Below are 57,331 nucleotides of genomic sequence, written 5' to 3' on the forward strand. Positions count from 1 at the left end.
AATCCTATTTTTGAACACGATAGTGAAATGAAATGGAATTTTTAAGTGCTAATATTATGAATAATTATTGCAACACACAAAAAAATAGCCGGTTGTTGAATCATCTAACGCTCGGGGGAGGGGAGATTTAACACAGCAAAGTAGATACTGCGAATATTAAATCATCGTTTAGAGGGGGAAGAGGAATGAAAAGAAAGTCGTTGATCTGGAGTCTCGTTATTTTGTTCACGATCATATCAGGATGCTCAGGAGGGGGAACTCAAAAAACGGGTGGTGATACGGGTGAAAAGGCCGGGACATCGGGCAACGAATTTCCCAAGGAAGCAGTAGAGCTCAGCTTTTGGTACGGATGGACAGGGCCAGAAGCCGAGGCATTGGAAAAATTGATTGCCAAGTGGAATGCAGCCAATCCGGACATCAAGGTTAAAGGATTGTCCCAAAGTGATTATCAGAAACAGCTTACCGCGATCACTGGAGGAAACCCGCCGGATATCGCCTCTCAGTTTGGGCAAGATGTTGTTCCTTGGGGACTGCGCGGTGCGATGATGCCGCTGGATGATTTTATAGCAAAGGATGGCGTGGACCTTAAAGACTTTGTACCTGCGGCATTGAGTACTTCACAGCATGAAGGCAAGACATACGCTATTCCGACTGCGATGCACGTAACAATGTTGTTTTATAACAAAGATATTTTGAAAGAGGCAGGTTATGACGGTCCTCCGGAAACGATTAGCGAATTGAAAGAATACATCAAAAAATTGAGCATCGTCGAGGGTGAAGGGCGTCTTCAGAGATTGGGATTATGGCCGGGAATGGATACATACACCTTCTCTTACGCTTTTAATGGATCGTTCTATGATGAAGCGGCCAAGCAGGTGACACCTGACCACGAAGGCGTAAAGTCTGCCATTAAGCTCTCAAAGGAAATATGGGATCAATATGGTTCTGAGAACCTTGACCGGTTCTCATCCGGACTTGGACAATATATGTCTGCCCAGAATCCGTTCTTCTCAGGCAAGTATGCGATGACGATTGACGGAGAATGGCTGCCAACCTTCATTAAACAGTTTGCCCCTAATCTGAATTATGGCATTGCGCCAATTCCTTACGATGAAAATAATCCTGATCTTAAAAACTCGGGGAATGTGACAACAAGCGTATTTTATATTCCGAAAGGCGTTAAAAATCCGGATGCTTCTTGGAAGTTTCTAAAATGGATTACAGAGGCGGAACAAATGGCGGAATTCACAGCTGCGATCGGTAACCTTCCGACCCGGACATCCGCATTTTCCAATCCACTCTATGCTGATGTGCCTGGATTCAAGGAGTTCCTAGATTACTCTGAAAGCAAGAACCTGAAGTCCTTTCCGGCTACCTCCTTCTCGAACGAGTATATGACGGAATTCACCGCACAATATGACGCCATTTTAAGAGGGAAGGCTAGTATCGAGGAAGGGTTAAACAAAGTGAAGGAAAAGATTCAGCCGTTGGTAAAATGATGTTTGATAAAATCGGCTCTGTCCAATATTGGGCGGGGCCGAGACCACTACAATGAACGGAAGGAGAATCGCGAAGATGAGAGTCTCCACACCAGTTAATCAACAAAGAACGAAATCGGGTTGGTCGAGGAAGGAACGTCATTATTTTTTCCTCGGCCTGGCATTCGCTTCTCCCTGGATTATCGGCTTTCTGGCTTTTACCGTTTATCCTTTCTTCGGATCACTCTACTTGAGTATGACGGAATATGATTTATTCAGTTCCCCTAAGTGGGTAGGGTTTCAAAATTACGAGGGAATATTAGCGGATGACCGCTTCTACAAATCGCTTGGCAATACATTATTTATGGCGTTTATATCCGTGCCTATCACACTGTCGATTTCTCTTCTGATCGCTGTACTGCTTAACTTCAAAGTAAAAGGGATTAACTATTACCGGACCATTTTCTACCTTCCGTCGGTTATTCCGATTGTTGCAAGCGCTTTATTGTGGACATGGATGCTTAACCCGGACTTCGGCTTGATCAACATGGTATTGCGCACACTTGGTCTCCCTGATCCGGCGTGGTTGCTTGATCCGCGTTATACAAAACCTTCACTCATCTTAATGAGTTTATGGGGCTCTGGCGCAGGTGCTTTAATTTTTTTGGCTGCCTTACAGGGAGTTCCAAAGCAATATTATGAAGCGGCCCAAGTTGACGGAGCGAATTGGTGGTACAGGTTCTGGAAAATTACAATACCGGCATTGTCGCCGATCATCCTTTTTCAACTTATCATGGGGCTTATCGGAGCGTTTCAAATCTTTACGGAATCGTATATTTTGGCAGGCGGAAAGGTTGGCGGAGGTAATTCATTAGGCGGGCCGGAACAATCACTACTGTTCTATGCAGTCAATCTATATCAGGAGGCATTTGTCTTTCTGAAGATGGGCTACGCTTCAGCACTTGCCTGGATTCTGTTTATTATCGTATTGCTGATTACATTCATTTTATTAAAAACTTCAGGCCGCTGGGTCTACTACGGAGGTGAGTAACATGGCTGTCAGGTTGCGAGTTATTCTACCGCATTGTGTGCTTATTCTATTCTCCGTCATCTTCCTGTTTCCATTCATGTGGTTGGTTATGACCTCGCTTAAGACGCCGGAAGAGATACTTAAGTTTCCACCGAGTATTTTGCCGGAGACATTTCAGTGGTCCAACTATAAAGCAGCATTTGAGGCAATTCCTTTCACACGATATATGATGAACACGTTTCTGATCTGCATCATTAATATTATCGGTCAGCTGTTTGCAGCTCCACTAGTAGCCTATTCGATATCCAGAATACCATGGAAAGGTCGGAAAATTATATTTACGATCGTTGTAGCGACCATGATTTTGCCGGCCCAAGTGCAAATGATTCCGCAATACATTATCTTTACGAAACTGGGTTGGGTAAACACGATTATGCCGCTTACCATCGGAGCTTTTTTTGGAGCGCCGTTCTTCATCTTTCTGCTTCGCCAATTTTTGCTGGGGGTACCGATGGAATTGTCAGAGGCTGCAAAGATTGACGGGGCTTCTGAGATTCGGATTTATCTGAAAATAATTTTGCCGATTTTGAAACCGGCACTGGCAACCGTTGTACTGTTTTCTTTCGTATGGTCTTACGTGGATTTCATGGGACCGCTTATTTATTTGAACGATTCTGTGAAATGGACGATAACTGTCGGTCTGCAAAGTTTCCAGCAGGATCACGGGGCTCAGTGGGAGAAACTTATGGCTGCTTCTACAATCATGGCGATACCTATGATCCTAATCTATTTCTTCGGACAAAAATATTTCATGAAATCCGGATCAGCGTTAACCGGATTCAAATAATTGGAGGGACACATTGATGAGTAAAACAATAATAGCGATCATAGGATGCGGCACCATTGCTAACAATGCTCATATTCCAGCCTATCTTGCCAATCCAGATGCTGAGATTAAGTATTTTTGCGATATACGTAAGGATCGGGCAGAGAAGGCGGTAGATCAATATGGCTGTGGTGCGGCAATTGAGGATTACCGCTTGATTTTGGATGACCTTGATGTTGATGCAGTTTCCATATGTACCCCGAACAATTGCCATGCTTCGATCGCTATTGATTGTTTGCGGGCAGGGAAGCATGTGCTTTGTGAAAAGCCGGCTGCCAGAACGTATGAGGAAGCTCTTGAGATGCAGAAAGTCCAACACGCAACCGGGAAAATTTTGAATATCGGCGTCGTAAACCGTTTTAATACTGGCGTTAATATCATTAAAAAGATGATTGAAGATGGGGAACTGGGAGAGTTGTATCATGTATATGTAAGCTTTCGTGCCCATCGCTCTATTCCGGGGCTGGGTGGGGACTTCACTACGAAAGCAGTCGCGGGAGGAGGAGCACTCATTGACTGGGGGGTTCACTTCCTTGATCTCGTGATGTATTGCGCAGGTGATCCGGATCCCACAACAGTTTCAGGACAGACCTACTCCAAATTGGGTAAGGATATAGAAAATTACACATATCTCAACATGTGGGCGGGACCACCGGATAGTACCGGTACTTATGATGTTGATGATTACGTAACCGCATTGATTCGAACCGCTGGGCCTTCTATAACGGTAAACGGGGCTTGGGCACAAAATATTGGAGTTGAAGAAATGTACATCGACTTCCTGGGTGATAAAGCGGGAATCCGGCTACAATATGGGGCTGAATTTACCATTTATAGCGCAAAACATGGCGCTTTGCTGGATAGTACGCCTAAATTTACACAGACTAATCACTTTCAGAACGAGATTGACGGATTCCTCGCCTGTATTAAGTCGGGGGAGAAGTTACCGTCGCATATCGATACCGTTATTTTAACATCGAAGATTATCCAGGCAATCTATCGCTCCTCCGAGCAAGGTGAAGAAGTCTCGTTCATAAAGCAAGGAGTGATGTAATGAAAAAAATTGGATTTATCGATTATTATTTGGACGAATGGCATGCAAATAAGTATCCGGAATGGATCCAGAGCGAATCTGGCGGGGAAATGCAGGTCGCATACGCTTACGGCGTGAAGGATGCAGAGAATGGGTTAAGTAATGCAGAGTGGTGCAGAAGGAATAACGTCAAGTTGATGAATACCATTGAAGAAGTTGTGAACGAGAGTGATTATTTGATCGTACTGTCTCCTGATCACCCGGAACAGCATGAAGCACTCGCTCAGCTGCCGCTGCAATCGGGAAAACCGACTTACATGGATAAGACTTTTGCCCCCGATCGGAAGGCGGCGATCCGCTTGTTTGAGCTTGCAGCACAGCACGGTACACCGCTGTATTCATCATCAGCCTTACGGTTCGCAGCGGAGTATGTCAATGTTGAGCGCAGCGGTATGAAAGTCATTTCCAGTTGGGGACCTGGAGCCTTTGAGAACTACTCCATACATCAAATTGAACCCATCGTTTCTATGCTGGGGCCAGATGCGAAACGAGTCATGTATATCGGAACAGACACGACTCCGGCATTGCTCATCGAATTCACCGATGGCAGACAGGCGATCATTCATCATCTTGGTGAAGATTGTCCTTTCACCATGGCGGTAAATTATCAATCTGGCAGCTGTAAAATATTGAAACCAGAATCGGATTTTTTCAAATTGTTTATTCAAGATCTGGTAGCCTTTTTTAGTACCGGGCACATCAATGTGCCTAGTACCCAAACGATATCCATTATTACGATTATAGAGTACGGCTTGAAAGCGGCTGCCTGTCCTTATCAATGGATAGAACTACCCGAGAGACTTGTGAAGGTTTTCAATTAAACCATGCTTATATGAAAAGGGGGATTACTAGTGTACAACTCTCGTAAGTTCCGCTTCACTCGCGAGTTAGGAATATGCTTGCTAGTCATTTGCTTCCTTTTTACGTTGCTTCCTATAACCGATGCACACGCCGATAATTCAATTCAAGGCAAACATAAGGAAGCAGAGCTGTATGGTCCTACGATTCAGTTCGATCCCAGTTTCTCATATTATCAAAATCGCTCAGCAGAAAGCATCGCCGATGAGTTTTTACAAAATGGGTACACTACCGTGCGGTATTTTGTCGTGAATGAGAACAACGTTAACCGTGAACTTGTAGAGACGCTTAAAAGTCGGGGATTATCCGTCTGGGCACTTGTCTTAGGTAACGGCTCATACTCCGTTGAGGGCTTCCCTTCGGATTGGCCGACCTGGCAGATGGAGTTGTTGACTCCCGTCAATGACGGTTACTACCGCTTCTCACCTCACAGTGCGAGCTATGTGGAATGGAAGAAAAATAAGCTTGCTGATCTCGTAAGAAATATTCCTTTTGATGGTATTGAAGTTGCGGAGCCTTATTTCCCGGAATGGGAAGGTATCAATCGAGGGGTTTATGGTGACGTCGGACCGCTAGCTAGAGCGGCATTTCAACAGCAGTATGGTCTTTCCTCCATTCCGAATTTTACAGATCCAAGTCATCCTGATTATTATTTGACGAACAGAGAGCTTTATGGGAAATGGATAGAGTTTAGAGTAGATACGGTGAATGGTTTTCTTAATGAACTGATTAACGGCAAGGGTGGTGTCCGGGACACCAGGAAGGATATACGCGTTGCCACTTGGTCGCTTGCTATAGATGCAGGAGACGACTCCGTTGATAAGTTGCGGGAAATTCAAGGTCTCGATGCAGCAGAAATGATCTCAACTGTCCGTCCTGATGTTCACTTCTTGCAGACCCATTGGCCTGACTGGATGAAATCACAAGAAGCGTTGCCGCCGACGTATATTAACCAGTATCAAAATTTTGTCGATCAAATTCGTGCCGTTCATCCGGATATCCCGCTCGGTGTGCAAGCCGATATTGGCTCAGGACTATGGATGGTTAAAGATCGTAATTGGTACAACTCGTTAGGCCAAGTGGCGCTGGATATGGGTTTTAAAACTTGGACTGCTTACGAATATCATCTTGGAAAATATATGTATGAAGAAGCACCTAAGCCGGTCGCGATCGCTCGTCCGCATCACGATCAAGTGATCATTTCCTTTCAAAAACGGATTGACGAGTCTTCCGCTAAGCTTCCCGGCAGTTTAATCATCATGACGGAGGCAGGCGAGATTCCAATCGCACCCGAACACATAACTGTTGACGGTAATATGCTAATTATCCAATCCAATCAGCTGCCGAAAAAGGAGTTTCGCTTACGAATTCAACATGTAACCGATACACCATCCTATTGGCTGTATAACAAAGAACAGACTGCTAATGTGATTATAGAGGGCACTGTTATTCAGGTGAATAAGAAGAAAAAATAAAGATGACGAGTCCCACATGAAACGATAAAACCCAGGATACAACTGGTTCCTGTACTGTGCAGGAATCAGAATTGTATTCTGGGTTTTTAGCAGTTAGGGATCACCTGAAATGGGGTGCCGGCTTGTTAGCGTACAGCTTCAGTCTGACCCAGATCATATTAATGATGAGCAGACTTCCTGATATGAGGAACAGTCCTTCAATACCGATAAACCCGGATAAAAACCCACCGATGATGGCTCCGAGCATGTTGCCGAGGGCGAGTGCACTGGTGTTGAAGCCAAATGCCCGGCTCTCCATGCCGTCCGGAGTGTACGATCGGATGAGCGCATTTACGCTCGGAAGCAGACCACCCATAAACACACCCATCATAAAACGGACGATAATCAGTTGCCATACTGATTGTACGAACGCTTGCGGTATCAGTGTAAGCCCGGTTCCGATCAAAGCGTAGGTCAAGATGCGGTTAGCTCCGACCTTGTCACTTAATCTGCCGAGTATCGGGGAGGCGATCATATTGGATAATCCGGTCACCGCAATGACGAAACCGGCCCACAGTGCAATGTCTACGGATGAGCCATGCAGCTTCTGCACGTATAGCGGCAGCAAGGACATCGGGCTAATCATCGCGAACTGTAGCAGAAATGTAACGGCAAACAGTGCAGGCAGTTGGGGTGTATGGCTGAGCTCCTTCAAGCCGGCAATAACCGAAACCTGTGGAACCGCCAGCGCCTCTTCGCGGTTAAAATTCTCCTTAACGAGAAACAATGCAAGCAGGGAAGCTGCAAAAATGAGAACGCCTGTAATGTAAAATATCGGACGGAATCCAATCCAATTCGCCATTAATCCACCGATTAACGGGCCGAGAATTGTACCAGCCACCTGACCGGATTGCATGATACCCATCGCAAAGCCCATTCGGTTCTTCGGTGTGGTTCCAGATACGAGTGAAATCGCTGCCGGGTTGAAACCGGAAATGGTACCGTTTAGCAGACGAAGCACAAGAAGATGCCATGGATGTGTGGCGAACCCCATACACGCAATGACGAGTGCCATACCAAAGCCAGAACGGAGCAGCATCAGTTTACGGCCATATTTATCCGCAACTTTTCCCCAGATAGGCTGGAATATAAATGAGGTTAAGAAGTTGGCAGCGAATATTAGACCAGCCCATACTCCAATTTCATGCTCCCCAACGACATTCAAATCTTGTGCTAGATATAAAGTCAGGAATGGAGTGATCATAGTCATTCCCGCATTGACGAGAAATTGTCCGAACCAAAGCACAATGAGGTTCACTTTCCATGTTTTCAATGTGCTCTTCACTTCCTTTCTAAGCTGTCCAATCCGGAATAACCAGGATCATTTGACTCTCGAAAAAATGCCGTTCTTTCAGTATAACATATTTTGTATTTTCCTGATGGCTACTATGTCATAGTATTGTCATCTGATGTTCATATGAAGATTCGGAGAGACGGTTGTTACTTACTTTTAAAAAGGGCATAATGTAATTTAGGAAACTTTTTATTACATTAATGGGGGCCTAATCATGACTTACAATGATCAGTTTATTCGAGCCTGCCGGAAGCAGGAAGTAGATCATATTCCCGTATGGTATATGCGGCAGGCAGGCCGCTACGATCCGGAATATCGCAAGATCAAGGAAAAGTATTCACTCCTCGAAATTTGCAAACAACCTGAGCTGGCCGCAGAGGTGACGCTAATGCCGGTTCGTAAGCTCGGTGTGGATGCTGCTATTCTTTATTCGGATATTATGAACCCAGTGGCATCGATCGGTGTGGACTTTGATATAGTGAAAGATATCGGGCCCGTTATCGATAATCCGATTCGGAGTGCCGCCGATGTGGAAAAGCTTAAGCCAATTGATGTAGAGGGTGATCTCGGCCATGTGCTGGAAACGATTCGCATCCTTGATAAAGAGCTGAAAGTTCCGCTGATTACATTCGCCGGTGCCCCATTTACCATTGCCAGCTATCTGATTGAAGGTCGTCCATCCAAAAATTACATACGCACCAAAGAGATGATGTATAGTGAGCCGAAGGTATGGTTTTCTCTGATGGACAAGCTAGGTGATATGGTTATTGCTTACTTGCGGGCTCATGTTGCTAACGGAGGCAAGGCGTTTCAGCTGTTCGACAGCTGGGTAGGCGCTCTATCTCCACGTGACTTCCAGACGTACGTGCTTCCAACCGTTACCCGTATTTTTGCCGAACTTGAGGATTTGAATGTACCTAAAATATATTTCCCTGGTGTCAGCTCAGGAGAACTGCTACCAACCTTATCCGGACTAAAAGCAGAAGTCATTGGTCTGGATTGGAGAGTATCGATTACTGAAGGGCGGAAGCGCTTAAATGGACAATTTGCGGTGCAGGGAAATTTGGATCCAACCGTATTGACCGCTCCTATGGAAGTCATCAAACAGTATGCTAAGGATATTGTTGATCAGGGCATCCTTGAACCGGGATATATCTTCAATCTGGGTCACGGGCTGTTCCCTGAGGCATCTCTGGAAAAGCTTCGCGAATTGACAGCATATATCCACGAATATTCTGCAGAAGCAATTGAAGCAGGCGCCCGTCAATAGTCCATAATACGGGTAAATGAATAGATAGAATACTCTAAATAGCCCAGAGGTGAATTGGATGAGTAACAAAATTGGCGTATTGGTTATGTCCTATGGAACACCGGAAAGTATGGAAGGAATAGAGGCTTATTACACGCATATCCGCCGTGGCAACAAACCTTCCGATGAGCAGTTGAAAGAACTAACAGACCGGTATGAGGCTATCGTGGGCGGCGTATTTCCGCTGCGTGAAAATACCGACCGGCAGGTTCGGACGCTTCAGGATACACTTAACCGAGATGAACGCGCACAGAATGTAGAGTTTGTATGCTATCAAGGGTTGAAGCATGCGGCTCCGTTTATTGAAGACGGAGTGGAGCAAATGGTGAAAGACGGCATTAAGCAGGCAATCGGTATCGTTCTTGCTCCTCACTATTCTGTGATGAGTGTCGGTACTTATGTGAAGCGTGCACAGGCTAAAGCAGAGGAAGCGGGGCTTCAGATTTCCTTTGTTGAAAGCTATCATATGCATCCTCTACTGATTGAGGCCCTTGCAAAGCGGGTAAGCGCCAAACTCGATCTGTTCGAGGAAGCCGGCGCTTTTCGTGAAAGTGTGCGTGTATTGTTCAGTGCGCACAGCTTGCCGGAACGGATCTTGTCTATGGGTGACCCATATCAGGATCAACTGTTAGAAACGTCAAAGGCCGTGGCCGAACAAGCTAAGGTTGGACAGTGGCAGTTCACTTGGCAGAGTGCTGGCCGTACACATGAACCGTGGCTCGGTCCAGATATTTTGGAGACGCTGCAGGATCTTAAACGAGAGCAGGTGGAGGATGTGCTTGTCGCTCCTATCGGCTTTGTGTCCGACCATCTGGAGGTACTTTACGATCTGGACATCGAAGCAAAGGCTATTGCGAAAGAAATGGATATGCGTCTTGAACGTATCGATTCCTTAAACAGCGACCCTCTTTATATGGAAACATTAAGCGACTGTGTCATTACAAGCTGGAAACAGGGAATCGGCCAATAAATCCGCATACACCCCAAGATAACTGGAGCCAAGCTCTAATCTGGTCATTAACATAAAGTTAACCTACCCTCCGGCAAGCCGGGGGGTTCTATTTTTTCTACAGATCTTGGTATAATGAAGGGAGTTCATGGAAAGCCGCATAGAGAGAAAAAGGGGTGAATTATGTACCCATCACGTACAGAGATACAAAAAGCCAAGCAGCAGGCCCGTAAGAACCACCAGCTGCGGGTTTGGACTGTTATTAATTTAGTCCTTATGATTGTGATCGCTACTGTGCTTACTTATTATTTTGTATTCAAGGAGGAGGAGCAGACCGGAACAGAACTCTCATTCTATTATCCGGCCATGCCAGACTCTCCAGAAGTGCAGCAAGCATTCGCCCCAGGGCCTTTGCTTATGCCGATAAACAATATTCGTTTATAAAAGGCTTAGGATCTGAAATTCTTTTTTGCCGGGGATACATCATTTTCCAGACAAGATTGATGAGTTTTTGAAGCCAATGGCAAATATTATCCGTATAAATATTTGGGCAAAACAGTTAATGAGGACGAATTCCTTCTGAACATCTTCGTAATTAAATGTAGAATCGCTTAAGCGGCGGTGTCCGGGTGCTGGAAAGCAGCAAGGTACGTTGCAGACTCGACACGCACCATAAAGAGACACATAGGAGGTCTTGCCATGAACAATTTATGCGTGGCTCACCGTGGATTTTCAGCCAAAGCGCCTGAAAATACGCATGCAGCCATTAAAATGGCGATGAATGAGCCTTTTGTAAACTGGATGGAAATTGATGTGCAGCTGACGCGTGACGGCGTTCCTATTGTTATTCATGATTACAGCGTTGACCGGACGACAAGCGGCAAGGGTAAGGTAAAGGATCTTACTTGGCAGGAAATACGCCGGATGGATGCTGGTGTCTGGAAAGGACGGGAGTTTCAAGGTGAACAAGTCCCTTCACTGGACGAAGTGTTACAGCTTGTCAAAGGCCGATTAAAGCTGAATATTGAGCTGAAGACCAGCGGGGATATGTATCCCGGGTTGGAAGAAGCTGTACTGGATCGGATTCATGCCCATGGAATGATATCGGAAATCGTTCTGACATCCTTTGAACCGAAGTCGCTTCTTCGAGCTAAGAAAATAGACCCTGAAGTACAGGTTGGTCTCATCATTGATGCACACCCACGTGATCTGTTGTCTCGACTAAAAAAAATAGGCTGTTCTTTTCTGTCCATAGGTTACTCTCATCTGGACGCGGCTTTTGCTGATGAATTGATCAGAAACGGAATTACGCCGATGGCTTGGACTGTGGACGATAAACGTAGCATGGCCTCCTTGGCCAAGATGAGCCCTGAAATTATGATATGTACCAATCGGCCTGATACGTGGGGTCAACTTTTTTTGAATAAGATTGCACCGCGGATTCCGTTTTGGCGCAGAAAATGGAGAGGGTGGTTTTAGAATGTGTGCTTTAGTAAACAACGTCTATTGCGTCGGCCGTAATTACCGGCTTCACGCTGCAGAATTAGGTAATGCGGTACCGGATGAGCCTATGATATTTCTAAAGCCATCTCATGCGGTTGTTCTGCTAGACGGTAGCCGCCTGGCGATGCCGCAAGGACGCGGGATTGTCCATTTTGAAGGAGAGCTTGTTATTCAGGCAGCTAAGGATTATACCCCTGGCATGAAGGTGGACGAGTTGGTTGAGGTAATGGCACTTGGTATCGATTTTACGCTGAGAGACGTGCAGTCCGTCATTAAAGAAAAGGGACAACCTTGGACAGCGGCTAAAGGATTTAAGAATTCGGCACCTCTGACCCCGTATATTACTTTCCCGGGAAATGATCAATTACTACAAACAGAATTTACGGTCTTGAAGAACGGAGAAGAGGTACAGCGTGGAAATGCAGGAGATATGATCTTCTCTCTTCAGAACATTATTGATTACATTGGGCATCATTACGGACTTGGTAAAGGAGATTTGATCTTTACAGGGACACCTGCCGGAGTGGGACCTGCGGAAAGCGGAGATGTGTTTGAGCTGATCTGGGGCGATGTGCGTCTTGGACGCTGCGAGATTGAATAGAGATTTCGCAAAAATGTAAGGGGGTTAAGCATTGAACTGGCTGATTGGTGCCATGGGTGCACTGATAGTAGCAGGTGCAGCATACTTGAAAAAATCGTTGTCATTATCAGGAGCGGCAGCAGCCGTTATGATGGGCACGGTTTATTATGGAGCAGGGAACCTGTTTTGGTTCGGAACCCTGCTTCTTTTTTTCATGACGTCTACACTGCTATCGAAATATCATCAAGGAAGCAAGCAAGATTTAGAGAAGTCTTATGCCAAGACCGGCAAGCGTGATGCTGGACAGGTATTTGCCAACGGAGGCATTGGCATGGTTCTGTGTCTCCTTCACTTTATGTATCCTCATGAAGCGTGGAAGTTTTTGTTTATAGGGGTAATGGCTGCGGTGACAGCTGATACATGGGCTACAGAAATCGGGAGTTTGAGCCGCAGACCGCCGAGATCGATCCTGAACGGCAAATCTCTGCCGCCTGGAACGTCCGGTGGTGTCTCATGGCTAGGTTCAACAGCCGCAGCCCTTGGGGGAGCCGTAATAGGAGCAGGAGCATGGCTGTTTGGTATATGGTCTGGTTTAGAGCCAGATCTGCTTACATATGCAACAGCTGGTCTTATTGGCGGATTAGTGGGAGCTTTTACCGATTCATGGATGGGGGCAACCGTACAGAAAATGTATCGCTGTACCATTTGCGGCAAGGATGTGGAGGTTCATCAGCATTGCGGTCAGCCTACGGAGCGTTCCGGCGGATGGGACTGGATGACAAACGACGCAGTGAACCTGATCAGCTCGCTTATTGGGGGATTTGCCGCTTGGGTGGCAGCAGCATTCTTGTAAGAGCAGCGTGTTTCGACAGCAGACCTCTGCCATGATATGATGAGGTAAATTCATAAATAAGTAGGGAATAAATCGATGAATATCATGACTGTTGAACAACTGACCAAAAGCTATGGTGATAAAATATTGTTTCAGAATGCGTCCTTCGGAATGGAGGATCAAGATAAAATCGGTGTTATTGGAGTGAACGGAACAGGGAAATCTACGTTCCTGCGGATTATAGCTGGCCTAGAGCCGGCTGATTCCGGCAAAATTGCTGTAGGCAACCGGATCAAGATTCAGTATATGGCCCAAAATCCGGATTTTGATCCGGATAATACCGTGCTGCAGCAGGTGTTCGCAGGTGATCTTCCAGAGATGAAGCTCGTTCGTGATTACACGGAAACGATGGAGCTACTGGAGATCAATCCCGATCACACCGAGCTGCAGGAGAAACTGCTGAAGCTGAACCAGAGTATGGACGCCTTGCAAGCATGGCAGCTGGAGAGTGACGCCAAGACGATTCTTTCCAAGCTGGGCGTTCGCCATTACGATGCCAAGATGGGTACGCTATCCGGTGGGCAGCGGAAACGGGTGGCGCTTGCAGCCGCTTTGATCCAACCATCCGATTTGCTTATTCTGGACGAGCCGACTAACCATATTGATAATGAATCGGTGGCTTGGCTGGAGCAGTATTTACAAAAACGGCGCGGCGCGCTGCTCATGATTACCCATGATCGTTATTTTCTTGACCGCGTAGCCAACGTTATGCTGGAATTGGATCATGGGCGTCTGTTCCGTTATGAAGCGAACTACAGCAAATTTCTGGAGTTAAAGGCCGATCGAGAGGAGCGGGAAGCTGCTGCAGAACAGAAACGGCAAAACCTGTTCCGAAATGAACTTGCCTGGATGCGGAGAGGGGCCAAAGCCCGGACGACCAAGCAGAAGGCAAGAATTGATCGTTTTGAAAGCTTGAAGGAGCAGGAACTTATTCATTCGACCGGAGAAATTGATGTTTCTGTGGCTTCCACGCGGCTTGGGCGTAAAATTTTAGAGATTGAGCATCTCACTAAGCGTGTAGGTGACAAAGTTCTTATTGAGAACCTTTCCTATATTGCAGTTCCTGAAGATCGGATTGGCATTGTGGGGCCGAACGGGAGCGGGAAGTCTACGTTGCTGAACCTCATTTCGGGCAGTCTGCAGGCTGATGGCGGGGAGGTTATTACGGGCCCGACTGTTAAACTTGGTTATTTCACACAGGAACATCAAGAGATGGATGGTAGCCTGCGTGTTATTGAATATATTAAGGAAGAAGCGGAAGTGGTGCGGACGGCCGAAGGTGCTTCCATCACAGCAGCGCAGATGCTGGAACGGTTTTTGTTTCTGCCGGCAATGCAGTGGACGCCTATCGCTAAGCTGTCCGGTGGGGAGAAGCGGAGGCTGTATTTGCTGCGGGTGCTGATGAGCGCACCGAATGTGCTGCTACTGGATGAACCGACTAATGATCTGGATATCCAAACCCTGTCCGTGTTGGAACAGTATCTCGATGATTTTCCAGGAGTAGTTATCGTTGTATCCCATGACAGATTCTTTCTTGACCGGACCGTAGACAAGATTATGGCATTTGAAGGAGAGGGGCAGGTTCGCGTTCATGTGGGCTCTTACAGCGAGTATGCCGAGTGGATGTCCCGTAACGCCAGTGGATCGTCGTCATCCTCCCGAAAGAGTGATCCTTCGTCCGGAGCAGGAAGCAAGGGTCAGACGAATCCAGCCTCTGCAATAACAGCCAAAGAAACGCCGCGGGAGAAGCTCAAGTTCAGTTACAACGAGCAGCGGGAGTTTGAACAGATTGATGAGTTGATTGAGGCTGCTGAGGCTAAGATGGTACAAATTCAATCCGATATGGAGACCGCTGCAAGTGATGCGTCACGTCTACAGGAATTGATGAACGCTTTGCAAGCCAGTGAAGCGGAGTTGGAACGTTTAATGGACCGCTGGACTTATCTTAATGAGTTGGCTGAAAAAATTGAACAGAGCAAAGGCTAGATGGGTTGTGCTGGTTAGATAGCCTTTATATCATGGAATATACAGCAGGGGCTGTCCGAATTAAAGGTCATAGACCTATTTCGGACAGCCCCTCTTTGTGCTGCTTGGTTCAGTATAAGAGGTTGTTCAAAAAGTCCGCTTTTGATCACGAAGTGGATCAGGAAGTGGGTTCGGCATCGAATCTTGAATTCAGCCGGTCCTTCCGGTGCTCACGTACCCAAAACGTACGCTCCGCTCCTCAGTCCCTAGCTTCATCCAACCTTCTCGGTGCTGAAAACCGACCTTTTTGAACACGTACTATAAGATATTATTTCACATAAGCTGCAAGCAATTTAGTCGTATTCAAAACGGCCTGTTTATGTGTTCTTTCCATTGCATGGGAGGCATGAACACCGGGACCAATAAGTGCAGCCCGGATGTTGCTTCCTGCAGACAGAGCTGCAGAAGCGTCAGATCCATAATGTGGATAAATATCGACCGCATACGGAATTCCCTCGGCCTCTGCAAGCTGAATGAGACGGCCTGTCATATCATAATCATATGGACCTGAAGAATCCTTGGCACAGATCGATACGTCGGTTTCTTTACAACTCAGGTCGTCACCGATGCAGCCCATATCAACAGCGATGAATTCTTTAATATCAGAAGGGATGTATGCCGTTCCATGTCCGACTTCCTCATAGTTGGAGATGAGTACTTTTACATTACAGCGTGGTTTCCAGTCTTCACGTTTCATGGACTCAAGCAGTCCGAACAGAGCAGCTACACTGGCTTTATCATCAAGATGGCGTGACTTGATATACCCACTCGGTGTAATGACAGCTCGGGAATCAAAGGATACAAAATCACCGACAGAAATGCCAAGTTTTTTGACATCTTCCGCATTTTCAACAACCTCATCAATGCGGACTTCCATATGACTTTCTTGACGCTCAAAAGTCCGGGCATCGTCATATACGTGAACGGATGGCTGGGTGGACAGAATTGTACCGGTGTAAGTTTTTCCGCTGCGTGTATGGATAACACAGTATTCATTTTCAATGCTGTTCATCATGAAGCCGCCGACTTTTGTCAGCCGCAATGTTCCTTCGGATTTAATCGCACGGACCATGGCGCCGAGCGTATCCACATGACCGCTAAGACCAATGGTATGGGTTTCGTCCTGCCCCGGAACGGAGAGGATGGCTCCGCCTTTTTCATTACGGGTCAAAGATACTCCCAAATTTGTAGCTTCTTGTTCAATTCGTTTCATGATATGTCCGGTAAAGCCTGTAGGGCTTGGCGTTTCCAGTAAATCTTTGAGCAGAGATAGAATATAGCTTTCATTAGGTTGTATAGACACGATAAAGCGCTCCTAACTTGATTGAATTAATATGACTCGGCTGAACAGGATGGATGATTCATCGCCGTACTATTGGGGGATGTTTTCCTGGTCCTGAGATGCTGTTTCAGCCTCTTCCGTGAGATCCGGCGTGTAGCCTGTTACTTCTTGAATATGTATAAGCTGTCCTGCAAGGGATTTAATCTCCTTTTGCATCTGGTACTGACGGTATATTCCGTATGAGCCGACAATTATGCCACCAATCAGCGTACAGCCGATAATCAGCAGGATAAGAGGGACGTGAACCATTCCGAATAATAGGTTTACATCCACGGGGTCGACGTTGATGACGGCGAACACCGCAGTAAGCAGTGCGAACAGGAGTCCTGCAATAAGTGACCATTGCATTTTCATCTGGACACCTCCTTTCATCACAGTATAAAATCCCTTGCCGCAGGGGGCAAGGGATTTTATTACGGATTTCTACAGGTCCGGGTTTTATTTTGTCAGTTCTTCCATCTGGGAGATCACATTTTCGAATACGCTCATCGCTTCGCGGATCGGCTCTGGGGAAGACATATCGACTCCGGCTTTTTTCAAAATATTGATGGAGAAATCACTTCCGCCGCTTTTCAGGAAACCGAGGTAGCGGTCAACGGCTGGTTGGCCTTCTTCAAGAATTTGCTTCGAGAAGCTGGTTGCCGCCGAGAAGCCTGTTGCGTATTTGTAAACATAGAAGCTGTTATAGAAATGCGGTATGCGTGCCCATTCCATGCCAATTTCTTTATCTACAGTCATGTTCTTGCCGTGATACTTCACATTCAGGTCATAATAGATATCCGAGAGGTCCTGAGGAGTGAGCGATTCGCCGCTTTCAGCACGTTCGTGTACGATCTTCTCGAACTCTGCGAACATGGTCTGACGGAACACAGTAGTGCGGAACTGATCTGCATAGTAGGTAAGCAGGTACATTTTTTCCTTTGGATCCGTAGATTTCTTCAGCAGATAATCCATCAGCAGCGCTTCATTGGTTGTAGAAGCGACTTCAGCGAGGAAGATCGTATACTGGGCATCACGGTACTTCAGGTTGGTGTCCGAGTAGAACGAATGCAGCGCGTGACCCATTTCATGAGCAAGTGTGAACATACTGTTCAGATTGTCCTTATGGTTCAGCAGCACGTAAGGATGTGTGCCGTAAGCTCCCCAGCTGTATGCGCCGGTACGTTTGTTTTCATTCTCATAGACATCGATCCAGCCATTGTCATAACCGTCTTGAAGGTTTTTCAGATAATCCTCTCCAAGTGGGTGAAGTCCATCCTTGATCGTCTGCTTCGCTTGATCGTAAGTGATGTCCATCTTGTATTCTTCCACGAGCGGAGCGAACAGGTCGTACATATGAAGCTCATCCACGCCCAGCAGCTTTTTTCGGAGATTCATGTAACGATGCAGCAGAGGCAAGCTTTCATGAATCGTATCGATCAGGTTCGTATACACTTCCTTCGGAATGTTATCGCCATATAGGGACATTTCCAGTACGGAAGGGTACTTGCGCACACGAGAATAAAATATGTTCTTGTTCACGTTGGCACTTAGTGTGGCGGAGATGGTGTTCTTTTGCTTACCGTAGGTTTCATAAACCGCTTTGAAGGCCGCTTCGCGCACTTCACGGTTCGGATTCTCAAGGAACTGGATGTAGCTGCCGTGCGTTAATTCTACTTCTTTGCCGTTTTCGTCTTTGATTTTCGGGAATTTCATATCTGCATTGTTCAGCATGCCAAAAATCGTCTGCGGTGCAGAGGACATGTTGCCGACCTGAGCAAGAAGAGCTTCCTCGGCCTTGGACAGAATATGGGCTTTCTCACGTTTCATTTCTGTCAAGGTGAACCGGTAGTCTGCAAGTGTTGGGTCAGCGATCAGCTTATCAAGCTCACCTTCCGACAAAGCAAGAATTTCCGGTGTAGTGAAAGAAAGAGCTTCACCGACTTCGACGCTAAGCTTTTTTGCCTTTTGGGTAAGAGCTTGGTATGTAGGATTGGCCGTATCTTCGTCATGATGCATATGTGCGTAAACGAATAGTCTCTCGGTATGAAGCCCCACTTCATCTTCAAGATCGAAGCACTGTTTGATCGATTCCGCATTGGTTAACTTGCCTTGGAAATCGGCGGCAGTCTTAATCAGACGTTGAACTTCATTGTAAGCATTGTCCCAAGCTTTCTGATCTGTGAACAGATCTTGTAGCTTCCACTGGTGTTCGGTAGGGACTTCCGAACGTTTCATTACTTTTTCCATGGGAATCCTCCTTGATTGATGAGAATATGATATAGATCGGGCTCCTTCAGCTAAAACGTCTGAGTGAAGAGCGGGAAGTGGCAGGAGACTTAGCGCTAAAGTCAGGCAGAGTGCTCTCGCACGCTTCATTGGGCATTACCTCCTCGAAAAATAGCTTCGAGCGATAGTATGCCGCGTCCCTGTCTCTTTCATCCTTTACTTTAGGAGGAACCCATGGTGTATAAACTGTAAACAATAATGTAGAAGGCAAACAAGATCAAGGCGACAGCGGTCAAAGCCATTCCTTTTCGGATCTTCTGAGGGATACTGTCCTTATTCATGATCATGATGAGCCCAAGGCTGAAAGCAAGAATAATGAAGATAACAGCGTTGGTATAGTTCATCTGTTTATACCTGCTTGAAGGCGTCCATTATGCGCCGCCATTCATCTTCCTGTCCTTCATACTCTTGTTTCGAAAAACGGTTTTGTGCCCAGTGCATCAAAGCTGGACGGCTCATGAAGGTATGTGTCTCTTCACCCCATTGGTCGGAAATTTCACGAAGAACGATGTAGCGACCCTGCACCTCAACTGTCATCATGTTCCATTTGTCTTTTTTGTATATTTCATGTTTTTTTATCATATGCATTCTCCGTTACTATTGGGCTTTTTGTGTAAATGATAACGCACTCGTGGTCTGAAAAGCAAATAAGAAAAACGCTTTAAAAAAAGCTGAGACAGCAAAATGATGGATTGCATTGTCAGAAAACATGGGATATAATATGGATATTCGCCATAGATGGCGGTATTTTTAGGAGGTTGTTCATTTGAAAGGTACAGTTAAATGGTTTAATGCAGAAAAAGGTTACGGCTTTATTTCGGTTGAAGGTGGCGAAGACGTATTCGTACACTTCTCCGCAATCCAAGGAGACGGCTTCAAAACTTTGGAAGAAGGCCAAGCGGTTGAGTTCGAAATCACTGAAGGTAACCGTGGTGCTCAAGCAGCCAACGTAACAAAACTGTAAGTTAACTCCTATAACGGAGATCTTATAGATTAAGAGTGATCTTAATCAGGATATTTGTTTACTAAGGCATCAGGCACAGTTCTCATTGAGAGCTGTGCCTTTTTGTCTTATTCCACAAAAGTATCCATCGGCTTGGCAAACAGATGTCTTCCCAGAAATCCTAGTGCAGCCACGAAAGCAAGGACAGTGGCTAGATAGTAGAAGTAAGTCCTGCCGGCTGTTTCAAACATCATCCCGCCAAAGGTACCGCTGATCAGCCCGGATGCACTGGACCAGAACACCGTAAACAGTGCTATCCCGGTCGCCCGGTAACGGCCTGGTACAAGTCGGGTGATATAACGGACCGCAGTAACATAAAACACGCCGAAGGTAACGCTGTGCAAGGTCTGAATTGCCAGTACACTTATGGGATCGTTCGCGAGCCCCATGAGTAGGAAGCGAAGGGCGTACATCAAGCTTGCGAAGCCAAGCAGTGGGAGCTCTTTGATCTTGTCGCCGTACTTACTAAGGAGATAGAAGATCGGGATTTCGCTAATGGCAGAAATCATGAGCGACCAACCGATCAAGCCTTCGCCAGCCCCTAGCTGTGACAGCGTCAACGTCAGGAAAGCCTCGTTCATCCGGTGTGCCAAGGCAAGACAGAAGACACAGGCGAAAAACCACAAGATTTCCTTGGAGCGAAGCACTTTCAGTAGATCTGACATCCCCATACTTTCTGATCTTTTCATAACACCGTCCCGCAGTAGCAGAGAGGAGAGTAGGGCGGCTATACCGATTCCGATACCGATCCCGAGTGTCCAAGATGCGCCCGCAACGCTGATAACATATCCAATCCCCAATGCAAAAAAGGCATATCCTAAAGAGCCGAACACCCGAATGACCGTAAAGCTTCGGCCATAACGCTGAGCAGTTTGAATAGCCATTGTATCGGCTAGAGGATAGACAGGGTAATAGAAGAAGTAGAAAATCGTGATAATCAAAAAGACAGGAGTAAACCCGGATGCGCCGGTCATCGCAAGCAGCATGAACAGCTGTCCGGAAATGAGGATAATCATAATTTTTTTGAGTGTTTGATATTTATCGCTTGCCAAGCTCCAGATCATGTTGGAAAACATCGAGATCAGCGGTCCAACAGCATATAGGTAACCGATTTGGCTGCTTGTGAATCCGAGTTCTTTATAGTAAAGGGGGAAGTAGGAAATGACGAGCGCTGTCGTTCCAAAGATGGTAAACATGAAAGCGCGAAGCCAGTTCTGATCCGGCCTGGAAAAGGCGGTTAATTTCATGATTGCAAGACTCCATTTCATTTCTGTACTTCAACATGAAGAAACTCAGTTTAGAGCATGGGTTGTATGACAACGCTAAGTATAGCATAGTGCTGAAATTACCCGAAATATTTCTTCAATGATGTGTGTTATTTGTACAAAAGAGTCGATCATATTATAATAGGTTTGATTTGGGTAGGTATAAAAATGACAACCATGTGGAGGCAGAGTTCATTGAATGATCAAGAGCTAAGCCGTAAAGTTCCGCGTAGTCCGGTCGGCCTCATGACCCGGGTGTATAAGTTCATTCTCCCGGAAGTGGCTGCCGAGCTGGACCAATGGCGACGGGACGCCGAACAAATTCCCGATGAGGAGCTCCGAAAGCAGGCACTTGCCAGCATTGAGACGAAGCAATTTCATTGCCAGGGCGGGGCAGTTTATGCCGCGGCAAGCCTACCGGATAAGCATATTTTGATTCCGTTAATAGTGGCTTATCAGACCATTAGCGACTATCTCGATAATTTATGCGACCGCAGTACTTCCTTGGATCCTGTCGACTTCAGGCAGCTTCACCAGTCGATGCTGGATGCGGTGACTCCGGGTACGAAGCCGGCGGATTACTATGCATATCGTTCGGAAAAAGAAGATGGCGGTTACCTAGGGCGTCTTGTACAGACCTGCCGGGACTGCATAAGTCAGCTTTCGGGATACGAAGCTGCCAAGCCGTATATTCGGGATTTGGCCGAGCTTTATATTGACTTACAGGTGTACAAGCATATTCATCCGGAAAAAAGGGAAGCTGCGCTCCTGGAATGGTGGTCACAGCAAGCCCATCGGACGCCTCATCTAAGGTGGAATGAGTTTGCTGCCGCAACAGGATCTACCCTTGGGGTATTCATGTTGTTTTTGGCTGCAACGGATCCATTTCTGGATGAACAGGATGCATCTTCCATTCATGCGTCTTACTTTCCCAATGTATGCAGTCTCCACATTATGCTGGATTATCTGATCGATCAAGACGAAGACAGGTTGGGCGGCGATCTTAACTTCTGCAATTATTATGAAGACGCCGATACGATGCTGAACCGTATCGCTTCCATCGTTGAATGGGCCCGGAAGGATGTTACAGCAATTCCCTCAACTCCTTTTCATCGTATGATCATTGAGGGATTACTGGCTTTATATTTATCCGATCCCAAAGTCAGCGAACAGCAATTGGTTCGCTCCGTATCCAAACGGTTGATGAAGAGAAGTCCGATGACGCGTCTTTTCTTTTTTGTCAATAGTCGATGGATCCGCAAGCATAAGAATGAGTGACAATAAGGAGGAAGAAGAACATGGCAGAAGTTAAAAAAATTGCAGTTCTAACAAGCGGGGGAGATTCCCAGGGGATGAACGCGGCACTGCGTTCCGTTGTTCGAAGCGGATTGTATCACGGGCTAGAAGTATATGGTATCCAACGCGGTTATCAAGGTTTGATTAATAATGAAATTTATAAAATGGATCTTCGCAGCGTGGGCGATATCATCCAGCGCGGAGGTACGATTCTGCAATCCGCTCGCTGTCCGGAGTTCAAGACACTAGAAGGCCAGCAGAAGGGTGCTGACGTATTGAATCAGCACGGTATCGACGGTCTTGTTGTGATTGGCGGAGACGGCTCTTATCAGGGTGCTAACAAGCTGAGCAAGCTGGGTATTAAAACGATGGGGCTTCCAGGTACAATTGACAACGATATTTCATTTACCGATTATACGATTGGCTTTGACACGGCTGTGAGCGTTGTTGTGGACGCGGTTAACAAGCTGCGTGACACGATGTCCTCTCATGCTCGTTCGTCCGTTGTAGAGGTTATGGGACGGCACTGTGGGGATATTGCCCTGCATGCGGGTCTTGCCTCCGGAGCGGAAACGATCCTGGTGCCTGAAGTACCGTATAACATGGATGAAATTGCTGACCGGATGAAGGACAACTTCTGCAACGGTAAACGTCATAGTATTGTGATTGTGGCTGAAGGAGTCGGCAAAGGCGAAGATGTGGCGAACGCTCTGAAGGAGCGTCATGCCTCTATCGATGCGCGTGTAACCGTACTGGGTCACATTCAGCGCGGTGGAGCACCAACTCCGTTTGACCGTAACCTCGCAAGCCGCCTTGGCGACTTCGCGGTTCGAAGTCTGATTCAAGGTGAGTCGGATAAAGGCTGCGGTATTATTAAAGGCGAGTTAGTTCTTACGGATATTGACAAAGTCGTCAACACGAAAAAAGAATTCGACATGGATATGTACGAGCTGGCACTACGCCTGTCTCAATAATCGACTATTCCAGAACCGGCCCTACAGGAAATCCTGTGGGGTTTTTTCCAAATATATTCTTGACCAGAAAGGGGAGAGTGTGATGTATTTATACCGATTGGAAGTGGAATGTGACAAAGGCAAGCTGGTAGTGATAACGGCTGCAGAGGATGAGGAAAAAGCGTTTTCTGCGGTGGATGAGCATGTTGAGCGGCATTTTCTAACGATGCCGGATATCCGGGAAGTGACCTTGCTTGAAAAGAAGCGGATTTCTCCCGGCACAGCATATGTTATAGAAACGTAAAAAAGGGACTGCCTGATGGCGGTCCCTTTACTGTTGGTGAATTTATTGTGCATCAGCAAGCTTGCCGCGGGCAAATTTGCGCTGAACTTTAACCAGACGGATGAGCAGAAGGGTGGCCCCCACAGCAAGGCCTGTAATTAATCCGATCCAATATCCGAAGGCGGCCAAAGAGGTGAAGTTAGCCAGCACATAACCTACAGGCAGGCCGATGACCCAGTAAGAGAGAAACGCGAGCATAAATGCCACGTTAACGTCTTTATATCCGCGTAATGCCCCTTGGGTCGGTGTGGCGATGGCATCGGATATTTGAAAAAAGATGGCGTATAGCAGAAATTGTTGTATCAGTTCTACAACGCCCGGCTCATTAGAATAGAGGCCTGCTACCTGACGGCCGAACAGCATCAGAATAACCGCAGTAAGCAAAGATAGGATAACGGCTAGTCCGATTCCAAGCTTGGCATACTGCCTAGCATCTTTCATGCGACCGGACCCGGCTTCAAATCCAACCAAGATCGTCAGGCTCATGCAGATGCTGAGGGGAAGCATGTATAAGGTCGTTGCAAAGTTCATGGCTGCCTGATGAGCTGCAATGGTAACAGTATCAAAATTGCTCATCATCAGGGTGACCGCCGCAAATACCGCTGTTTCAAAAAAAATCGAGAAACCGATGGGCACACCGATCTTCAAGTGACCCTTCCAGGCGGCAATCGAAATCTTCGGAATGCTTCGAAATATGCGGAAGCTGGAAAATGGATGCATGTTATGAACAACCACAATTGCAACGAGAAAGACAACCCAGTATGTGATGGCTGAGGCAATACCTGCACCAACACCGCCAAGTCTCGGGAAGCCCCAGTTACCAAATATGAATAGGGCGTTCAGCGTTACGTTGATTGGCAACGAAATAAGCGTAATGACCATGGATACCCGGGTTTGTCCGAGACCGTCAATGAAGCAGCGGAGCACGGTATAAGCGAACAATGGAACAATACCGGCTGAGATAGCCATCAGGAACTGGGAAGCGATGTTTCTGACAGCAGGCTCCAGCGTCATGGCGTTCAGTATATTGGGTACGGCGAGATATCCAATACCGAGTACAACCAGAGCTAGGATAACGGCCAGCCACAGGGCCTGTATAACCTGATAAGCTACTTTATCCTCCCTACGGGCGCCCATAAATTGAGACACAATCGGAGTGATACCCATTAGAATACCGCTGAGTCCAGTCTGAACAGGTATCCAAATACTTGTTGCAATAGCTACCCCGGCAAGATCTGCCGAGCTAAATTTACCGGACATATTCGTATCGAAAAAAGTGATGGCAGACAGAGCAAGCTGTGTGATGAGAATAGGAAGCAGGATAACAGCAAATTGCTTCAGCTTCTGCCGGGTTGTAAATGTCTTATTCATAGAATGAGAGCCTTCTTTGCTGGTATTATATTTTTAAGCACAACTTTCTATTGTAATCAATCTGCTCCGATATAACAATCAGTAAGGAAATAAAAAGGTCCGGCACGTGTGGCCGGACCTTTCGAGTATGGATCATAATGGCGGTTTACTTGTAAGTTACACCTGGAGTGTAGCGATTAGCCGCATTCCAGAGCAGGTATTCATCTACATTCATATCCTGAAGCGCACGGATTTGTTCTTCAATTTCTTTTTTGCCGTATTTGGCATAATTACCGCTACCGAGCCAGCTGGCGGTAAAGTCCTGAATCCAAGGACGGATAATTGGCTTGTAGGAGCCGAGCGGATCGAGTTTTGTATGTGTGTCTTTCATAGAACCCTTGATTGTCTGATAAGGCGCTTTGTCAGGCACCTTGGAGCCGAACCAGCCTGTCGTGTAATGACTCGGATATACCATGGGGCTGATGACGTCCACATGCTTGGAAATCTTAACAAAATCCTGACCGATACCCTCTGCTGCCGGTACAGAAGCTGCATATCCAAAAATATCAACCGATACCCGAATGCCGAGCGGTGCGAGTTCTTTACGGGCATATTTAACAAACTCAGATATGACATCAACACGGGATTGATTACTCTTCGTATATTTCAAGGAATCGGCTCGTTTTTCGAACCCTTCTGGGAAACGAACGTAATCGAACTGGATTTCTTTAAACCCGAGTTTAGCCGCTTCCTTGGCAATTTCAATGTTATAGTCCCACACTTCTTTGTTATACGGGCTAACAAAGCTTTCGCCTCTGCCATTTTGCCATACACTGCCGTCGCCTTTACGGAAGGAAAGCTCAGGATTTTTTTTTGCGAGGATCGTGTCTTTGAATACAACCACTCTGGCGATCGGATAAATGTCATGCTTATTCAGCCGCTGCATCAATTTATCGATGTCTTTAATAAAAGGCTGCGGCTTTCCAAGTTCTTTAAGCTTAGGATTATCCGTCTTATACGTTATGTAACCCTCATCATCTTTAATATCAATAACCATGGCATTCAGTTCGGTCTTGTCTAACAGATTCACGAGTTGATCCATGCGTGAACCGCCTGCACTGTAAGCTGTCACATAGATTCCTTTCACTTTGGGTGCTTCTTCCTGTGGATCGCTTTTCACAGTTGTTTGCTTGGAACCGGTATTTCCGGTGTTTTGCTGCTGGGTTATGGCGGAATTAACCGTAGTGTGGAGCAAGTTGGTCACCTGACCGTCTGGATGGCTAGCTACTCCCATTCCTCCTGCAGTCCAAATTAGTAAAGCTAAGATGATGTTCATAAATGATTCTCTCCCTTGTGTACATTCACTACATGATTATAAAGGAAACGCTGCCAATAAAAAGAACAGGTTTGTTACAATAAGAATACTGATATGTAACAGAGGTTTTTTATTTTACCGGATACTTAGTGTTTTTAAACGAATTGGGTGTAATTTAAACGGAAATGTCTGAAGTGCGGAAGATAACCACTTTTATCGAGGATAAAAAATGCCGTTTCTCCACGAAACATTCCGGGAAAAACGGCATTGTTGCAAAATCTTGTGACTTTTGATCACGATTTAATGAAGGTAAGCTTGATTCTGATGCTCGCAAATGCTGTATTGAATAATCTCCAAGGCGTCGTCCTCTTCCAGAATATTCAGCCCATCCCTTAGAACGATCATGGAATTCAGCTCGTTCTGTCTAAAGAAAGGCATCATGTCCGGAAACCATTTCAAGACGATTTCTGACAGTTTTACAGTTTCCATCTCCACAAAAATCACCCTTTCCTTCCTTGACGTTAGGTTAGGCAGGACGTCTGCAGTAAAACGGAAAAGCTAATAAAAATTGCCTGGGAAGCTGGGTTAAGAATACCTCATGAATATTGTAGGAACCGCGCATTAATATTATACCATAATTATTAATCTTTATCTCTTGAAATGGGGAAAACTAACTCCTGCGGAACTGTCCCATGACCGTTACAGTCTCCACAACGTTAACAAAAGCCTCAGGATCCGTCTCGGTAATGATTGTTTTTAACTCGGCAAGCTCATAGCGGGTTGTTACGGTCATCAGCATATCTTTTTCCTTGTGGCTAAAGGCTCCCTCGGTTTTAATCTTTGTGACACCGCGTGGACGCTTCAGCAATTTTTCAAGTAGCGCTTCCGTCTGGTCGGTCACAATAAATAACGTAACTTTAATGTGGCTAATGTGGACAAGATCAATGATCTTTCCGGTAACGTAAATGGAAAGCATGGAAGCTAAGGCTAGATTCCAATCCTCTTCCATATAAGCTACTGCCAAAATAACCAAAGTATTCATTCCGACAAGCACATTCCCGACCGGGAAATCACGATAACGCGTCACAAGGGAACCGATGATATCAAAGCCGCCTGTGGAGCCGCCGACCCGAAAAGATAATCCGCCGCCAAGACCGACCAAAACTCCGCCAAATACAGCAGAGAGCAGCATATCGGAAGCGACAGCTTTAACAGGAATAAATTCCAGCAATAAAGTGACAACGATAACGGACAATATACTAAACCAGATAAACCGTTTGCCAAGCTTAATCCACCCGGCAATCAGAATCGGGATATTAAGTACAAAGTACATGACACTAATATTAAAAGGGGAAAAATAACCAATCAGCATGGCTAGTCCAGAAACACCGCCGCTGAGTAGATGATGGGGGATGAGAAATAGGTTAAAGCCGCATGCAATAACGATCCCGCCGAACAAAATGGCGAGATAGCTCCATATCTGTTTTATCAAATGCTTCACCTCTTCAAGTAGTATTAGTTATAGGAGCTTGCTGGTATTCCAGAATTGTTTTGTGATATAATGTGTTGGATATTCTTGAGTAGTTCGTTACAATGAAAACTTTGCATGCTTAACAGGATGATTATACATTAGCCGACCTATGGACTGGCGGCAATAAAAAAACGGTCCACCTCATGCAGAAAATCCTGCGGGCCGGGAAAGCCTATAAACGTTACCGCTACTTAAGAATACAGAGAAGAAAGTGGGATGTCCACTAGATAGAAGGAGCATGAACCTATTGAAAACATTTGCAGAATTTGGTCTGGAGCCTCAGGTACTCCAGGCAATAACAGAGCTAGGCTTTGAAGAAGCCACTCCGATCCAATCCCAATCCATTCCGATTGCGATCTCCGGAAAAGATATGATTGGACAAGCACAGACCGGTACAGGTAAAACTGCAGCATTCGGTCTTCCCCTGATCAACAAGATCTCCAAAGATGAGGATCGCATTGTCGCTCTCGTTATGGCACCGACCCGGGAACTGGCTATTCAGGTAGCTGAGGAAATCGGTAAATTATCCCGTTTTAAAGGAATCCGTTCCCTCCCAATTTACGGCGGACAAGACATCGGACGCCAAATTCGGGCTTTAAAAAAGAAGCCTCAAATTATTATCGGTACACCAGGACGTTTACTTGACCACATTAACAGAAAAACGATCCGTTTGGATGATGTTCAGACCGTTGTTCTGGATGAAGCGGATGAAATGCTGGATATGGGCTTCATGGATGACATTCAGTCCATTCTTAAGCTCGTTCCAGACGAACGCCAAACAATGCTCTTCTCGGCAACAATGCCCCCTAACATTCAGAAGCTTGCCCAGCAATTCTTGAAAAACCCTGAGCATGTATCTGTTATTCCTAAGCACGTAAGTGCGCCATTGATCGACCAAGCTTACATTGAAGTGCCTGAGCGTCAGAAATTTGAAGCTCTGAGCCGTTTGATCGACATGGAATCTCCTGAACTTGCCATCGTCTTTGGACGTACCAAGCGCCGGGTAGATGAACTGGCAGAAGCATTGCAGAAACGCGGTTACTCTGCAGACGGACTGCATGGTGACCTGTCCCAGCATCAGCGTGATACAGTTATGCGTAAATTCCGTGACGGTAGCATTGACGTCCTGGTAGCAACCGACGTAGCTGCCCGCGGTCTCGACGTATCGGGCGTATCACATGTTGTGAACTTTGACCTTCCGCAGGATCCTGAAAGTTATGTACACCGTATCGGCCGTACAGGCCGTGCTGGTAAAGAAGGTACGGCATGGTCTTTCGTAACTCCACGGGAAATGGATCACCTTCATTTCATCGAACGGGTAACCCGTCACCGTATTCCGCGTAAGCCGCTTCCAACGATGGCAGAAGCTATCGAGGGCAAACAGCGCGTAACTGCGGAACGTGTACTTGATGTCGTTGAGAAAGCTGAGCTTAACGAATACAAAGGTTTGGCTATTCAGCTTCTGGAGCAGTATGATTCCGTACAATTACTCGCAGCAGCGATGAAACTGTTGACTGGCGACACCAAAAAAGAAGCGGATGTACAGCTTACACCGGAAGATCCGATTCGCGCGAAGCGTCGGAAACCGGATATCCGTAGTGGACGCAAGCCTAGCGGTAGTTATGGTCGCAGCAACAACTCCGGTGGTTACAACCGTGATCGCAATAGCAGCGGAAACGGTGGACGCGGAGGGTACTCCAAAGGCGGCTACGGACGTGATGGCGGCAGTGGCGGCTACAACCGTGACCGTAGCAGTAGCAACAGCGGAGACCGCAAGCCTCGGAGTAACAGCGGAGACCGTCGCCCTAACCGCAGCGGTGACGATTCTTACAGAGGTTAATCGGCTTTGATTGATGCGTAAGCAATAAAGGAAGACGGAGCACCCGCTATACAGCGGCGGCTCCGTCTTTTTTTGATTTAGAGATAAGAAAGTATAAACTTCGGAGTAACAGCACCCTTATTAGACGCACTTAGATCATTATTAGATAAAGAAAGAACGCAGGATGATAACCAGCAAGATAAAGAGGACCAGAACGATCCCTACAGTAGAACCGAAGCCATAACCGCCGCCAGCACAACAGGACATGAATATTCAACTCCTTTACCGTAAGGTTGTGGTTGTTAATGGTTGTTTATGATTACGTCCATATATTATGGGGAGATGGCATGGATGGATTGGACGTCAACCCAAATCCTCTGTAAATTAGGCTCTGGTCATGGGTATGCAAAATAAGGTATATTATTAGATACATGCATGTGATTGAGTGAGGAGGAAACGTTTTGGAAATGAAAGGAGCCATGGGTGGCTTATATAAAGTTACCGAATGGATAACCCGCATCGCTTTTACCAATATTTTGTGGGCTTTATGTTCTTCGCCATTTTTATTTATGCTTCTGACAAAGTTCTTGATGGCGATGCAGACGCCGAATGCACACAATGAGCAGATTCTAGCGAATTGGATCATGGGGATATTGGCCCCGTTCTTGCTATTCCCCGCAACAGCAGCAATGTTTACGGTTGTGAGAAAATGGGTTATGGGTGATCCGGATATTCCGATTTTTAAGACATTTTTCAAGGGGTATAAGGAAAACTACAAACAAGCGATGATCGGCGGTTTTGTATATACTTTGCTGTTTGTCATTATGTATATTGACTACACCGTGTATATGACACAGCTTAAAGACTTCCAGCTTGTTGGAATTGTCATGCTGGTGCTGCTTCTTGTATTGTTCGTTTCCATGTTCAATTTCTTCTCGATGACCGTTCATTATGAAATGAAGACCCGCCAACTGCTAAAAAATGCGATCTTGCTTACACTGATCCGTCCGTTTCGTGTTTTTTCGACGCTGGCTGGATGCGCTGTCTTGGTATTTATCGGCACGAAAATGCCGGTGCTGTTCGTTTTTTTCCTGTTCTCTCTGATGGCTTTGCTTGCTTTCTTTAATTTCTATGCGACATACCTGAAAATGCAGGAGCAGGCAGAACGCCTGAAGCAGATTGAAGAGGAAGAATCGGCGGAACAAGTTTTGCTGGAAAGCATGGATAATGTTAAATCCGACGAAAAAGAGTCGAAATCACGAAAATCATAGGGTTTACTTTTTCGAATAAAGCCCCTATAATAAGACTACATCCTGCGATGTGCGTTTCGGTATTCCGTTGTTTTGAACCAATGACGATGTCTCGGGAGATCAACATCGTTTCGTGGCTGAAAAGCCCTGTCTATACGACAAGGGGAATTCATATACGAATCTGAGGTCACCCACCTGTTTACGCAGGTTCGAAGACAATGTTACCGGACGGCATAGGCGGGTTTTTATTTAGCTTATGAATGAGCGCCTCTTCCTTCGATTTCGTCGAAGGTAAGGGGCGCTTTTTTGAAATTATAAGATCCTGTATATAAATACAATAAAGGTTTGCTGAAAGCATAAACAATTGATACACTAGAGAGTGAAAAGGGAACGGTCATTTATAAAGGAGGAACGGTCTTTGTCATTAAAACGAGTTCTAACGGGTATCGTGCGCAGCTATGACGGCACAAGCGACCGTGCTAAAGACCCCAAGCTGAAAACGCGTTATTACAATCTCTCTAAAGAGAAATGTTTTGAAGAAGTATCCTCAACGCTCAAAAAAATTCCGGGTTACAAAGTGCTTCATGAGGTGCCTTCAGTCGGAGAAATTACATTGGAGAAAAAAACCTCATTCGGACGTACATTGGATATTACGGTATCGGTGCTTGGAACCAATCCAGTAAGGTCCGCTGTCGATATGTATTCGGCTTCCCGCGGCTCTCTGGGTGACCTGGGAGCTAACTATCGCGTTATTTTAAATTTATTTTCAGTTTTGGACAAAAAGCTCAACAAGTATAAAATCGATAGTTAAACACGAAAAAGCGGGAGAGCTGCTCTCCCGCTTTAAAAGTGTGGCTAATATGTAAGCAGAATATAATTATCGCAGAGACTTAACGGCCTCAACGGCTGCTTCATAGTTAGGGTGCTCGGTCATTTCGCCGAGATACTCCACATAAGTAACTTTATCGTTCTGATCTACAACGAAGATGGAGCGCATGTCGAGCTGGAATTCCTTAATGAGCACGCCGTAGGCTTGCCCGAAGGAACGTGATTTGTAGTCAGACAATGTAATGACACGGTCTACACCAGCTGCTCCGCACCAGCGTGCTTGAGCGAATGGAAGGTCCGCGCTAACAGTTAGGATGATTACGTCATCACCCAGTCCGGCTGCTTCCTCATTAAAGCGGCGGGTCTGAGCATCGCATACGCCGGTGTCGAGGGAAGGAACGACGCTGATCAGCTTGATTTTGCCTGCAAAATCCTTAAGAGATACGTCTTCCAGCAGATTTTTGCTGACCGTGAAATCAGGAGCTGTGTCGCCTACCTGAAGTTCGGGTCCGATGAGAGTAAGAGGGTTGCCTTTAAATGTAGTGACGCCTGTACGTTCTTGAGCCATGAAAAATCTCCTCCTTGAATATCTAAGTTTGGTGATCAGGTTCATGGTACATTATAATCTTTTTAAAAAGGGAATGTCCACCTAAGGATATCCTGTGCCCGATAACGGGATAGGAGGATGCCATGATATTTATTCGGTATGAAAATTGGAAAAGCTACCTACGTTATTATCCGTTCACCTCACTGTTGTTAATTGCGAACCTCGTTATGTTCTTTATTCTGACGTTTAACGGCGGATCGACAAACAATGGGACACTGCTGGAATATGGAGCTGTTACGAATGGAGAACCGTTCCGTGGTGAATGGTGGCGGTATATCGCAGCTGTTTTCTTGCATAATGGATTCGATCACTTGTTCTTTAACAGCTTTGGTCTGTTGGTGATCGCGCCGCCGCTGGAGCGGATATTGGGTACGTTCAAATATGCGCTGCTCTACCTGTTAAGCGGTATTTTGGGGAACATAGTCAGTGTTTCCTATTATGACAAGATAGGTGAATTGACTTTGCTTGTAGGAGCCTCAGGCGCGATCTACGGGGTGTATGGAGCGTTTCTGTATATTGCCTTATTCCAGCGCAACATGATGGATGAAGCTTCTAGAAAGATGCTCTATACTCTGCTTATAATGGGGATTCTTTTTTCGTTTGCCCCTGGAATCGGCATGGTGGCTCATTTAAGTGGAATGGTTTGCGGTTTCTTTATTTATGGCCTGCTGATTCGTCTCGGAAAACAACGCCAGATGTGACCCGGTAAGGGCGCGGTCAAATTGTATTTGATAATAAGTAAAAGTAGCAAGGGAATTAAGAATGGAGCGATTATCGCGTGGAATTAAGACAGTTACAATACTTCGTAAAGGTTGCGCAGAAGGAACACGTTACCCAAGCGGCAGAAGAGCTTCACGTGGCCCAGTCTGCGGTTAGCCGGCAGATTCATCAGTTGGAGGAAGAGCTCGGTGTTAATCTGTTTATGCAGAAGGGGCGTAACCTGCAGCTGACACCTGTCGGCCAGTTGTTCTGTAAACGGGTAGAAGGTATTATGAAAGATCTGGACCGTGCGGTAATAGAAATTCATGAATTTCTGGATCCGGAGCAGGGGGAGATCCGGATCGGATTTCCCCACAGCCTCGGTATTCATCTGATACCGTCTGTCGTGGCGGAATTTCGGAAGAATTATCCGAATGTGAAGTTCCGCTTCAAACAGGGCATGTTCCCAACGCTGATCCGGGATGTCATCTCTGCGGAAGTTGATCTGGCTTTTGTATCTCCATTCCCTGAGCGTCATGATCAGGTGGGGGGAGATGTGGTACTGACTGAGGAGTTGTTCGCGATCCTGCCTCCTAATCACCCGCTTGCGGGTGAGAAGAGCATCAAGCTGGAACAGCTTAAAGATGAGCGCTTTGTACTCTTCAGCAAAGGCTATTCTCTTCGCCCGATTGTGTGGCATGCCTGCCTGGAGGCTGGCTTTACTCCGAAAATCGCTTTTGAGGGAGAGGAAACGGATACCATCCGAGGTCTGGTCGCTGCGGGCATGGGAGTAAGTCTGCTGCCGGAAATGGCACTGTTCCAGACAAATCCGCTACAGCCGGCGAGAGTAAGCATCACAGAACCGAAAGTAACCCGCTCAATCGGGCTTATTCATCGGGCTGATGAGAAGCTACCGCCAGTCGCTCAGGCATTTCGGACGTTTCTATTGCAATATTTCGGTCTTGGTCCGGCTGCACAGCCAACCAAAGACAGCACCCCGTCCCGCTCTTAGTACTAGATTAATTATCTTATACACAAAAAGGTTACCGTTCATGATGAACGGTAACCTTTTTTATTATTGTAAAGCTGAGAGATTAATCGCGGTTGTTTAAAAAGATCATAATATAACGAAGCAACTCAAGCAGGGACAGAAGGGCAGCAGCTACATAGGTTAAGGCTGCGGCGTTCAGTACCTTGGCTACACCGCGTTCTTCCTCGTTTGAAATATAGCCTTCGGATACCATGATTTCACGAGCACGGTTGCTGGCATTGAATTCGACTGGCAGAGTAACCAACTGAAAAGCAACGGCAGCCGAGAAGAAAATGATGCCGAGGCCGATCAGGTTGAAGGCTTGGAACAAGAATCCAGCGATGAACAAGAAAGGCGCGATACCGGATGCAAAGTTAACGATTGGAAACATCTTGTGACGGGCAACCAGCATCGGATAGCTTACTTTATGCTGGATTGCGTGACCAACTTCGTGGCAGGCAACAGAGACAGCAGAAATTGAACGCTCATAGTAGACGGGTTCGGACAATCTCACAACACGATGTATTGGGTCGTAGTGGTCAGACAAAGCGCCAGGTACCGGCTCAATCGGCACATCGTGGAGACCGTTGCTGTCGAGCATATGACGAGCTGCATCGTAGCCTGTCATTCCACTCGAATTTTCTACTTTAGCCCATTTGGTAAACGTTCCTTTCACTCGGAACTGTGCGACTAGTGTGAAAATAAATGCGATTATAATAAGAATAAACATTGGGTCAAAAGACATTGATCATACCTCCATAGTTAGTATAGGTATTACATGGGAGTAAATTGATTGAGTAATATTTGCAGCGACTCGATACAAGCCGCTCCCTTCGGAAGGATATTGGTTAACACTGCGCGTGCCTGATTCGGCTTTAAGTCTTTCAGCAGAGGGTTAAGTTCCTTGACATCCCGTTCAAGCTGCTGGATTTGAATTTCCAGTTTGGTCAATTTATCCGTGACTTCAGCATCCTCAGCAACCGATTTCCAACGCTCCAGCGTATCTTTAATCTCTTCGAGGGTATATTTCTCTTGTTTTAGTTGATTAATACGTTGTAACGTGTTTAAGGTTTCATGACTGTACAGACGGTAATTTTTTAAAGTCCGCTTCTCGGGGTGGATAAGACCAAGCTTCGTATAATAATCGATGGTTCTTTCACTGATTCCGGCAGCCTTTGCCAACTCACCAATGCGATACAGATTCATGCGTGCACTCAAACTTCTCACGTTTTATCACCTCGCAGGCCTGTATGATTATGATATTAAATCCTAATAGAAATATGATACATGATCGTGAACCATACAGTCAAACGTCATGCTTTTTAAACGCTTTCTTTATTCCGAATAATTTTAATGTTATATTATCTTACATATATGATGGATTATTACGACAGTTTTGTTAAAATCCATTGCCAACTTGATTTCCCACTGATTATAATGACATTAATAATTTTATGATGTTAGATTATATGACAAAAGGGAGTGGGAGCATGAAAAAAAGATGGCTAGGTTCTTTAATTGCGATGGGTACATTGATCGCTTTTCCAGTGAGCGCTTTTGCTGATGAGGGAGCGACAAACGTTGAACTGCAAGCAGGTTTAAACTCGGTATTTGTTTTTCTGGCTGCGTTGCTCGTATTCTTTATGCAGGCCGGATTCGCACTGCTTGAGGCAGGTTCGGTAAGAATGAAGAACGCTGGTCACGTTGCGGGTAAAACGGTGCTGACTTTCGGTATTAGTGTCGTCGCTTTCTGGGCTTTGGGATTCGGGCTGGCTTTCGGAAACGGCAATAGTTTTTTCGGATTAGAAGGTTTCTTTCTAAGCGGAGACAACATGGCGGCATCCTTCAGCTCATTATCCGCCTATGATGTGCCGACAACGATTATGTTTCTGTTCCATCTTTCATTCGCTGCCGTATCGCTTGCGATTGCATGTGGAGGTATGGCGGAACGGGCAAAGTTAAGCGTGTATATCATATTCGGTATTTTATTTACGATTGTCATTTATCCGGTTGTTGCTCACTGGGTTTGGGGCGGCGGATGGCTTGGAAGCCTCGGTATGCAGGACTTTGCCGGTTCAACGGTAGTTCATTTGACGGGTGCTACGGCAGCTTTGGTTGCTACGGTTCTGCTTAAGCCTCGTCTTGGCAAATACAATAAGGATGGTAAACCAAATAGCATTCCTGGTCACAACCAAGTCTTGTCTGTTCTGGGTGTACTGATTATTTGGATCGGATGGTTCGGATTCAACCCAGGCAGCACGATCTCGGCATTGATGGACGGCTTTTTCGGATTTGTAGCTTTGAATACAAATATCGCTGCGGCTGCGGGTGCACTGGCTGCTCTGCTCATATCTTGGGCGGTTCTTGGAAAAGCCGACATTCCGAGCATGCTGAACGGCGTATTGGCCGCTTTTGTCGCAATTACAGGAGCTTGCGCATTTGTTGAACCTTGGGCAGCTGTTGTAATCGGGGCGGTTGCCGGTAGTATCACGTTTTTCTCTGCACAGTGGTTTGAGCGCAAAGGAGTAGATGATCCTGTATATGCTTTCTCTGTACACGGTATCGCAGGTATGTGGGGAGCGGTGTCTACCGGTCTATTCGCCGCACCTAGACTTGTTGAAATAACAGGCGTCGGTAATGCAGGGCTGTTCTATGGCGGAGGTTTTAGACAGCTCGGCGTGCAGCTTCTCGGTTTAATCGGAACTTTTGCTTTCGTGCTGGTCATCTCCTTCCTGATTCTTGGGCTGATCAAAATGACGATAGGACTTCGGGTTACTGAGGAAGAGGAGCTTATGGGGTTGGATATTAGTGAGCATGGAACGTATGGCTATCCTGAACAAATGAAGCTGTTTGCAGAATCGGAGTCTAAACCTGCTGAATTGCGGAATTTACCCAAAACAGCATCTGGAAGCGAATCGGCAATGTAGCAGAACGGAGAAATTCGTTGTAGGGTGGGGCGCAATATGAAACCTCTGGAATCGAAAGATCTATTCCCGGAATTTCCGGAAATACTGGAGGCAAGAACGGAGCGAGAATTGAGAAATGCTCGGATAGCCGGACAAAACAAACTTTTAGAAATGAAAAGTGATACGAATCTGGATACTTGGATCTCCTGGGTCAACCGGATGCATGATGAAATCGGGCAGCACGCAGCTGTGTTATGTGAACAGATGATGGTAGAGGCTGGCTTCGGCCGGCCCCCAGTCCGTTATGCTTTTGTTGCATTCGGAAGTGCTGGCAGACAAGAGGCCACATTGTGGAGTGACCAGGATAACGGTTTGATTGTCGGTGATGAATTGGAGGAAGGGGCAGAAATCTACTTCGAGAAGTTCGGAAGCTGCTTGTCTGACATTCTTGAGGTTGCGGGATATCCGAAATGTACAGGAAAGGTTATGTGCTCCGAGCCGATCTGGAGATTGTCACTTACAGCCTGGAAACAGCAGCTTTCGGAGTGGAGTTCTGATCACGCATGGGAACCGACCCGACTTTTTATCATCGCTTCCGACATGAGACATATTGCCGGCAGTAGGGAACTGTCAGAGTCTTGGAAGGCATATTATCGAAGTTGTGTTTTGCAGCAGCCAGACATCATTCCAGCACTCCTTCGCAACACCGTCCGCAAATACGGCCTGTATATTCCCTTGGTGAACAGTATCCGTACATTGGCCTTGCAGCGGGGAATAACGGAATCTTCATCGATAAAACGGATGGAGCAGATTATATTCCTCGAAGGGGGCGGACTGCTGCTGGAAAATGTACAGCATGCCTTAAAAGTAGCTCTCAGGATGAGGATGGAGACCTCATTGCACATGAAAGACGGGCTCATAGGCAGCAGCGGTTATATGCTTAAAGAACAGCTTAAGAACAAAAAGGTTCAATATGAGCTGAGAGATACCTTAGGTGTGGTTCGCCGAGTACACCGTTCACTTCAAAGAGAACTGCGTTTTGCGGAGAGGAAAGGACTGTGAAGGATCCGAGAGAGTCCGGAGCCGGATTTTGGCGGTCTTTGCGTATGGGTGATATTAATTCGGCGATTGCATCCATGAAAGGGACCCCCTCGGCTCAGCAGATCGCCTATATACGCTCTCAGATGAGGGAACAAAGACGGCCTGAGATGCTGGGCATACCGCTGAATCAATTGGAAACTGTAGTGTTCGATTTGGAAACGACCGGATTCTCACATCAGCATGGTGATGAAATTTTGTCCATTGGAGCTGTGCGAACAAATGGGACGAAAATTACCGAGGATAAGTGCTTTTATATGATTGTTAACAGCGGTGTGTCTGTACCGGAGCATATTACGGGCTTGACCGGAATATCGCAACCGATGGTCGATGCTGCCGCTTCCTTGATGGACGGATTGCATGATTTTATGGCATTTGTCGAAGGAAGGGTACTTGTGGCTCATGCCGCCGGCCATGATCGAGCGTTCTTGAACGCAGCCCTTTGGAAAACATCAAAGGTACGTTTAACTCACCGCTTGTTGGATACGATGATGTTGGCTCAGCATTTATTTCCCAGCTATCCAGATTATAGTCTCAACGAATTGCTTCGACATAGGAACATCCCGGTACAAGGCCGTCATCATGCGTTATGTGATGCGGTTATGACCGCGAAGCTCTGGGCCACCTATCTGGAAGAAGTTCAGCGACGAGGACATGCAGAGACCTTGGGTGATTTGTATGTATACTTAAGTGGAGCGCAATAAGGTGTAGTCTTCCTGTCTTAATGACCACATCCAGCGGTTACTTTCTTGAGATGACGGAGATGTGGCTTGCGGTGATGAACAATCTTTGACAATCAGGTAAGCTTGCAGGAGAAGATTTCCGGGCTGTGAATTCTGAGGCGATCCTATGAAATACACATGGAACAGACCGCCAAATGATTGCAGCTGGTGTAAATCATCCTGAGAGGGAACCGGGAGGCTGCTTGGATGGCTGTGGAACAAGCCAAATATACGGTGCTTCTTAAGCAGGAGAGACGTCCATTGGACAGGATCTAGTGAGAATTGATGCCGTGGGTCAGCAGCAGTGTTACGTATAGGGATATAGTCATCCATGAGCAGATGTCTTTCTGAAAGGTTACCTAAGAGTACGCCACATGCCTCTTCGGGTAAACAGGTAAAGGTTTGTTTACTTATCTTATGAAAAACCTCGGCAGTAAGCTGTATTGAAAAATCTTCGTGAGTATAAACTTCCATGGTTTATTCTCCTTTTATATTCTATGTTGATATTCATTTTAATCTTGGTTTGAAAGTTATGCTATTCAGGGTACAATAGTGACTATAAAAAGTCTATCAGCAAAGGAAACTACCCATGAAGCGTAATTTGACCATATTGGCAATACTTTTACTGGCAGGGGTCTTGGTGATCTATAACCAGGCCGGGGACAAGATTGAATCCGTGTTTATGGCTGAGAAACCTCTGCCTACCGAAACCGGCGCAAAGGCAGGTTTGCTTGCACCCGCATTCTCACTGGAAGGTTTGGACGGCAAAACATACACCGGCGACGGAGTAAGAGACAAAGCGCTCATTATTAACTTCTGGGCTTCCTGGTGCGATCCGTGTAAGCAAGAGGCGCCGGAGCTGTCGAAGTTTGCTTCTGCATACGCAGAGGACCTGGATGTTTACGGGATTAACGTCACGAAATATGATAATGAGAAAAAAGCACGGCAGTTTGTTCAGGATTTTGCCCTGACTTATCCGATTATGTTCGATCAGGAGGGCAAGGTGTTTGAGGATGTTTATAAGGGCAAAGTGTTTCCGACCAACGTTCTGATTGACCGTAGAGGTGTCATTACGGAAATCATTCTGGGAGCGCCTGACCCGGAAGATCTTGAGAAGAAGATTAAAAAGCTCATTAAATCTTGAGCAATCATAAAAGAGCACGCTCCCGAAAATGAGAAGGGAACGTGCTCTTTGCATACTGAGGCGTTTGGTTTAATGGTTGACGATTCCCTGCCGCGGTAAGGATTCGCCTTCGGTCTCTGAGGGTGAAATCTGTCCCAGTAGCGCATACCGCATACTATCGACAAGCGCTTCCCAGCTGGCTTCAATGACATTGCCTGACACACCGACCGTATTCCAGGAATTTTCAATATTTTTAGATTCGATCAGCACCCGTACTCTGGCCGCTGTAGCGTCTTTATCGTCCAGTACACGTACTTTGTAGTCCGACAGATGCATGTCTTTCAAGGAAGGGAAATACTGCAGCAGCGCTTTTCGTAGTGCATTATCCAGCGCATTTACAGGTCCATTACCTTCCCCGGCTGTATAAATGCTCTGCCCTGCCACATTAATCTTCACGAAAGCCTCGGATACAACCGGTCGGCCTGCTGTTTTCTCTACCAGCATTTTGAAGGATTCAAAGGTGAACAATTCCTGCAACTCACCGTTCGCTTCCCGAAGGAGAAGCTCTAGAGAAGCATCCGCACCTTCGAACTGATAACCCTGATGCTCAAGATCCTTTATTTTGCCGATGACAAGCTTGTATTGCTCACTGCTTGGATCGAAAGCGAGTCCCATATCATGCGCCTTGGATACAATGTTACTTTGTCCTGCAAGCTCGGAGACGAGTACCCGCTGTTTGTTGCCAACCTTCTCCGGTTCGATATGCTCGTACGTTCTAGAATCGCGCAAAATGGCAGAGACATGAATGCCGCCTTTGTGGGCAAATGCCGCATTACCGACGTATGGCTGGTTCACAGGCATGTTAACGTTAGCGATCTCGCTTACATAACGTGCGGTGTTCGTGAGATGGTGAAGATTATCTTCGCCAATGCAATCATAGCCGAGCTTAAGTTGAAGGTTCGGGATAATGGAGCACAGATTGGCATTGCCGCACCGCTCCCCGTATCCGTTCATTGTTCCTTGAACATGTCCTACACCGGCTTGCACAGCACTTAGTGTATTCGCAACAGCTAACTCGCAATCGTTATGGGTATGAATACCGAGCGGGGCTCCAGGCAGGAGACCGTTTAATGAAGTTACGATTCCATGTACTTCATGAGGAAGACTGCCTCCGTTGGTATCACACATGACGAGCCAGTCGGCCCCGGCTTCACGGGCTTTGGACAGAACAGAGACAGCGTACTCCGGATTGTTCTTGAATCCGTCGAAGAAATGCTCCGCATCGAAAATCACTTCAAGGCCCTGCCGTTTCAGATAAGCAATGGAATCAAAAATCATGGCGAGATTCTCTTCAAGAGTGGTCTGAAGGGCGGTGTGAACATGAAAGTCCCATGATTTGCCAACAAGTGTTGCTGCTCTTACGCCGGATTCCAAAATCCGGTGCAAGTTCGCGTCCTGGTCTGCGATGGAATCTTTGCGGCGTGTACTGCCGAAAGCTGTTACTTTGGAAGTCAGACCTAGTTCTTGTACTCTTTTAAAAAACTCGATGTCTTTGCTGTTGCTTCCCGGGATGCCGCCTTCAATATAGTGGACACCAAGAGCATCCAGCTTTTTGGCGATTTTGATCTTGTCATCCGCCGACAAGCTGATTCCTTCGCCTTGGGTACCGTCGCGAAGTGTCGTATCAAAGATGGAAATAGACTTAGACATGATGTCCTCCTTTTGCGAGTCCGGGATGGACCGTGAAAGTGATATAATGTTGTCATTATAGCATTTCTTTACGGCAAAGTGACAAAGAATTGAAATTTTTCGTCCTGGCCCTTTCTTGACCCTAACTCACGGGGAACGGTATGCTGGAGGAGTCAGAAATTATGAAAGAAGAAGGAATCTATCGTGGGAAACATTAACGATTATTATCCGGCAAGCGGCCGTGTCATTCTTCATGTGGATATGAACGCTTTTTATTGCTCTGTTCACGAGGCGGAGGAGCCGGAACTCTATCGTGGGAAACCGACGGCTGTCGCTGGCAGTGCGGAGCTTCGCAAAGGGGTTATTGTTACTTGCTCCTATGCGGCACGCGGGATGGGAATCCGTACCGGGATGAATGTTCGTCAGGCGCTGAAGATTTATCCGGATTTGATTCTTATCCAGCCAAACTTTCATTTATATCGCAAATATTCCAATGCATTCATGAATATAGCATATGCCTATACACCACTGCTTGAAGCGACTTCTATTGATGAATGCTATCTCGACATTACAGGCTCCAAGCAGTTCGGGACGCCGCTTCAGATTGCGGAGGAAATTCAGAGCCGAATTCGGGAGGAGTTGTCGCTCCCATGCTCAATCGGTGTCGCCCCAAATAAGCTGCTGGCCAAAATGGGGTCCGATCTGAAGAAACCGAACGGCATTTCGGTGCTTCGCATCCGGGATGTGCCGAAGGTGCTGTGGGGCCGTCCCTGCGCGGAACTGTTCGGTATCGGCTCCAAGACGGCGGACAAGTTGAGGAAGTTGAATATCGTAACCATAGGCGAGCTTGCAGCGGCCGACGAAGGATTGCTAACCGGTACTTTTGGTGTCATGGGAAATTGGATGAAGCAAGCGGCAAACGGTCTGGATCATTCCCTGGTCAATGCTGAGCGGGAGCAAAGTAAATCGATTGGCCATACAACAACGCTGCCCGTAGATATTACTTCTCCGGAGGATGTAAGACGTGTACTGCTTAATCTGAGCGATCAGGTGGCACGGCGTCTCAGAAGACAGGAACTGATCGCAGGAGGCGTTCAAATTACGCTACGGACACCGGACATGAAGACTATTACAAGATCACGCCAGCTTGCCACACCTACGGAGAATACAGAAGATATTTACCGGGAAGCCTGTTTATTGTACGAGAAGCATTGGACCCGGGAACAGCCGCTACGATTGCTTGGGATTACGCTACAGCAGCTAACATCGCGTGAGGACTCGGCAATCCAGATGGACCTTTTTGATTATGAAAAACAGCCAAAGAAGGAATCACTAACCAAGGTGATGGACGAGCTTCGTAACAAATTTGGGGAAAGTGCAGTGCTGACGGCTGGAATGCTTGGGGACGATCCCTCGGCTCTGATCCGTAATCATAAAGTCAGGGGAACTTCTCTGCAGATGGATTTTGTTAGAAACACAGATCGCAAACCGGAACAGGAATAAGCGCTTCCTAGTGGGAAATCTTATGAAAATCATTTGTGTTACCAAAAAAATTGTATTAATATGTAGATGGTGCAGGGCATAATGTGCACCGTTAGCTATGTTCTAGATATACAGGAGGCAGAGGAAACTATGGCGAAGTACACATGGGTAGATAAAGATACCTGCATTGCTTGCGGCGCTTGCGGAGCAACCGCACCCGATATTTATGATTACGATGACGAGGGTCTTGCTGAAGTGATTTATGAAGGTGACAACAACCGGGGAATAACTGAAATTCCTGAGGACATGTATGAAGACATGGAAGATGCATGTGACGGATGCCCTACGGATTCCATTCGGATTGCGGACGAGCCTTTTAACGAATAGTAATCATTTTCTGCGGACGGGTTCGCAGGTTTTATTATAAGGAAGTGACTTAGGCGTCTTTGCTCTCATTGGGCAGGGACGTTGTTTTTTTGTGCACAGAATTACATCTGTAAGGTTATGTAAATGGGATAATACATAATGGAGGACATTGTGCCGATAAACAGAATATATGAAAAAAGAACAGACGGAGGCTCTCATGTTGAACAATTCGCTGCACCTCAAGCGCTATGTGGAGACACATCCTGACAATAAAATGGCCTGGTACCTGCTCGGGAAGGATTACGAGACCAACGGGGAGCAAGGAAAAGCAAATTACTGCTTTAACCGTGCTGAAGAAGTGTATGAAGCATTTGAACTAAGTAAAGTTCCTTCAGATATATGGAAAAATTACGAGTTTAGGCTTTTACAGATCGAGAGGGAGAAGGATAAAAGAGGAAAGCGAATCCGGCGTATACTTCTGACAGCCGTATTGATGCTTCTGATTATGCTTCCTTCAGTGAACGCTCCGGGAGGGCCGGGAGCAAGCCTGGCAAAGGTTAAGGTGAATAATCCAGATGAGATCCATCTGGCCATAGCCGATGCAAAAGTTCAGAAGGATCGAAAGGGGCCTTTATTTACCGCTACGGCAATTCGTGGGAAAAGCTGGTCCAGTGTGCTGCCTCAGCTGCTGACCGAACCGGACCGGCTGCCGCCGTGGACAGTGGCTCTCGGAATGGAACGGTCAGGGAATTGGGAGATATGGTCTGAGAACATGCCGATCCTCTACGGCATTTATCGGGATACAAGCGGTGTGATTGGAATACAGCCCTACGAGGGAAGCCGGGCAGATTGCGATTGTACTCCAGCAGATGGTACCGAGTTGAAAGGTCCTGCAGAACGTTGGGCGGATGTACAGGTACAGAATGCTGTTCTAACAGAGGCTATACAGCGCTACCGTGAGCGAAACGGTAAACTCCCTGGAAGTCTGGATGAGCTGATGAGACCGTTTCCGAACAACTGGCTTTCTGGAAAATCACCAGCGATGAAGATTCTGTTTCCGATTCTAACCGGCAATGGTGCCGCAGATAAAGATGGTATACATAAGAAGAAAAAAACAGTAGGACAGCAGATGCCGGAAGGCCTTGGTTCATCCCCGGATGGTCAGGCTTTTTTCACCAAGCGGCTGGAGGTCATTATAGACCGCAAAAATCACCGTTTAGGGGTAATTAGTGGTTCAGTTTTGCTTAGAAATTATGAGGTTGGGCTTGGCCGTGACAATAAAACCCCGCTGGGCAATTTTAACATCGGCGACAAGGTAATGAATCCAAACGGGTCTGCAAACGGCATCTATGGTTCCCGTGGGATGCAGCTATCGGATTCCAATTATGCGATTCACGGTACTCAAGATATTGGGAGTATTGGTGGCAATGAATCGGAAGGATGCATCCGCATGTATGGAGAGGATGTGGAGGAGCTGTTCGACCTCGTGCCCATGGGAACCAAAGTGAGGATTGAGGAAGGGGTTCTACCAAATGGCCTGGTCATACCGGATGAGCGCTTTACACTCAAACATACCAAAGGCCAGACGAACCCCAAAAAGCTTTATAATTGGCTGGATTAAGGCTGGGATATAATGATCAGAACGATGATCAGAATGATCAGCAGTGTGATACCTGTGCCGATCCACAGGATGGCCTTCTTGTTAACTTCTTCTTTTTTTTGCTGCAGTGTCGGTGGTCTGCGCTTAGCTGACATGTCCATACCCCTCTTCTTTTGAATAGTCGTTAATTCCCTTACATTGTAAAGGGTTTGTCCAAAAAATGCTATAACATGAGACAGAGGGTAGGTGCCCAAAAGAGGTAAGAAAACTTTCTTTTTACTTCAGAAACAGATAAACTGAGTGATAGAGAAATTATAAGCCATGAGAGGAAGAATGGATGTGCTGTACCGCAATATAGGCAAGCCTTTATTTTTCAAATTGGATCCGGAAAAAGCTCACCATCTTGTCGTAGGGGGGCTCGGGCGCACATCGCTGCTGCCTGGGGCTGAGGCCGCCATGCGCGGGATATACGGAGTGAACGAAACACCCGACCTTGCAGTAGACTTATTCGGGTTGCATTTTCCTACACCGATAGGCCTTGCAGCTGGATTGGATAAAAACGGGCAAGCTGTAAGGGGATTTTCTTCCATCGGCTTTGGTTTTATGGAAGTAGGCACAGTGACACCTAAGGCACAGCCAGGCAACGAGCTTCCTCGGTTGTTCAGGCTCCCTCCGGATGAAGCATTAATTAACCGGATGGGGTTCAATAACGAAGGCGCAGAAGCGATGGCTCGCCGATTATCCCTGCTTAAAGAGCGGCGGATTCCGGTAGCCGTCAATATCGGGAAAAACAAAGTGACACCGAATGAAGAAGCACATGGCGATTATGAAGCCTGTATTCGGGAGTTGTTTCCATACGGAGATTTTTTTGTTGTGAACATCAGTTCTCCGAATACACCGGATTTAAGGAGCTTGCAGCATGGCAGTGAGCTGTCCTCATTGCTGGATGCGGTCATGAGTGAGATGTCACATCAGGCTCAGCTCCATGGAACGCAAAAAGCAGTTCTCGTGAAAATCGCTCCAGACGTTAGCGACGAGGAGCTTGAGTATATGGTGGATACGATTTCCCGAAGTGGAGTATCCGGCATTATTGCGACGAATACAACATTGTCCCGGGCTGGTTTAAGTCACGGAAATGCAAAAGAAACCGGAGGACTTAGCGGTAAGCCGTTGCGTGAGCGATCCACAGAGATCGTCTCAAGGATATATCAGCAGACCAGTGGCTCACTGCCGATCATCGGCTCTGGGGGGATTTTCACTGCCAAAGATGCTTATGAAAAAATTCGCGCTGGAGCATCCCTGGTTGAAATTTATACAGCACTCATTTATGAGGGCCCTGAAGTGAATCGAAGACTGCATGCCGGCCTGAGAGAATTACTAAAACGTGACGGGTATGCACATATATCCGAAGCTGTAGGAGCGAATCACCGCTAAAGGGTTAAAGACAGGAGGCACGACGATGGACGGTAGAGACTGGGGGACATTTTTGCTTCCGTATGAACAGGCCGTTGAAGAATTGAAAGTGAAATTCAAGACAATGCGCTCTGAGTTAAAGAAACGAGAAGAGTATGCACCAATCGAATTCGTGACCGGACGGATCAAGCGGATATCAAGCATTCTGGACAAAGCCAAACGGCTTAATGTCCCAATGGATCAATTGGAAACAGGAATTGAGGATATTGCGGGTATCCGCATCATGTGTCAGTTTGTTGAGGACATTCGGCGGGTAGCTGAATACATTCGCGGAAGAAAAGATCTGAAGGTTTTATATGAGAAAGATTATATAACCAATTATAAAGATAGCGGATACCGAAGTTTTCATATGATTGTGGAATATCCGGTTCAGACCGCGCTCGGTCAAAAAATCGTACTTGCTGAAATCCAGATTCGTACGCTGGCTATGAATTTCTGGGCAACGATTGAGCATTCTTTAAGCTATAAATATCGTGAGAGCCTACCGGACGAAATCCGTAACCGTCTGAAAAAAGCGGGGGAAGCTGCCAATACGCTGGATAATGAAATGTCGAGTATCCGTGAGGATATATTGGAGGCTCAGAAGCAATTTGAGGATAACTCCAATATTACTTCACAGCTGCTCAACGCGATGCATCAGCTGTATTTCTATCACATGGTTAATGAGGCGATCGAGTATCAGGCGCGGTTCAACACCATTTGGCAGCAGCAAGGTCAGGATCACGATATGGAAGCGGTGAAAGAGCTGTTAACGGAGGTTAAGGAACTGCTGGATACAGCCAAAAAGAAAGTCCGTGATCATGAAATATGATCCGCTTTTCGCTGCCTATCTGGTTTATTTCAACCGAGACCGAGATTATTTCGAATGCCATGAGGTGCTTGAAGAACTTTGGCTTGCCAGGGATCGGGACCCCCGTTATAAAGGACTGCTCCAGGCGGCCGTAGGTCTATATCATTTCCGGAACGGAAACGTCCGTGGCAGTTACAAAATGATGAGCAGCGCCCATGCCCGGCTGCAGCCGTATCCTGCCGAAGAACTGGGCATCCGTATGGCCAAGTTGGTTTCTGAGATCAGCGTCTATGCTGCTCAGTTAGCATCATATGATACGCAGCCTTTTCCATATCATGATCTCACAATCGAGATTGTGGACCCGGAATTGGTGGCGATTGTAGCTAAGGCATCCGCTGAGATCCAGCCTAATGTGCCTCAGCGCCGAGGTCCGCAGCGTGCCGAAAAACTTTAAGAGGTTGTTCAAAAAGTCCGCTTTTGATCACGAAGTGAATCAGGAAGTGGGCTCGGCATCGAATCTTGAATTCAGCCGGTCCTAGCATATGCTTACGAAGTATGTTTCCTCCGGAAACATCTCAGGTGCTCACGTACCCAAAACGTACGCTTCACTCCTCAGTCCTAGCTTCATCCAACTGAAGCGTTTGAAAAAACGCACATCGGAAGCATAAGCCTCGGTGCTGAAAACCGACCTTTTTGAACACGCACTTAAAGTGGAGTAACCATTTTGGGAAGCAGGCCTCCATGGCTTGATATGAACAGGTACAGATCATCTGTACCGATGGAATATAGCAAAACCCGCTGCATGTGGATCGCAGCGGGTTTGTTGATTTAAGAGAAGGGCAGCGTCAAGTTCTACTTATATTTGCGGTGCTGTACCTTTGTATTTATTATCGATGAAGTTCTTGATTTCCTCGATGGTCTTACCTTCGTCTTTCAGACGCTTCGCATCCTGCAGTTCAGACAGACAGATGCCGCATTGTGCACCGTGATCTGTCCACTTCACACCGTCATCATTCTTCTCGGCGATGAAACAGCGGTGCAGGGAATCGTGCAGTTTTCCATCATCCATACAACCGCAGTAACATTTTAGCTCCTTGAGAATATCTTCGAGATCTCCCACAGTTGCATAAGATGCTTGGGTGTTATCCGTGTAAACCGATAAAAGTTCGGGCATAACGGTAACAGAGGCAGTTGTCTCGTATTTCTCGGAGTCCAAGCCATGATGGTGGGTGGAAGCTGATGGCTTGCCGCCACAGCCGGAAAGCAGAAGCATGCCGACTAATCCTGTAATCAGGATGGAATGTGCTCGCTTCATGGCGTTACACTCCCTTTATATTTATCGAAAAATTGCGTGAAAGCTTCGGCTGTGTTTCCGCCTTCCCTTGCTTCCGCTGTTATACCGCCGACCAGGCGTTCTTTCTCCACTCCATTCTCAAAGAATGCAAGGGTAGGGGTATACTCAATATTGTACTCTCTGAACCCGTCCTGGAATTCGCGAAGGTTGTACTGGTGAAGGTACGCTTCGCTTTGTTTCGCAAGCGGCATCAGCTCTGGTGTTGTTGCTCGGCAGCTAGGACAATCTGATGCGAAGAAGTAAACAAAGAAGCTTTCTTTGTTGTCTATTTTCTTGCTTAATTCATCAGGCAGGATAACTTGTTGATAGTTGGGATCATCAAGGATTTCCTTCGTGGCAGGATTCAGCTCAGCGACTTTTTTACCGCCGTACAGTTCGCTTTTCTCACCTTGAGTATTCAGAAAAGCAAGCAAGCCGATGAGAACAAGCAAAATGCCGCCAAACAGATAAAGGCCTGTATAGTTCTTTTTCTTGCGGTTCAATTACTCACCCCCATATCATCGAAATAGTATTATTAGGGCATGTCCCTTTTAATGTATTTTATTATACAATAATAAATGTCATAGCGGAACATGATAGCATCCGCTCTTCATTATTCTAAAGGATAGGCAGGTAGATATATGGCATTACGACTCCCAGCGCCTTTTGAGGCGAAGATGAAGTCGCTCCTTGGCGATGAGTATGAACAGTTTAAACAATCCTATGAACAAACTCCTCATGCAGGCATCCGGATTAATACATTAAAGATTAGCAAAGAACAATTTAATGAGATCTCTCCGTTTGAGCTGGAGCCCATTCCTTGGTGTGGAACCGGATATTATGTGGAAGAAGGGGTTCGGCCGGGACGGCACCCGTATTATCATGCTGGTCTGTATTACATTCAAGAGCCTAGTGCCATGGCACCCGTTGAGCTGCTGGAGGTGGAACCGGGTGACCGTGTACTGGATCTGTGCGCTGCACCGGGAGGGAAATCGACCCAGATCGCCGCAAAGCTGGCGGGCTCGGGACTTCTGGTCAGCAATGATCTTCATCCGGACCGGACCAAAGCGCTGGCTAAAAATGTAGAGATGTACGGGGTAAGGAACGCTGTTGTGTTAAATGAAAATCCGGAACGAATTGCTGAAGCTTTTCCACAGTTTTTTACTAAAATCCTGATTGATGCTCCGTGTTCGGGAGAAGGGATGTTCCGTAAAGATGAGGATATGCTAAAGTACTGGGACGAATCCTCACCTCTTAAATATGCAGATATGCAAAAAGACATATTGTCTTCCGCCGCCAAAATGTTATGTAGAGGAGGAAGGCTTGTCTATTCTACATGTACCTTCTCTCCAGAAGAGAACGAAGGGATGATTGCAGCTTTTCTGAAGGACCATTCGGAGTTTTCAGTAGTCCCTATTGGTGACTCCGAGTGGTTCTCACCGGGAGAAGCGCAGTGGGTTGAGGAGCATAACAAGTCGCAGGGCGGGATGATCGGGTTGGATTGCGATTCATGTATTCAGCAGACCCTGGGTACAGGGCGTCTGTGGCCGCACCGGGTTAGAGGAGAAGGGCATTTCTTCGCCGTTCTCCGCCGGGATGGTGAGCAGGAGGAGCAGGCTGATTTGGTTGAAATGGGAGAAGAAAGAGCTTTGCCGGTATCCTCTCCAAGAAAGAAACGTCAAGAGTCACGAAATAATGGTGATCGTCTGAAAGAAAAAAAGTTATCCGGCTCAAAGCGATCCGGTGGACGGACCGAGTCTTACCGCAAAGAAAGTGAACCGGGTTCACTTACGGTTTTTTACGATTTTGTCCGCGAACAGCTGAATCTGGACCTATCTGCAGGCTATCCTGTAATGTACGGAAACTATATTTACTTGTCTCCACTGCCAGAGAGCCGACTGCAAGGATTAAAGACGGTACGTGCGGGTTGGTATATGGGTCAGATCAAGAATGGGCGGTTTGTTCCGGGCCATCCTCTTGCAACAGCGCTGAATCCTTGTGAGGCTCGTAGATCGGTCAGCTTGTCATCTCAGGACGGGGAAGCTGTGCGATATCTGAAGGGGGAAACGCTAGAGATTCCCTCGGACCGAATTCATTACGAGTCTGTCACCGATACCAAAGGCTATGTGTTAGTATGTATAGATGGGTATTCTGCCGGCTGGGGCAAGTGGCAATCTGGAATGTTAAAAAATGAGTACCCAGCAGGTTGGAGGTGGACATCAGTATGAGTGCCAAGGGCAGAACGACCCAAAGGCTGGATAAAGTGCTCTCTAATCTAGGTTACGGTTCCCGTGCTGAACTGAAGAAGATCGTTAGGCAGGGAGGGATTACCGTGAATGGCGCATCTGTGAAGGATCCGGGAATGCATGTGGATCCGTATCAGGATACCATAGAGATTGAGGGGGAAAAGGTTCTTTACAGGGAGTTTATTTACTTAATGCTGCACAAGCCGCCGGGTGTTATCTCAGCGACAGAGGATACAAGAGACCGCACTGTATTGGATCTGCTGGACAAGTCCTATTTGATCTATGAGCCGTTTCCGGTTGGAAGGCTGGATAAAGACACAGAGGGATTGCTACTGCTAACCAATGATGGCAAGCTCGCTCACGAGCTGCTATCTCCGCGCAAACATGTACCAAAAACGTATGAAGCGGACGTGGCCGGAATGGTATCTGATGAGGATATCACTCTTTTTTCTCAGGGTGTCACGCTGGATGATGGATATGTGACGCTGCCTGCGGAGCTGACGGTGTTATCGGTTGAGGAGCGGGAGAATGGACCGTTGTCCAAAATCTCGCTTACGATTCACGAAGGCAAGTTCCATCAGGTCAAACGGATGTTTGAAGCGGTGGGCAAAAAGGTGGTCTACCTGAAGCGGGTCAGTATGGGAGAACTAAAGCTGGATGAGTCGCTTCCTATCGGTTCATATCGGGAGCTTACAGCGGAAGAGTTGGCGATTTTGGGTAAGTAGCCAGTAAGTTGCCCTGACAGACACAACTTAATAGAGAACATATACATATAAAAGGATGGGTGGAGACATGACTTATAAACTGGTAGCACTGGACGTAGACGGAACGCTGTTAAACGACGATCACGTGATGACGGAGCGGACGATGAATACGGTCATGGAAGCTTCGAATAAGGGAATAGAAATTGTACTATGTACTGGACGGGGGCCGCAAAACACCATTCCATTTATGGAGAAAATGGGTTTGACCGGTTACGTCATCAGCCACAATGGTGCTGCTACGGTTGAAGTGGAGACCCGTGATATCGTGCACCAGTTTGGTATGGACGAGAAGGCCCTGAATCCGTTTATGGATTATTGCCGGGAAAAGGGAGTTCATTTTGATGTCAATACGGCGTTTGGCATGTATGTCGACAACGTAGAGACACTGGCAGGTCCTGTCCGCCATATGTACGAAAACTATCTAATGCTGCCTTCCAACCTGCCGACTTGGGAAGAGCTTAAAGAGCCGGTCGTGAAGTTCACGACATTTGGCGAGGTTGCGGACATGGAAGCCGTGTTCGAAGACTGGAGCAAGTGGACACTGCCCTTTAATATGCTTCGCAGCGGTGAGTATTTCATTGATCTTATGCATGAGCAGGCTTCGAAAGGGAACGCTCTGAAACAGCTGGCGGCCAAACGTGGGCTCAAGCCGGAAGAGGTTTTGGCCATCGGCAATTATTATAACGATATTACGATGCTAACGTTTGCTGGTATGGGCATTGCTATGGACAATTCCCCAGTAGAAGTGAAAGCAGCGGCAGATGCGGTGACGGCATCGAACAATGATGACGGTGTACACGAAGCATTAGTGAAGTACTGCTTGTCCTAAATTAGAATATTAAAGACCTGCGGTGATTGTTGATTACCGCGGGTATTGCAACCAATCCTCCGCACCGTCTTTGAATGATGGCGCGGAGGATTTTTGACGTGGTTTATAGCGAACCTAAGTTAGCGGCTTCATTTGACGTTCTGGAGCCGGCGCGTATACTTCGGTAATCGGTGACGCGGTTCTTGCCACTACTCTTGGAATGATACATGGCCTGATCCGCCTGTTTCATCAGGCTGTCAGCGGTTACGCCTTTGCGGAGCGTGCTGTACCCGACGCTGACGGTGACTATAGTCTCTTCGGCTATGCGGAACCTGATATTCTCCGCTACTTGTGACACCCTGCTCCCTTTCCTTGCAACAATCGCAACCAATTCCTCGCCGCCGTAGCGTCCGGTAAGACCGATACCGTCCAGTTCCTCCTCCATGATCGTAGCGACTTGCTGCAGCACTTCATCTGCATGGGCATGGCCTTGCGTGTCGTTTAACATTTTGAAATTGTCGATATCGCAGAAAATGGCTGAAATCTTTGTTCCGTTCGAAACGTAATGATTCAGATGTTTCATAAAATAGCGCCGATTATATAGTCCAGTCAGCCCGTCCGTAATGGAAGAGCGGTAAATGGACTGCATCAGCTCGATGATGCGCTGAAACAGAATAAAAAAGATAATGCTGTAAAATACGAGGGGAAGTACGGCTGAGATTTGAAGCGGGAGACCGGGTTTGTCACCACCGCTTAAGTATTTATATATGATATGTATAGAAGCCCAAATCGAATAGATGGAAAGTCCCAGGGAGTATTTAAATCGCTGTCCGATACGGGGAGCAATCTTGGAGAATGACAAATAAATAACAACCCACTCTATAACGGTTAAATAAAGATCCGGCCATACAGGATTGATGGATGACGGAAGGAAGAGCGGAGCCAGGAGCATTGCGGCAGTTATTGCAGGAAGCCCATAATGCACTTTCCTGATACGGCGATACAGAAGCAGAACCGAGAGGTTAAGCAAAATAAAGGAAAAAAGCTGAAGCGAACGCATGCCTGTCCCGCTTGGCTGCCATGGATGTCCAGAGAAAGCTTGATGGATGTTCAGACTTTCATATGTCATAATGAAGAAGAATGCGGCGGCCATGTAAATATAAGCTTTCTTACGCTGTTTGCTGTACATCAGCAGACACATAATCAGCATTAAAACAGCCAAAAAGGCTCCGCACACGGCCGTAATGCTGAATATAGGAAATGCGGACCACAGTGTTGGATCGTTGGACAATGGTATCAGACTCCTGGAGGATTTATTTTCCTTTGCTGAAACATATGTTCTAATATATCATAGTTGAAAAGTGTCTGAAAAGAGACTTACAGAAAGGGAGATCTCCATGAAATTGCTGCAGGCCTTATTTTTCCCTCCTGAACAGCCGGGAGGCGTCTCTTCGATGATTCCTTATTTGCAGGACCGATTTCATTCTTCACGCTGGGACATGGAGATGTTTTGGCTCCCTAAAAGGATCCGCAACAAAGGACAAGAGGAGCCCGTATTTCACACCTTTGACTGGAAAGAATTCGAACAGAGCCCTATTGTTCTCAAATATATTCAAACGTACGTCGATTACATATGGTGGATCCGGCTTCGGCTCCAGAAGCCTTACGACTTGATCCATGCGCATCACCCCATTGCTGGTCTGGCCATGAAAACCGTATTTCCGGATACGCCGTTGATCCAGACGATTCATTCCAGCTACGAGCGGGAGCTTATTTTAAATGGAAGAATCGAAGAGAATGGGTTGGAGCATCGTTTTCTCATATCATTGTACCGGGAGTTAGAATACGTCAGTCAAAAGCTCATTACGGTGTCTCGGTCTTTTGCTAATTATTTGTCTTCATACGTTGAATTGCCAGAGTCCATTGCAATTATTCCAAACGGATTTGATGAAAAGCGTTTTAAGCCTGTGCCGCATGAGAATAAGATCCCCCAGCTCATTACGGTATGCCGCCTAGTTCCTGCAAAAGGACTGGATGTGCTACTCAAAGCTTGTGCAGAATTGAAACGCCAAGGCTATGACTATGTACTTCATATTATCGGGGACGGACCGTCCCGGCAAGAGTTGGAAGATATGGCGAAGGATCTCGGTATATATCAGGAAACGATATTTTACGGGTATACCTTGCATCCGGAAGAATTTATGCCGTTCTTTGATATTTTTGTACTTCCGTCGCGGGCAGAGGCGTTCGGTTCTGTTTTTGCGGAAGCCGCGCTGAGCTGCCTGGCGCTTGTAGGTAGTAATGTTGGAGGGATTGCCGAGCAGATTGAAGACGGTGTTAACGGTCTGCTCGTGCCTCCCGAGGATTATGTGGCCCTTAGTGAAGCACTTGAGAAGGTCATCTCAGATCCTCAGTATCGCTACGAGCTCGCTCGTTCAGCTTGGGATACAGCCAAGAATCGATACTCACTCACCAAATCAGTAAATGAGCTTAAGAAATTATATTTGAAATATCAACCTTAAGAAAGAGGACATATCATGCTTCCCTTCCGTTTTATTCATGCAGCAGATCTGCATCTGGACAGCCCGTTCGCGGGTATGTCCGGTTTAACAGATCGTGTACGCAAGCATTTGCAGCAATCGACCTTTATCGCGCTGGACCGGATGGTGCAGCTGGCGGTCCGTGAGAAGGTCGATTTCGTCGTTATTAGCGGGGATGTATATGACAGTTCAAACACGTCTTTACGAGCACAGCTCCGCTTCATGGAGGCGCTTGAGATGCTGGACCGGGAACATATCCCCGTATTTATCATTCATGGCAATCATGATCCACTGGACAGTCCAAGGCTGGCTGTAACCTTGCCACCACTTGTGCATGTATTCGGACCTGTACCTGAGTCGGTGACCGTGGTCCGCCGCAGAGATGGACAGGAGGTATCTGTCATTACCGGCATGTCTTATCTGACGTCCAAGGTGAAAGAGAATATATCGCTGCGGTATAACAAAAAGGCTGGGGCTTCCGAGCTGTTTCATATCGGGCTGCTTCATGCAAATGTGGATGGCAACCAGGAGCACGAAACATATGCTCCTTGCTCGAAGAAGGATTTAAATACTGCGGGCTATCATTATTGGGCACTGGGTCATATTCATTCCCGCCGGACGTTGCAAGAGTCGCCTTACATCGTTTATCCGGGCAACATACAGGGTAGAAACATCAGGGAGACCGGCCCGAAAGGTTGCTATCTGGTTGATGTGGATGAAACCGGAGCTGTCGCAATGGATTTCCGTGAACTGGATACGGTCCGGTGGTTCGATATGGAGGTTTCCATCGGAGACTGCCGTCATCCGGAGGACTTACGACTGAACGTGGAGCGCCTGTTGACCGACATATCAGAATCCTATACAACCGGATTCAGCATGGTTCGGATACGTATAACCGGCAGAGGGTCAATTCACCGGGAGCTTGAAGACGGATTTATTCTAGAGGATCTCCTAATCGATCTTCGCCGCAAAGTTGATAATCAAGCCGGAACAGTCGGTTTTGCAGGCTGCGTCTGGGTAGAGAGCTTTTGTCTTTCGTCTGGAGCGGAAATTCAGCTGGAGACACTGCTGCAGGAAGATAGCTTTATTGGAGAATTACTTCGTTTGGCCGAAACGGAGCTTGCTGGGGATATAGGAAGTGACAGTGTGATCGGTCATGCCTTAAGGCCGTTGATGGATCAACCGGAAATCCGGCTTTTACTCACAGGCTCTACACGGGAGGAACAGCGTGAATGGCTCCGGAGGGCGATGGAGCTTACGGCTCTTCTTCTGCTCGACGATCAGGAAGCCGGAGGTGCTTCGGCATGAGAATACAACGGGTAAATATTCGCGGTTTCGGTGCGATACATGACATGGAGTTGGAGCTGAGTCGCCCCATGACCGTATTATATGGGCCGAATGAAGCCGGAAAGAGCAGTGTTTTATATTTCATTAGAGCGATGCTGTACGGCTTTCCGGGCCGTACACAATCCGCTCAGCGCGGAGAGCCGCAGGATGGGGGCGTTCATGGAGGCGAACTGTCTCTGGTGGATGAAAAAGGTAGTACATGGATAATCAGACGTTTCACTCGTCCTCCTGAAGGATCGGTGGCTGGGGGGAAGATGGAACGTGTGAGTGTAACCGTACGAGACTCTGCAGGTATGGTCACGGAAGTGGGTCAGCAGGAGATGGAACGAGATCTACTCAGCGGTGTGTCGGAGAGCATGTTCCGACAGTTGTTTGCCATTTCACTCAGTGAATTACAGGAGATTCGTACACTTCAGTCCGATGAGATGAACAGGTATTTGTTTCATGCGGGAATTGGAGGTGGAAATGGTATTGTTCGGGCGGAGCGAAAGCTGAACCAGGAAATGGACAAGCTGTTTAAACCGAGAGGGAGAGTTCAAGAGAGCGCGAAGATCGTCCAGGACATCGAGCAGCTGCGAGGCCGTATTGCGGAGAGCCGCTCATATCTTCAACAGTACAATCAGGTAATCTCCGAGTTAAGCGAGATCGATAATGGTCTGTCTACGTTGGAGATAAGACGTCATAGAAATATGCATGAGCTGGTCTTGTATCGCAAAGCGATGGAAATCCGGCCG

At 46.8% G+C, this 57,331-nt stretch carries 59 protein-coding genes and 1 other RNA gene (1 of these 60 only partly in view); 39 read left to right on the plus strand and 21 right to left on the minus strand.

The window, feature by feature from the left end; genetic code table 11:
* Positions 1-185: 185 nt before the first annotated feature.
* From B9N86_RS07495 to B9N86_RS07520, 6 genes are all read left to right on the plus strand, one after another.
* Entirely contained in the window at positions 186-1,499 is a 1,314-nt protein-coding gene (locus B9N86_RS07495; protein ID WP_208918458.1) for an ABC transporter substrate-binding protein, read from the plus strand.
* Between the two features lie 76 nt (positions 1,500-1,575).
* Positions 1,576-2,529 carry a carbohydrate ABC transporter permease gene (locus B9N86_RS07500; RefSeq protein ID WP_208918459.1) on the plus strand — a complete coding sequence of 318 codons (954 nt, stop codon included), beginning with the start codon at positions 1,576-1,578 and terminating at the stop codon, positions 2,527-2,529.
* A 1-nt stretch (position 2,530) separates the two neighbouring features.
* Entirely contained in the window at positions 2,531-3,355 is an 825-nt protein-coding gene (locus B9N86_RS07505; protein WP_208918460.1) for a carbohydrate ABC transporter permease, read from the plus strand.
* Positions 3,356-3,371: 16 nt separating this feature from the next.
* Positions 3,372-4,448, plus strand: coding sequence for a Gfo/Idh/MocA family protein (locus B9N86_RS07510; RefSeq protein WP_208918461.1), 1,077 nt, complete (start codon positions 3,372-3,374; stop codon positions 4,446-4,448).
* Positions 4,448-5,308: a Gfo/Idh/MocA family oxidoreductase gene (locus B9N86_RS07515; protein WP_208918462.1), complete on the plus strand. Its 861-nt coding sequence runs from the start codon at positions 4,448-4,450 to the stop codon at positions 5,306-5,308. Before B9N86_RS07510 ends, B9N86_RS07515 begins: the two co-directional genes overlap by 1 nt.
* Positions 5,309-5,449: 141 nt before the next feature.
* Positions 5,450-6,820, plus strand: coding sequence for an N-acyl-D-glucosamine 2-epimerase (locus B9N86_RS07520; RefSeq protein WP_208920151.1), 1,371 nt, complete (start codon positions 5,450-5,452; stop codon positions 6,818-6,820).
* Between the two features lie 100 nt (positions 6,821-6,920).
* Here the strand turns inward: B9N86_RS07520 and B9N86_RS07525 are convergent, their stop codons facing one another.
* Positions 6,921-8,132, minus strand: a complete 1,212-nt coding sequence (locus B9N86_RS07525; RefSeq protein ID WP_208918463.1) for an MFS transporter — start codon at positions 8,130-8,132, stop codon at positions 6,921-6,923.
* Positions 8,133-8,367: 235 nt separating this feature from the next.
* On the opposite strand from B9N86_RS07525, the gene hemE reads away from it, so the two are divergent.
* The 7 genes from hemE to B9N86_RS07560 all read left to right on the plus strand — a co-directional run bounded on the left by hemE (position 8,368) and on the right by B9N86_RS07560 (position 15,372).
* Positions 8,368-9,423 carry a uroporphyrinogen decarboxylase gene (hemE, locus tag B9N86_RS07530; RefSeq protein ID WP_208918464.1) on the plus strand — a complete coding sequence of 352 codons (1,056 nt, stop codon included), beginning with the start codon at positions 8,368-8,370 and terminating at the stop codon, positions 9,421-9,423.
* A 58-nt stretch (positions 9,424-9,481) separates the two neighbouring features.
* The gene (hemH, locus tag B9N86_RS07535) at positions 9,482-10,432 is read left to right on the plus strand and encodes a ferrochelatase (RefSeq protein ID WP_208918465.1); all 951 of its coding nucleotides are present in this window, start codon (positions 9,482-9,484) and stop codon (positions 10,430-10,432) included.
* A gap of 162 nt (positions 10,433-10,594) precedes the next feature.
* Positions 10,595-10,855 (plus strand): hypothetical protein, encoded by a 261-nt coding sequence (locus B9N86_RS07540; protein WP_208918466.1) that lies wholly within the window; start codon positions 10,595-10,597, stop codon positions 10,853-10,855.
* Positions 10,856-11,110: 255 nt separating this feature from the next.
* A complete protein-coding gene (locus B9N86_RS07545) occupies positions 11,111-11,890 on the plus strand; it encodes a glycerophosphodiester phosphodiesterase (RefSeq protein ID WP_208918467.1) in 780 nt (259 codons plus the stop codon).
* Position 11,891: 1 nt separating this feature from the next.
* The gene (locus B9N86_RS07550) at positions 11,892-12,515 is read left to right on the plus strand and encodes a fumarylacetoacetate hydrolase family protein (RefSeq protein WP_208918468.1); all 624 of its coding nucleotides are present in this window, start codon (positions 11,892-11,894) and stop codon (positions 12,513-12,515) included.
* A gap of 31 nt (positions 12,516-12,546) precedes the next feature.
* Positions 12,547-13,347, plus strand: coding sequence for a DUF92 domain-containing protein (locus tag B9N86_RS07555; protein WP_208918469.1), 801 nt, complete (start codon positions 12,547-12,549; stop codon positions 13,345-13,347).
* Between the two features lie 75 nt (positions 13,348-13,422).
* A complete protein-coding gene (locus tag B9N86_RS07560; protein WP_208918470.1) occupies positions 13,423-15,372 on the plus strand; it encodes an ABC-F family ATP-binding cassette domain-containing protein in 1,950 nt (649 codons plus the stop codon).
* A gap of 307 nt (positions 15,373-15,679) precedes the next feature.
* Here B9N86_RS07560 and B9N86_RS07565 read toward each other — a convergent pair whose 3' ends face one another.
* From B9N86_RS07565 to B9N86_RS07585, 5 genes are all read right to left on the minus strand, one after another.
* Positions 15,680-16,714 carry a M42 family metallopeptidase gene (locus B9N86_RS07565; RefSeq protein WP_208918471.1) on the minus strand — a complete coding sequence of 345 codons (1,035 nt, stop codon included), beginning with the start codon at positions 16,712-16,714 and terminating at the stop codon, positions 15,680-15,682.
* A 69-nt stretch (positions 16,715-16,783) separates the two neighbouring features.
* Positions 16,784-17,107 (minus strand): LapA family protein, encoded by a 324-nt coding sequence (locus tag B9N86_RS07570; protein WP_208918472.1) that lies wholly within the window; start codon positions 17,105-17,107, stop codon positions 16,784-16,786.
* An 84-nt stretch (positions 17,108-17,191) separates the two neighbouring features.
* Positions 17,192-18,982, minus strand: a complete 1,791-nt coding sequence (pepF, locus tag B9N86_RS07575) for an oligoendopeptidase F (RefSeq protein WP_208918473.1) — start codon at positions 18,980-18,982, stop codon at positions 17,192-17,194.
* Between the two features lie 200 nt (positions 18,983-19,182).
* Complete coding sequence (locus tag B9N86_RS07580; protein ID WP_208918474.1) at positions 19,183-19,365, minus strand: hypothetical protein; 183 nt, start codon at positions 19,363-19,365, stop codon at positions 19,183-19,185.
* Between the two features lie 4 nt (positions 19,366-19,369).
* Positions 19,370-19,603, minus strand: coding sequence for a hypothetical protein (locus B9N86_RS07585; RefSeq protein ID WP_208918475.1), 234 nt, complete (start codon positions 19,601-19,603; stop codon positions 19,370-19,372).
* A gap of 184 nt (positions 19,604-19,787) precedes the next feature.
* On the opposite strand from B9N86_RS07585, the gene B9N86_RS07590 reads away from it, so the two are divergent.
* Positions 19,788-19,985 (plus strand): cold shock domain-containing protein, encoded by a 198-nt coding sequence (locus B9N86_RS07590; protein ID WP_208918476.1) that lies wholly within the window; start codon positions 19,788-19,790, stop codon positions 19,983-19,985.
* Positions 19,986-20,092: 107 nt separating this feature from the next.
* Here B9N86_RS07590 and B9N86_RS07595 read toward each other — a convergent pair whose 3' ends face one another.
* The gene (locus B9N86_RS07595; protein WP_208918477.1) at positions 20,093-21,271 is read right to left on the minus strand and encodes an MFS transporter; all 1,179 of its coding nucleotides are present in this window, start codon (positions 21,269-21,271) and stop codon (positions 20,093-20,095) included.
* Positions 21,272-21,484: 213 nt separating this feature from the next.
* Between B9N86_RS07595 and B9N86_RS07600 the strand changes: the two genes are divergently transcribed.
* From B9N86_RS07600 to B9N86_RS07610, 3 genes are all read left to right on the plus strand, one after another.
* Positions 21,485-22,567: a tetraprenyl-beta-curcumene synthase family protein gene (locus B9N86_RS07600; RefSeq protein WP_208918478.1), complete on the plus strand. Its 1,083-nt coding sequence runs from the start codon at positions 21,485-21,487 to the stop codon at positions 22,565-22,567.
* 20 nt (positions 22,568-22,587) lie between these two features.
* Entirely contained in the window at positions 22,588-23,559 is a 972-nt protein-coding gene (pfkA, locus tag B9N86_RS07605) for a 6-phosphofructokinase (RefSeq protein WP_208918479.1), read from the plus strand.
* 82 nt (positions 23,560-23,641) lie between these two features.
* A complete protein-coding gene (locus B9N86_RS07610) occupies positions 23,642-23,842 on the plus strand; it encodes a DUF3906 family protein (protein WP_208918480.1) in 201 nt (66 codons plus the stop codon).
* 42 nt (positions 23,843-23,884) lie between these two features.
* On the opposite strand, the gene B9N86_RS07615 is transcribed toward B9N86_RS07610, so the two are convergent.
* The 4 genes from B9N86_RS07615 to B9N86_RS07630 all read right to left on the minus strand — a co-directional run bounded on the left by B9N86_RS07615 (position 23,885) and on the right by B9N86_RS07630 (position 28,038).
* A complete protein-coding gene (locus B9N86_RS07615; RefSeq protein WP_208918481.1) occupies positions 23,885-25,252 on the minus strand; it encodes an MATE family efflux transporter in 1,368 nt (455 codons plus the stop codon).
* Positions 25,253-25,397: 145 nt separating this feature from the next.
* Positions 25,398-26,525, minus strand: a complete 1,128-nt coding sequence (locus B9N86_RS07620) for a putative glycoside hydrolase (protein ID WP_425298603.1) — start codon at positions 26,523-26,525, stop codon at positions 25,398-25,400.
* 321 nt (positions 26,526-26,846) lie between these two features.
* Positions 26,847-27,035, minus strand: a complete 189-nt coding sequence (locus B9N86_RS07625; protein ID WP_244562995.1) for a hypothetical protein — start codon at positions 27,033-27,035, stop codon at positions 26,847-26,849.
* Positions 27,036-27,216: 181 nt separating this feature from the next.
* Entirely contained in the window at positions 27,217-28,038 is an 822-nt protein-coding gene (locus B9N86_RS07630) for a YitT family protein (RefSeq protein ID WP_208918484.1), read from the minus strand.
* 286 nt (positions 28,039-28,324) lie between these two features.
* Between B9N86_RS07630 and cshA the strand changes: the two genes are divergently transcribed.
* Positions 28,325-29,917, plus strand: a complete 1,593-nt coding sequence (gene cshA / locus B9N86_RS07635; protein ID WP_280174976.1) for a degradosome RNA helicase CshA — start codon at positions 28,325-28,327, stop codon at positions 29,915-29,917.
* 141 nt (positions 29,918-30,058) lie between these two features.
* Here cshA and B9N86_RS29955 read toward each other — a convergent pair whose 3' ends face one another.
* Entirely contained in the window at positions 30,059-30,163 is a 105-nt protein-coding gene (locus B9N86_RS29955) for a YjcZ family sporulation protein (protein WP_210190649.1), read from the minus strand.
* Positions 30,164-30,357: 194 nt separating this feature from the next.
* Between B9N86_RS29955 and B9N86_RS07640 the strand changes: the two genes are divergently transcribed.
* The 3 genes from B9N86_RS07640 to B9N86_RS07650 all read left to right on the plus strand — a co-directional run bounded on the left by B9N86_RS07640 (position 30,358) and on the right by B9N86_RS07650 (position 31,957).
* Entirely contained in the window at positions 30,358-31,167 is an 810-nt protein-coding gene (locus tag B9N86_RS07640) for a YesL family protein (protein WP_208918486.1), read from the plus strand.
* 36 nt (positions 31,168-31,203) lie between these two features.
* Positions 31,204-31,394: non-coding RNA, 6S RNA (gene ssrS, locus B9N86_RS07645), on the plus strand.
* A 170-nt stretch (positions 31,395-31,564) separates the two neighbouring features.
* Positions 31,565-31,957, plus strand: coding sequence for a DUF1499 domain-containing protein (locus B9N86_RS07650; protein ID WP_208918487.1), 393 nt, complete (start codon positions 31,565-31,567; stop codon positions 31,955-31,957).
* 66 nt (positions 31,958-32,023) lie between these two features.
* Here the strand turns inward: B9N86_RS07650 and tpx are convergent, their stop codons facing one another.
* Positions 32,024-32,542, minus strand: coding sequence for a thiol peroxidase (tpx, locus tag B9N86_RS07655; RefSeq protein WP_208918488.1), 519 nt, complete (start codon positions 32,540-32,542; stop codon positions 32,024-32,026).
* A 122-nt stretch (positions 32,543-32,664) separates the two neighbouring features.
* Between tpx and B9N86_RS07660 the strand changes: the two genes are divergently transcribed.
* Together B9N86_RS07660 and gltC are read left to right on the plus strand one after the other, a co-directional pair.
* The gene (locus B9N86_RS07660) at positions 32,665-33,282 is read left to right on the plus strand and encodes a rhomboid family intramembrane serine protease (RefSeq protein WP_208918489.1); all 618 of its coding nucleotides are present in this window, start codon (positions 32,665-32,667) and stop codon (positions 33,280-33,282) included.
* 77 nt (positions 33,283-33,359) lie between these two features.
* The gene (gltC, locus tag B9N86_RS07665) at positions 33,360-34,292 is read left to right on the plus strand and encodes a glutamate biosynthesis transcriptional regulator GltC (protein ID WP_208918490.1); all 933 of its coding nucleotides are present in this window, start codon (positions 33,360-33,362) and stop codon (positions 34,290-34,292) included.
* 82 nt (positions 34,293-34,374) lie between these two features.
* Here the strand turns inward: gltC and B9N86_RS07670 are convergent, their stop codons facing one another.
* Positions 34,375-35,055 carry a zinc metallopeptidase gene (locus B9N86_RS07670; protein WP_208918491.1) on the minus strand — a complete coding sequence of 227 codons (681 nt, stop codon included), beginning with the start codon at positions 35,053-35,055 and terminating at the stop codon, positions 34,375-34,377.
* A 29-nt stretch (positions 35,056-35,084) separates the two neighbouring features.
* Positions 35,085-35,516: a MerR family transcriptional regulator gene (locus B9N86_RS07675; protein ID WP_208920152.1), complete on the minus strand. Its 432-nt coding sequence runs from the start codon at positions 35,514-35,516 to the stop codon at positions 35,085-35,087.
* 284 nt (positions 35,517-35,800) lie between these two features.
* Here B9N86_RS07675 and B9N86_RS07680 point away from each other — a divergent pair, with 284 nt between their 5' ends.
* The 3 genes from B9N86_RS07680 to B9N86_RS07690 are packed head-to-tail and all read left to right on the plus strand — an operon-like array spanning position 35,801 to position 39,018.
* Positions 35,801-37,237, plus strand: a complete 1,437-nt coding sequence (locus B9N86_RS07680) for an ammonium transporter (RefSeq protein WP_208918492.1) — start codon at positions 35,801-35,803, stop codon at positions 37,235-37,237.
* Positions 37,238-37,273: 36 nt separating this feature from the next.
* Positions 37,274-38,278: a DUF294 nucleotidyltransferase-like domain-containing protein gene (locus tag B9N86_RS07685; protein WP_208918493.1), complete on the plus strand. Its 1,005-nt coding sequence runs from the start codon at positions 37,274-37,276 to the stop codon at positions 38,276-38,278.
* The gene (locus tag B9N86_RS07690; protein ID WP_208918494.1) at positions 38,275-39,018 is read left to right on the plus strand and encodes an exonuclease domain-containing protein; all 744 of its coding nucleotides are present in this window, start codon (positions 38,275-38,277) and stop codon (positions 39,016-39,018) included. Before B9N86_RS07685 ends, B9N86_RS07690 begins: the two co-directional genes overlap by 4 nt.
* Here the strand turns inward: B9N86_RS07690 and B9N86_RS07695 are convergent.
* Entirely contained in the window at positions 39,001-39,510 is a 510-nt protein-coding gene (locus B9N86_RS07695; RefSeq protein ID WP_208918495.1) for a M67 family metallopeptidase, read from the minus strand. The genes B9N86_RS07690 and B9N86_RS07695 overlap by 18 nt on opposite strands.
* A gap of 115 nt (positions 39,511-39,625) precedes the next feature.
* On the opposite strand from B9N86_RS07695, the gene B9N86_RS07700 reads away from it, so the two are divergent.
* On the plus strand, positions 39,626-40,180 hold the full coding sequence (locus B9N86_RS07700) for a TlpA disulfide reductase family protein (protein ID WP_208918496.1): 555 nt from the start codon (positions 39,626-39,628) through the stop codon (positions 40,178-40,180).
* A 69-nt stretch (positions 40,181-40,249) separates the two neighbouring features.
* On the opposite strand, the gene cimA is transcribed toward B9N86_RS07700, so the two are convergent.
* Positions 40,250-41,869, minus strand: a complete 1,620-nt coding sequence (gene cimA / locus B9N86_RS07705; RefSeq protein ID WP_208918497.1) for a citramalate synthase — start codon at positions 41,867-41,869, stop codon at positions 40,250-40,252.
* Positions 41,870-42,052: 183 nt separating this feature from the next.
* On the opposite strand from cimA, the gene B9N86_RS07710 reads away from it, so the two are divergent.
* The 3 genes from B9N86_RS07710 to B9N86_RS07720 all read left to right on the plus strand — a co-directional run bounded on the left by B9N86_RS07710 (position 42,053) and on the right by B9N86_RS07720 (position 45,317).
* On the plus strand, positions 42,053-43,351 hold the full coding sequence (locus B9N86_RS07710) for a DNA polymerase IV (protein ID WP_208918498.1): 1,299 nt from the start codon (positions 42,053-42,055) through the stop codon (positions 43,349-43,351).
* 129 nt (positions 43,352-43,480) lie between these two features.
* Positions 43,481-43,717 carry a ferredoxin gene (locus B9N86_RS07715; protein WP_208918499.1) on the plus strand — a complete coding sequence of 79 codons (237 nt, stop codon included), beginning with the start codon at positions 43,481-43,483 and terminating at the stop codon, positions 43,715-43,717.
* Between the two features lie 169 nt (positions 43,718-43,886).
* Positions 43,887-45,317, plus strand: a complete 1,431-nt coding sequence (locus B9N86_RS07720; RefSeq protein ID WP_244562996.1) for a L,D-transpeptidase family protein — start codon at positions 43,887-43,889, stop codon at positions 45,315-45,317.
* Here B9N86_RS07720 and B9N86_RS07725 read toward each other — a convergent pair.
* Positions 45,314-45,451, minus strand: coding sequence for a hypothetical protein (locus B9N86_RS07725; protein WP_208918500.1), 138 nt, complete (start codon positions 45,449-45,451; stop codon positions 45,314-45,316). The genes B9N86_RS07720 and B9N86_RS07725 overlap by 4 nt on opposite strands.
* A gap of 184 nt (positions 45,452-45,635) precedes the next feature.
* Here B9N86_RS07725 and B9N86_RS07730 point away from each other — a divergent pair, with 184 nt between their 5' ends.
* From B9N86_RS07730 to B9N86_RS07740, 3 genes are read left to right on the plus strand one after another with little or no spacing between them, the layout of a single operon-like run.
* Positions 45,636-46,730 (plus strand): quinone-dependent dihydroorotate dehydrogenase, encoded by a 1,095-nt coding sequence (locus tag B9N86_RS07730; RefSeq protein ID WP_208920154.1) that lies wholly within the window; start codon positions 45,636-45,638, stop codon positions 46,728-46,730.
* 25 nt (positions 46,731-46,755) lie between these two features.
* On the plus strand, positions 46,756-47,580 hold the full coding sequence (gene yjbM, locus B9N86_RS07735; protein WP_208918501.1) for a GTP diphosphokinase: 825 nt from the start codon (positions 46,756-46,758) through the stop codon (positions 47,578-47,580).
* Positions 47,570-48,013, plus strand: coding sequence for a DUF309 domain-containing protein (locus tag B9N86_RS07740; protein ID WP_208920155.1), 444 nt, complete (start codon positions 47,570-47,572; stop codon positions 48,011-48,013). The genes yjbM and B9N86_RS07740 overlap by 11 nt, the downstream gene beginning before the upstream one ends.
* A gap of 402 nt (positions 48,014-48,415) precedes the next feature.
* On the opposite strand, the gene B9N86_RS07745 is transcribed toward B9N86_RS07740, so the two are convergent.
* Positions 48,416-48,874 carry a PCYCGC motif-containing (lipo)protein gene (locus tag B9N86_RS07745; protein ID WP_208918502.1) on the minus strand — a complete coding sequence of 153 codons (459 nt, stop codon included), beginning with the start codon at positions 48,872-48,874 and terminating at the stop codon, positions 48,416-48,418.
* Positions 48,871-49,395 (minus strand): thioredoxin family protein, encoded by a 525-nt coding sequence (locus B9N86_RS07750; protein ID WP_208918503.1) that lies wholly within the window; start codon positions 49,393-49,395, stop codon positions 48,871-48,873. The genes B9N86_RS07745 and B9N86_RS07750 overlap by 4 nt, the downstream gene beginning before the upstream one ends.
* Before the next feature lie 138 nt (positions 49,396-49,533).
* On the opposite strand from B9N86_RS07750, the gene B9N86_RS07755 reads away from it, so the two are divergent.
* From B9N86_RS07755 to B9N86_RS07765, 3 genes are all read left to right on the plus strand, one after another.
* Positions 49,534-51,120 (plus strand): RsmB/NOP family class I SAM-dependent RNA methyltransferase, encoded by a 1,587-nt coding sequence (locus tag B9N86_RS07755; RefSeq protein ID WP_208918504.1) that lies wholly within the window; start codon positions 49,534-49,536, stop codon positions 51,118-51,120.
* Positions 51,117-51,863, plus strand: coding sequence for a pseudouridine synthase (locus B9N86_RS07760; RefSeq protein WP_208918505.1), 747 nt, complete (start codon positions 51,117-51,119; stop codon positions 51,861-51,863). The genes B9N86_RS07755 and B9N86_RS07760 overlap by 4 nt, the downstream gene beginning before the upstream one ends.
* Before the next feature lie 67 nt (positions 51,864-51,930).
* Positions 51,931-52,731: an HAD family hydrolase gene (locus B9N86_RS07765; protein WP_208918506.1), complete on the plus strand. Its 801-nt coding sequence runs from the start codon at positions 51,931-51,933 to the stop codon at positions 52,729-52,731.
* Positions 52,732-52,834: 103 nt separating this feature from the next.
* Here B9N86_RS07765 and B9N86_RS07770 read toward each other — a convergent pair whose 3' ends face one another.
* A complete protein-coding gene (locus B9N86_RS07770) occupies positions 52,835-54,001 on the minus strand; it encodes a GGDEF domain-containing protein (RefSeq protein WP_244562997.1) in 1,167 nt (388 codons plus the stop codon).
* Between the two features lie 106 nt (positions 54,002-54,107).
* Between B9N86_RS07770 and B9N86_RS07775 the strand changes: the two genes are divergently transcribed.
* The 3 genes in view from B9N86_RS07775 to B9N86_RS07785 are tightly spaced (at most 15 nt apart) and all read left to right on the plus strand, a layout consistent with a single transcriptional unit that may run on beyond the window.
* Positions 54,108-55,232 (plus strand): glycosyltransferase family 4 protein, encoded by a 1,125-nt coding sequence (locus B9N86_RS07775; RefSeq protein WP_208918507.1) that lies wholly within the window; start codon positions 54,108-54,110, stop codon positions 55,230-55,232.
* 15 nt (positions 55,233-55,247) lie between these two features.
* Positions 55,248-56,558, plus strand: coding sequence for a metallophosphoesterase family protein (locus B9N86_RS07780; RefSeq protein WP_208918508.1), 1,311 nt, complete (start codon positions 55,248-55,250; stop codon positions 56,556-56,558).
* Positions 56,555-57,331, plus strand: partial view of an AAA family ATPase gene (locus B9N86_RS07785; RefSeq protein WP_208918509.1) — the beginning only. Its footprint extends 2,427 nt past the window's final position; only the first 777 of its 3,204 coding nucleotides appear in the window; its start codon is at positions 56,555-56,557; its stop codon lies beyond the right edge, outside the window. The genes B9N86_RS07780 and B9N86_RS07785 overlap by 4 nt, the downstream gene beginning before the upstream one ends.

The organism is Paenibacillus uliginis N3/975 (genome assembly GCF_900177425.1).
In the GTDB taxonomy this organism is placed as follows: Bacteria; Bacillota; Bacilli; order Paenibacillales; family Paenibacillaceae; genus Paenibacillus_AQ; species Paenibacillus_AQ uliginis.

What these genes read in the sequence shown, in the direction of transcription:
- B9N86_RS07495 (WP_208918458.1), top strand. Translation starts at nt 186, where the DNA reads ATGAAAAGAAAGTCGTTGATCTGGAGTCTCGTTATTTTGTTCACGATC.
- B9N86_RS07500 (WP_208918459.1), top strand. Translation starts at nt 1,576, where the DNA reads ATGAGAGTCTCCACACCAGTTAATCAACAAAGAACGAAATCGGGTTGG.
- B9N86_RS07505 (WP_208918460.1), top strand. Translation starts at nt 2,531, where the DNA reads ATGGCTGTCAGGTTGCGAGTTATTCTACCGCATTGTGTGCTTATTCTA.
- B9N86_RS07510 (WP_208918461.1), top strand. Translation starts at nt 3,372, where the DNA reads ATGAGTAAAACAATAATAGCGATCATAGGATGCGGCACCATTGCTAAC.
- B9N86_RS07515 (WP_208918462.1), top strand. Translation starts at nt 4,448, where the DNA reads ATGAAAAAAATTGGATTTATCGATTATTATTTGGACGAATGGCATGCA.
- hemE (WP_208918464.1), top strand. Translation starts at nt 8,368, where the DNA reads ATGACTTACAATGATCAGTTTATTCGAGCCTGCCGGAAGCAGGAAGTA.
- hemH (WP_208918465.1), top strand. Translation starts at nt 9,482, where the DNA reads ATGAGTAACAAAATTGGCGTATTGGTTATGTCCTATGGAACACCGGAA.
- B9N86_RS07540 (WP_208918466.1), top strand. Translation starts at nt 10,595, where the DNA reads ATGTACCCATCACGTACAGAGATACAAAAAGCCAAGCAGCAGGCCCGT.
- B9N86_RS07545 (WP_208918467.1), top strand. Translation starts at nt 11,111, where the DNA reads ATGAACAATTTATGCGTGGCTCACCGTGGATTTTCAGCCAAAGCGCCT.
- B9N86_RS07550 (WP_208918468.1), top strand. Translation starts at nt 11,892, where the DNA reads ATGTGTGCTTTAGTAAACAACGTCTATTGCGTCGGCCGTAATTACCGG.
- B9N86_RS07560 (WP_208918470.1), top strand. Translation starts at nt 13,423, where the DNA reads ATGAATATCATGACTGTTGAACAACTGACCAAAAGCTATGGTGATAAA.
- B9N86_RS07570 (WP_208918472.1), bottom strand. Translation starts at nt 17,107, where the DNA reads ATGAAAATGCAATGGTCACTTATTGCAGGACTCCTGTTCGCACTGCTT.
- pepF (WP_208918473.1), bottom strand. Translation starts at nt 18,982, where the DNA reads ATGGAAAAAGTAATGAAACGTTCGGAAGTCCCTACCGAACACCAGTGG.
- B9N86_RS07580 (WP_208918474.1), bottom strand. Translation starts at nt 19,365, where the DNA reads ATGAACTATACCAACGCTGTTATCTTCATTATTCTTGCTTTCAGCCTT.
- B9N86_RS07585 (WP_208918475.1), bottom strand. Translation starts at nt 19,603, where the DNA reads ATGATAAAAAAACATGAAATATACAAAAAAGACAAATGGAACATGATG.
- B9N86_RS07595 (WP_208918477.1), bottom strand. Translation starts at nt 21,271, where the DNA reads ATGAAATTAACCGCCTTTTCCAGGCCGGATCAGAACTGGCTTCGCGCT.
- pfkA (WP_208918479.1), top strand. Translation starts at nt 22,588, where the DNA reads ATGGCAGAAGTTAAAAAAATTGCAGTTCTAACAAGCGGGGGAGATTCC.
- B9N86_RS07610 (WP_208918480.1), top strand. Translation starts at nt 23,642, where the DNA reads ATGTATTTATACCGATTGGAAGTGGAATGTGACAAAGGCAAGCTGGTA.
- B9N86_RS07615 (WP_208918481.1), bottom strand. Translation starts at nt 25,252, where the DNA reads ATGAATAAGACATTTACAACCCGGCAGAAGCTGAAGCAATTTGCTGTT.
- B9N86_RS07620 (WP_425298603.1), bottom strand. Translation starts at nt 26,525, where the DNA reads ATGGGAGTAGCTAGCCATCCAGACGGTCAGGTGACCAACTTGCTCCAC.
- B9N86_RS07625 (WP_244562995.1), bottom strand. Translation starts at nt 27,035, where the DNA reads ATGGAAACTGTAAAACTGTCAGAAATCGTCTTGAAATGGTTTCCGGAC.
- B9N86_RS29955 (WP_210190649.1), bottom strand. Translation starts at nt 30,163, where the DNA reads ATGTCCTGTTGTGCTGGCGGCGGTTATGGCTTCGGTTCTACTGTAGGG.
- tpx (WP_208918488.1), bottom strand. Translation starts at nt 32,542, where the DNA reads ATGGCTCAAGAACGTACAGGCGTCACTACATTTAAAGGCAACCCTCTT.
- B9N86_RS07660 (WP_208918489.1), top strand. Translation starts at nt 32,665, where the DNA reads ATGATATTTATTCGGTATGAAAATTGGAAAAGCTACCTACGTTATTAT.
- B9N86_RS07670 (WP_208918491.1), bottom strand. Translation starts at nt 35,055, where the DNA reads ATGTCTTTTGACCCAATGTTTATTCTTATTATAATCGCATTTATTTTC.
- B9N86_RS07675 (WP_208920152.1), bottom strand. Translation starts at nt 35,516, where the DNA reads ATGAATCTGTATCGCATTGGTGAGTTGGCAAAGGCTGCCGGAATCAGT.
- B9N86_RS07680 (WP_208918492.1), top strand. Translation starts at nt 35,801, where the DNA reads ATGAAAAAAAGATGGCTAGGTTCTTTAATTGCGATGGGTACATTGATC.
- B9N86_RS07685 (WP_208918493.1), top strand. Translation starts at nt 37,274, where the DNA reads ATGAAACCTCTGGAATCGAAAGATCTATTCCCGGAATTTCCGGAAATA.
- B9N86_RS07695 (WP_208918495.1), bottom strand. Translation starts at nt 39,510, where the DNA reads ATGGAAGTTTATACTCACGAAGATTTTTCAATACAGCTTACTGCCGAG.
- B9N86_RS07700 (WP_208918496.1), top strand. Translation starts at nt 39,626, where the DNA reads ATGAAGCGTAATTTGACCATATTGGCAATACTTTTACTGGCAGGGGTC.
- cimA (WP_208918497.1), bottom strand. Translation starts at nt 41,869, where the DNA reads ATGTCTAAGTCTATTTCCATCTTTGATACGACACTTCGCGACGGTACC.
- B9N86_RS07715 (WP_208918499.1), top strand. Translation starts at nt 43,481, where the DNA reads ATGGCGAAGTACACATGGGTAGATAAAGATACCTGCATTGCTTGCGGC.
- B9N86_RS07720 (WP_244562996.1), top strand. Translation starts at nt 43,887, where the DNA reads ATGAAAAAAGAACAGACGGAGGCTCTCATGTTGAACAATTCGCTGCAC.
- B9N86_RS07725 (WP_208918500.1), bottom strand. Translation starts at nt 45,451, where the DNA reads ATGTCAGCTAAGCGCAGACCACCGACACTGCAGCAAAAAAAAGAAGAA.
- yjbM (WP_208918501.1), top strand. Translation starts at nt 46,756, where the DNA reads ATGGACGGTAGAGACTGGGGGACATTTTTGCTTCCGTATGAACAGGCC.
- B9N86_RS07740 (WP_208920155.1), top strand. Translation starts at nt 47,570, where the DNA reads ATGAAATATGATCCGCTTTTCGCTGCCTATCTGGTTTATTTCAACCGA.
- B9N86_RS07745 (WP_208918502.1), bottom strand. Translation starts at nt 48,874, where the DNA reads ATGAAGCGAGCACATTCCATCCTGATTACAGGATTAGTCGGCATGCTT.
- B9N86_RS07755 (WP_208918504.1), top strand. Translation starts at nt 49,534, where the DNA reads ATGGCATTACGACTCCCAGCGCCTTTTGAGGCGAAGATGAAGTCGCTC.
- B9N86_RS07760 (WP_208918505.1), top strand. Translation starts at nt 51,117, where the DNA reads ATGAGTGCCAAGGGCAGAACGACCCAAAGGCTGGATAAAGTGCTCTCT.
- B9N86_RS07765 (WP_208918506.1), top strand. Translation starts at nt 51,931, where the DNA reads ATGACTTATAAACTGGTAGCACTGGACGTAGACGGAACGCTGTTAAAC.
- B9N86_RS07775 (WP_208918507.1), top strand. Translation starts at nt 54,108, where the DNA reads ATGAAATTGCTGCAGGCCTTATTTTTCCCTCCTGAACAGCCGGGAGGC.
- B9N86_RS07780 (WP_208918508.1), top strand. Translation starts at nt 55,248, where the DNA reads ATGCTTCCCTTCCGTTTTATTCATGCAGCAGATCTGCATCTGGACAGC.